This is a genomic window from Streptomyces sp. NPDC043908 (assembly GCF_056435525.1).
The window spans coordinates 1-56,120 of sequence record NZ_JBWKEI010000025.1; the positions used below are offsets into that span (position 1 = coordinate 1).

General features: G+C 68.9%; 55 protein-coding genes and 3 pseudogenes (1 of these 58 running past the window's edge). 22 read left to right on the top strand and 36 right to left on the bottom strand.

Annotated elements, in window-relative coordinates; genetic code table 11:
- Positions 1-933: 933 nt before the first annotated feature.
- Entirely contained in the window at positions 934-1,425 is a 492-nt protein-coding gene (locus AC069K_RS34030) for a hypothetical protein (protein WP_478622524.1), read from the bottom strand.
- A gap of 253 nt (positions 1,426-1,678) precedes the next feature.
- On the opposite strand from AC069K_RS34030, the gene AC069K_RS34035 reads away from it, so the two are divergent.
- Positions 1,679-2,101, top strand: coding sequence for a hypothetical protein (locus AC069K_RS34035; protein ID WP_478622526.1), 423 nt, complete (start codon positions 1,679-1,681; stop codon positions 2,099-2,101).
- Between the two features lie 424 nt (positions 2,102-2,525).
- On the opposite strand, the gene AC069K_RS34040 is transcribed toward AC069K_RS34035, so the two are convergent.
- From AC069K_RS34040 to AC069K_RS34060, 5 genes and pseudogenes are all read right to left on the bottom strand, one after another.
- Entirely contained in the window at positions 2,526-2,873 is a 348-nt protein-coding gene (locus AC069K_RS34040; RefSeq protein ID WP_478622528.1) for a hypothetical protein, read from the bottom strand.
- Between the two features lie 228 nt (positions 2,874-3,101).
- Entirely contained in the window at positions 3,102-3,227 is a 126-nt protein-coding gene (locus AC069K_RS34045; protein ID WP_478622530.1) for a hypothetical protein, read from the bottom strand.
- Between the two features lie 957 nt (positions 3,228-4,184).
- Positions 4,185-4,394: pseudogene (locus AC069K_RS34050) on the bottom strand (transposase); the annotation flags it as partial.
- Positions 4,395-4,432: 38 nt separating this feature from the next.
- Positions 4,433-5,005 carry a hypothetical protein gene (locus tag AC069K_RS34055; RefSeq protein WP_478622532.1) on the bottom strand — a complete coding sequence of 191 codons (573 nt, stop codon included), beginning with the start codon at positions 5,003-5,005 and terminating at the stop codon, positions 4,433-4,435.
- A gap of 489 nt (positions 5,006-5,494) precedes the next feature.
- Positions 5,495-6,103: an SMI1/KNR4 family protein gene (locus AC069K_RS34060; RefSeq protein WP_478622533.1), complete on the bottom strand. Its 609-nt coding sequence runs from the start codon at positions 6,101-6,103 to the stop codon at positions 5,495-5,497.
- Between the two features lie 175 nt (positions 6,104-6,278).
- On the opposite strand from AC069K_RS34060, the gene AC069K_RS34065 reads away from it, so the two are divergent.
- Complete coding sequence (locus tag AC069K_RS34065) at positions 6,279-6,719, top strand: hypothetical protein (protein ID WP_478622535.1); 441 nt, start codon at positions 6,279-6,281, stop codon at positions 6,717-6,719.
- A gap of 848 nt (positions 6,720-7,567) precedes the next feature.
- On the opposite strand, the gene AC069K_RS34070 is transcribed toward AC069K_RS34065, so the two are convergent.
- The 13 genes from AC069K_RS34070 to AC069K_RS34130 form a co-directional block, all read right to left on the bottom strand.
- Positions 7,568-8,455, bottom strand: coding sequence for a Scr1 family TA system antitoxin-like transcriptional regulator (locus AC069K_RS34070; protein ID WP_478622537.1), 888 nt, complete (start codon positions 8,453-8,455; stop codon positions 7,568-7,570).
- Between the two features lie 10 nt (positions 8,456-8,465).
- Complete coding sequence (locus tag AC069K_RS34075; RefSeq protein WP_478622539.1) at positions 8,466-9,332, bottom strand: SAM-dependent methyltransferase; 867 nt, start codon at positions 9,330-9,332, stop codon at positions 8,466-8,468.
- A gap of 384 nt (positions 9,333-9,716) precedes the next feature.
- Positions 9,717-11,105: a glutamine synthetase family protein gene (locus AC069K_RS34080; RefSeq protein ID WP_478622541.1), complete on the bottom strand. Its 1,389-nt coding sequence runs from the start codon at positions 11,103-11,105 to the stop codon at positions 9,717-9,719.
- Between the two features lie 75 nt (positions 11,106-11,180).
- Entirely contained in the window at positions 11,181-12,698 is a 1,518-nt protein-coding gene (locus AC069K_RS34085; protein ID WP_478622543.1) for an amino acid permease, read from the bottom strand.
- 65 nt (positions 12,699-12,763) lie between these two features.
- Entirely contained in the window at positions 12,764-13,813 is a 1,050-nt protein-coding gene (locus AC069K_RS34090) for a hypothetical protein (protein ID WP_478622545.1), read from the bottom strand.
- The gene (locus tag AC069K_RS34095) at positions 13,813-14,433 is read right to left on the bottom strand and encodes a hypothetical protein (protein WP_478622547.1); all 621 of its coding nucleotides are present in this window, start codon (positions 14,431-14,433) and stop codon (positions 13,813-13,815) included. Before AC069K_RS34095 ends, AC069K_RS34090 begins: the two co-directional genes overlap by 1 nt.
- Positions 14,434-14,496: 63 nt before the next feature.
- A complete protein-coding gene (locus AC069K_RS34100) occupies positions 14,497-14,967 on the bottom strand; it encodes an ATP-binding protein (RefSeq protein ID WP_478622549.1) in 471 nt (156 codons plus the stop codon).
- A gap of 79 nt (positions 14,968-15,046) precedes the next feature.
- Positions 15,047-15,697 carry a class I SAM-dependent methyltransferase gene (locus tag AC069K_RS34105; RefSeq protein ID WP_478622551.1) on the bottom strand — a complete coding sequence of 217 codons (651 nt, stop codon included), beginning with the start codon at positions 15,695-15,697 and terminating at the stop codon, positions 15,047-15,049.
- Positions 15,694-16,227: a hypothetical protein gene (locus AC069K_RS34110; RefSeq protein WP_478622553.1), complete on the bottom strand. Its 534-nt coding sequence runs from the start codon at positions 16,225-16,227 to the stop codon at positions 15,694-15,696. The genes AC069K_RS34105 and AC069K_RS34110 overlap by 4 nt, the downstream gene beginning before the upstream one ends.
- A 157-nt stretch (positions 16,228-16,384) precedes the next feature.
- A complete protein-coding gene (locus tag AC069K_RS34115) occupies positions 16,385-17,563 on the bottom strand; it encodes a GntR family transcriptional regulator (protein WP_478622555.1) in 1,179 nt (392 codons plus the stop codon).
- Positions 17,553-18,152 carry a hypothetical protein gene (locus AC069K_RS34120; protein ID WP_478622557.1) on the bottom strand — a complete coding sequence of 200 codons (600 nt, stop codon included), beginning with the start codon at positions 18,150-18,152 and terminating at the stop codon, positions 17,553-17,555. Before AC069K_RS34120 ends, AC069K_RS34115 begins: the two co-directional genes overlap by 11 nt.
- An 80-nt stretch (positions 18,153-18,232) precedes the next feature.
- On the bottom strand, positions 18,233-19,474 hold the full coding sequence (locus AC069K_RS34125; protein WP_478622558.1) for a helix-turn-helix domain-containing protein: 1,242 nt from the start codon (positions 19,472-19,474) through the stop codon (positions 18,233-18,235).
- Between the two features lie 473 nt (positions 19,475-19,947).
- Positions 19,948-20,823 (bottom strand): methyltransferase domain-containing protein, encoded by an 876-nt coding sequence (locus AC069K_RS34130; RefSeq protein WP_478622560.1) that lies wholly within the window; start codon positions 20,821-20,823, stop codon positions 19,948-19,950.
- 464 nt (positions 20,824-21,287) lie between these two features.
- Here AC069K_RS34130 and AC069K_RS34135 point away from each other — a divergent pair, with 464 nt between their 5' ends.
- The 4 genes from AC069K_RS34135 (at position 21,288) to AC069K_RS34150 (ending at position 25,569) form a co-directional block, all read left to right on the top strand.
- On the top strand, positions 21,288-22,679 hold the full coding sequence (locus AC069K_RS34135; RefSeq protein WP_478622562.1) for a hypothetical protein: 1,392 nt from the start codon (positions 21,288-21,290) through the stop codon (positions 22,677-22,679).
- Positions 22,667-23,512, top strand: a complete 846-nt coding sequence (locus AC069K_RS34140; RefSeq protein WP_478622564.1) for an NAD(P)-dependent oxidoreductase — start codon at positions 22,667-22,669, stop codon at positions 23,510-23,512. The genes AC069K_RS34135 and AC069K_RS34140 overlap by 13 nt, the downstream gene beginning before the upstream one ends.
- Before the next feature lie 684 nt (positions 23,513-24,196).
- A complete protein-coding gene (locus AC069K_RS34145; protein WP_478622566.1) occupies positions 24,197-24,370 on the top strand; it encodes a hypothetical protein in 174 nt (57 codons plus the stop codon).
- A gap of 35 nt (positions 24,371-24,405) precedes the next feature.
- Complete coding sequence (locus AC069K_RS34150; protein ID WP_478622568.1) at positions 24,406-25,569, top strand: ISL3 family transposase; 1,164 nt, start codon at positions 24,406-24,408, stop codon at positions 25,567-25,569.
- Positions 25,570-25,625: 56 nt separating this feature from the next.
- On the opposite strand, the gene AC069K_RS34155 is transcribed toward AC069K_RS34150, so the two are convergent.
- The gene (locus AC069K_RS34155; protein ID WP_478622569.1) at positions 25,626-26,150 is read right to left on the bottom strand and encodes a hypothetical protein; all 525 of its coding nucleotides are present in this window, start codon (positions 26,148-26,150) and stop codon (positions 25,626-25,628) included.
- Positions 26,151-26,627: 477 nt separating this feature from the next.
- Between AC069K_RS34155 and AC069K_RS34160 the strand changes: the two genes are divergently transcribed.
- Positions 26,628-27,773 (top strand): rRNA adenine N-6-methyltransferase family protein, encoded by a 1,146-nt coding sequence (locus AC069K_RS34160; RefSeq protein ID WP_478622571.1) that lies wholly within the window; start codon positions 26,628-26,630, stop codon positions 27,771-27,773.
- Positions 27,774-27,889: 116 nt separating this feature from the next.
- Here the strand turns inward: AC069K_RS34160 and AC069K_RS34165 are convergent, their stop codons facing one another.
- Positions 27,890-28,825 (bottom strand): FG-GAP repeat domain-containing protein, encoded by a 936-nt coding sequence (locus tag AC069K_RS34165; protein WP_478622573.1) that lies wholly within the window; start codon positions 28,823-28,825, stop codon positions 27,890-27,892.
- A gap of 308 nt (positions 28,826-29,133) precedes the next feature.
- Here AC069K_RS34165 and AC069K_RS34170 point away from each other — a divergent pair, with 308 nt between their 5' ends.
- Entirely contained in the window at positions 29,134-30,030 is an 897-nt protein-coding gene (locus AC069K_RS34170; RefSeq protein WP_478622575.1) for an SCO4651 family lipoprotein, read from the top strand.
- Positions 30,031-30,071: 41 nt separating this feature from the next.
- Entirely contained in the window at positions 30,072-30,386 is a 315-nt protein-coding gene (locus AC069K_RS34175; protein WP_478622577.1) for a zinc finger domain-containing protein, read from the top strand.
- 215 nt (positions 30,387-30,601) lie between these two features.
- Here the strand turns inward: AC069K_RS34175 and AC069K_RS34180 are convergent, their stop codons facing one another.
- The gene (locus AC069K_RS34180) at positions 30,602-30,862 is read right to left on the bottom strand and encodes a DUF6207 family protein (protein ID WP_478622579.1); all 261 of its coding nucleotides are present in this window, start codon (positions 30,860-30,862) and stop codon (positions 30,602-30,604) included.
- A gap of 794 nt (positions 30,863-31,656) precedes the next feature.
- Between AC069K_RS34180 and AC069K_RS34185 the strand changes: the two genes are divergently transcribed.
- Entirely contained in the window at positions 31,657-32,082 is a 426-nt protein-coding gene (locus AC069K_RS34185) for a hypothetical protein (RefSeq protein WP_478622581.1), read from the top strand.
- A gap of 504 nt (positions 32,083-32,586) precedes the next feature.
- Here AC069K_RS34185 and AC069K_RS34190 read toward each other — a convergent pair.
- Positions 32,587-33,393 carry an SCO4651 family lipoprotein gene (locus AC069K_RS34190; protein ID WP_478622629.1) on the bottom strand — a complete coding sequence of 269 codons (807 nt, stop codon included), beginning with the start codon at positions 33,391-33,393 and terminating at the stop codon, positions 32,587-32,589.
- A gap of 86 nt (positions 33,394-33,479) precedes the next feature.
- Complete coding sequence (locus AC069K_RS34195) at positions 33,480-34,145, bottom strand: DUF4328 domain-containing protein (RefSeq protein WP_478622583.1); 666 nt, start codon at positions 34,143-34,145, stop codon at positions 33,480-33,482.
- A gap of 154 nt (positions 34,146-34,299) precedes the next feature.
- On the opposite strand from AC069K_RS34195, the gene AC069K_RS34200 reads away from it, so the two are divergent.
- Positions 34,300-34,713 carry a hypothetical protein gene (locus AC069K_RS34200; RefSeq protein ID WP_478622585.1) on the top strand — a complete coding sequence of 138 codons (414 nt, stop codon included), beginning with the start codon at positions 34,300-34,302 and terminating at the stop codon, positions 34,711-34,713.
- A gap of 351 nt (positions 34,714-35,064) precedes the next feature.
- Here AC069K_RS34200 and AC069K_RS34205 read toward each other — a convergent pair whose 3' ends face one another.
- Together AC069K_RS34205 and AC069K_RS34210 are read right to left on the bottom strand one after the other, a co-directional pair.
- Positions 35,065-35,718 carry a hypothetical protein gene (locus AC069K_RS34205; protein ID WP_478622587.1) on the bottom strand — a complete coding sequence of 218 codons (654 nt, stop codon included), beginning with the start codon at positions 35,716-35,718 and terminating at the stop codon, positions 35,065-35,067.
- Positions 35,719-36,027: 309 nt separating this feature from the next.
- Positions 36,028-36,501: a hypothetical protein gene (locus tag AC069K_RS34210; protein ID WP_478622589.1), complete on the bottom strand. Its 474-nt coding sequence runs from the start codon at positions 36,499-36,501 to the stop codon at positions 36,028-36,030.
- A gap of 301 nt (positions 36,502-36,802) precedes the next feature.
- Between AC069K_RS34210 and AC069K_RS34215 the strand changes: the two genes are divergently transcribed.
- The 3 genes from AC069K_RS34215 to AC069K_RS34225 all read left to right on the top strand — a co-directional run bounded on the left by AC069K_RS34215 (position 36,803) and on the right by AC069K_RS34225 (position 38,860).
- Positions 36,803-37,285 (top strand): hypothetical protein, encoded by a 483-nt coding sequence (locus AC069K_RS34215; RefSeq protein WP_478622591.1) that lies wholly within the window; start codon positions 36,803-36,805, stop codon positions 37,283-37,285.
- A 389-nt stretch (positions 37,286-37,674) separates the two neighbouring features.
- On the top strand, positions 37,675-38,319 hold the full coding sequence (locus AC069K_RS34220; protein ID WP_478622593.1) for a hypothetical protein: 645 nt from the start codon (positions 37,675-37,677) through the stop codon (positions 38,317-38,319).
- A gap of 139 nt (positions 38,320-38,458) precedes the next feature.
- A complete protein-coding gene (locus AC069K_RS34225) occupies positions 38,459-38,860 on the top strand; it encodes a hypothetical protein (protein ID WP_478622595.1) in 402 nt (133 codons plus the stop codon).
- A gap of 10 nt (positions 38,861-38,870) precedes the next feature.
- On the opposite strand, the pseudogene AC069K_RS34230 reads toward AC069K_RS34225, so the two are convergent.
- Positions 38,871-39,260: pseudogene (locus AC069K_RS34230) on the bottom strand (ATP-binding protein); the annotation flags it as partial.
- Between the two features lie 32 nt (positions 39,261-39,292).
- Here AC069K_RS34230 and AC069K_RS34235 point away from each other — a divergent pair.
- Entirely contained in the window at positions 39,293-39,628 is a 336-nt protein-coding gene (locus AC069K_RS34235) for a hypothetical protein (protein WP_478622597.1), read from the top strand.
- A gap of 215 nt (positions 39,629-39,843) precedes the next feature.
- On the opposite strand, the gene AC069K_RS34240 is transcribed toward AC069K_RS34235, so the two are convergent.
- Complete coding sequence (locus AC069K_RS34240) at positions 39,844-40,254, bottom strand: Imm10 family immunity protein (protein WP_478622599.1); 411 nt, start codon at positions 40,252-40,254, stop codon at positions 39,844-39,846.
- Between the two features lie 327 nt (positions 40,255-40,581).
- Here AC069K_RS34240 and lexA point away from each other — a divergent pair, with 327 nt between their 5' ends.
- Positions 40,582-41,313 carry a transcriptional repressor LexA gene (gene lexA, locus AC069K_RS34245; protein WP_478622601.1) on the top strand — a complete coding sequence of 244 codons (732 nt, stop codon included), beginning with the start codon at positions 40,582-40,584 and terminating at the stop codon, positions 41,311-41,313.
- Between the two features lie 19 nt (positions 41,314-41,332).
- On the opposite strand, the gene AC069K_RS34250 is transcribed toward lexA, so the two are convergent.
- Complete coding sequence (locus tag AC069K_RS34250) at positions 41,333-41,551, bottom strand: hypothetical protein (protein WP_478622603.1); 219 nt, start codon at positions 41,549-41,551, stop codon at positions 41,333-41,335.
- A gap of 100 nt (positions 41,552-41,651) precedes the next feature.
- On the bottom strand, positions 41,652-42,584 hold the full coding sequence (locus AC069K_RS34255; protein ID WP_478622605.1) for an FG-GAP repeat domain-containing protein: 933 nt from the start codon (positions 42,582-42,584) through the stop codon (positions 41,652-41,654).
- A 365-nt stretch (positions 42,585-42,949) separates the two neighbouring features.
- On the opposite strand from AC069K_RS34255, the gene AC069K_RS34260 reads away from it, so the two are divergent.
- The 4 genes from AC069K_RS34260 to AC069K_RS34275 all read left to right on the top strand — a co-directional run bounded on the left by AC069K_RS34260 (position 42,950) and on the right by AC069K_RS34275 (position 47,117).
- Complete coding sequence (locus tag AC069K_RS34260) at positions 42,950-43,753, top strand: DUF4253 domain-containing protein (protein WP_478622607.1); 804 nt, start codon at positions 42,950-42,952, stop codon at positions 43,751-43,753.
- A 309-nt stretch (positions 43,754-44,062) separates the two neighbouring features.
- The gene (locus tag AC069K_RS34265) at positions 44,063-45,784 is read left to right on the top strand and encodes an FG-GAP repeat domain-containing protein (RefSeq protein ID WP_478622609.1); all 1,722 of its coding nucleotides are present in this window, start codon (positions 44,063-44,065) and stop codon (positions 45,782-45,784) included.
- Between the two features lie 137 nt (positions 45,785-45,921).
- Positions 45,922-46,839 carry a DUF6891 domain-containing protein gene (locus AC069K_RS34270; RefSeq protein WP_478622611.1) on the top strand — a complete coding sequence of 306 codons (918 nt, stop codon included), beginning with the start codon at positions 45,922-45,924 and terminating at the stop codon, positions 46,837-46,839.
- Positions 46,840-46,868: 29 nt separating this feature from the next.
- Positions 46,869-47,117 (top strand): hypothetical protein, encoded by a 249-nt coding sequence (locus tag AC069K_RS34275; RefSeq protein WP_478622613.1) that lies wholly within the window; start codon positions 46,869-46,871, stop codon positions 47,115-47,117.
- 237 nt (positions 47,118-47,354) lie between these two features.
- Here AC069K_RS34275 and AC069K_RS34280 read toward each other — a convergent pair whose 3' ends face one another.
- From AC069K_RS34280 to AC069K_RS34295, 4 genes are all read right to left on the bottom strand, one after another.
- Positions 47,355-47,831 carry a macro domain-containing protein gene (locus AC069K_RS34280; RefSeq protein WP_478622615.1) on the bottom strand — a complete coding sequence of 159 codons (477 nt, stop codon included), beginning with the start codon at positions 47,829-47,831 and terminating at the stop codon, positions 47,355-47,357.
- Between the two features lie 454 nt (positions 47,832-48,285).
- On the bottom strand, positions 48,286-48,765 hold the full coding sequence (locus AC069K_RS34285) for a hypothetical protein (RefSeq protein ID WP_478622617.1): 480 nt from the start codon (positions 48,763-48,765) through the stop codon (positions 48,286-48,288).
- A 35-nt stretch (positions 48,766-48,800) separates the two neighbouring features.
- Positions 48,801-49,802, bottom strand: coding sequence for a DNA polymerase Y family protein (locus AC069K_RS34290; RefSeq protein WP_478622619.1), 1,002 nt, complete (start codon positions 49,800-49,802; stop codon positions 48,801-48,803).
- A 5-nt stretch (positions 49,803-49,807) separates the two neighbouring features.
- Positions 49,808-53,266, bottom strand: coding sequence for a DNA polymerase III subunit alpha (locus AC069K_RS34295; RefSeq protein ID WP_478622621.1), 3,459 nt, complete (start codon positions 53,264-53,266; stop codon positions 49,808-49,810).
- Between the two features lie 273 nt (positions 53,267-53,539).
- Between AC069K_RS34295 and ku the strand changes: the two genes are divergently transcribed.
- Positions 53,540-54,475 (top strand): non-homologous end joining protein Ku, encoded by a 936-nt coding sequence (gene ku, locus AC069K_RS34300; protein ID WP_478622623.1) that lies wholly within the window; start codon positions 53,540-53,542, stop codon positions 54,473-54,475.
- Between the two features lie 296 nt (positions 54,476-54,771).
- Here the strand turns inward: ku and AC069K_RS34305 are convergent.
- Both AC069K_RS34305 and AC069K_RS34310 read right to left on the bottom strand, forming a co-directional pair.
- Positions 54,772-54,960: pseudogene (locus tag AC069K_RS34305) on the bottom strand (NF041680 family putative transposase); the annotation flags it as partial.
- A 133-nt stretch (positions 54,961-55,093) separates the two neighbouring features.
- Positions 55,094-55,633 (bottom strand): CbrC family protein, encoded by a 540-nt coding sequence (locus AC069K_RS34310; protein ID WP_478622625.1) that lies wholly within the window; start codon positions 55,631-55,633, stop codon positions 55,094-55,096.
- A gap of 101 nt (positions 55,634-55,734) precedes the next feature.
- Between AC069K_RS34310 and AC069K_RS34315 the strand changes: the two genes are divergently transcribed.
- Positions 55,735-56,120, top strand: partial view of a C40 family peptidase gene (locus AC069K_RS34315; protein ID WP_478622627.1) — the 5' end (the start) only. Its footprint extends 634 nt past the window's final position; the window shows 386 of its 1,020 coding nt (coding positions 1-386); the start codon lies at positions 55,735-55,737; its stop codon lies beyond the right edge, outside the window.

Here is a 56,120-nt window from a genome sequence, read left to right on the forward strand (position 1 = left end):
ACGATCCACGGCTTCGACTGACGCTTCCCCATGACCACATCAACGAGCGATCAAGCTGACAGTCACATGATCAAACCACTTTTGTTAGAGCCACTAAGGCCGAACTGCTGGACTGGCCGCACCCGCGAGTACCTGACGGGCGCCGTGCTGGCATACCACCACGGCGACACCGGGCCACCCCCCCCAACACTGTGTTCGGCGGTCTGTGCTTCCGCTTCTCAACTGCCGTGGTGGACCTCGTGGCCCTCGCCTCAACCGCCTCGGGGTTCCTGACCCGCTGCCCGGCAAACGGGGCTTGCCCAGCACAGGAAGTGCGCCGGAGCGATTCGCAGCCGCCCAGTTGTGCAGGTGAGGCTCGTTGCTGCGCCCAGTGCGCCCTGCGCGAGCCTGACCGCTCCCTCCCGGATCCCCACGGGAGGGCCCGAACCGTGTTGCGTGGAGTAGTCGTGATCAGCACGCTGGATCGCCGGTCCGTGTAGGCCTCTGCTCGGCGGGACTCTTTCTGGGGCTGAGCCCCGGCCCTGATGCCGGGGGTGCCGCACTCCCGAGGGATGCCGGGTCGGCTGTTTCCTCGTCACGACGAGGAAACAGCCGACCAGCCTGGGGCCGGCCTGCCTAGTCGTGCCGGGGCGCCGGCGTGCGTCGGCATAGACGCGGGCACGGACGCCGGACTCGCCAGGGACGCGCTTCGCACGCCAGTCCCGGGACCGTGCACCATGCCATCGAACAGCAAGTCCTCCGGCGTTACCCCAGGGCCTGCGCGGGAGAAATAGAAGGCGGCGCCGGTGCTCGGGAGGATATGTTCTTCCTGGTCATGCGTCGTCCAGTGGCCTAGGACACCGCGCTCGGGTTCGCCCCGACGCGGAAACCCCGGTTTCGAAGCCGGGCGCTGACCACCTGCGCTCACAGGAATTCTGCACCGTGCGGGCGTGGTCATGATGGGCCCTCACCCGGCGGCGACCGGGGTCCGTTACCGCGGAGAACACATTCGGCCGCCCTTTCCCGGGCCCGTCCCCGCGCAGCCAGCCGCCGCACCTGCGAGCGCACCTCCTCGACCCGGGTCGGTGTCGCCTCCCACTCCAGTCCCCCCAGGGTCTGCTTCCCCCTCATCCCGGCGACGGCCTCCGGCGCGGCGAGTACCCGCAGAATCTGCTGGAATTCAGGCGCAAGCGCCTGAACGACGGCCTTCTTCCCGCGGTGTGGAACGGTCGAGTCCGCCACCGCGCTTCGCACCAACTCGCCGACGCGGGAGGGCTGTTCAGCTGATACCTCGGGCACTGTCGCGCGAGCATCGGCCAGCCGCGCGAGCGCGTTCTCCGCCTCACCGAGCGCGGCCTGAAGCCGCTCGGCCTCCTCCCGCAGCCGGGCCGCCTCCTCGCGGGCGTTCTTCTCCCGCGCCTCCAGCAAACCGAGTAGCGACGGCATCAGCAGCCTCCACGAGCGAGACGAGCGGACGAACCGCTTCATCCCTCCCGTCGGCGACCGGAGCCCATACCTGCCGGCGGCAGATCAAGCACGGAAAGCGGACGGCTTCTGAGTGCCATCAGGAACATGTGGAACGGCTTCTACAATTCCAGTCCCAACCCCACGAGGCGACAGGTGCTGGGCCACGTCACCCACATCGATGACCAGGTCGGCCGGTGGTTCAACCCGAGAGTTCGCTGAGCAGAGGCACCCAATGAATCACTACTACCGACTGAACCCCGAGGTCGCCGGAGGTTTCGGCGAGAGGGCAGAGCTGGACTCGACAGTCCACCCGCCGGCCGTCCGGCGCCTGCACTATGAGGTGGCCGACTGGCTCGGGGACTGCCTGGTCCAGACGTTCCCCTGTTTTCTGGTTCTGCGAGCCGTGGGGGCCACGCTAGAGAAGGCGGGGCTTGGCGGGTTCGCCCTGGCCGAGGCGGAGGTCACCGAGGCCGACATCTTCCAGGACATCAACCCTGGCGGTGAGCTGCCAGACCTGGTCTGGCTGAAGGTGTCCGGAACGGCCGGTTCGGAAGATTTCGGCATCAGCAGTGACTACCGTCTTGTGGTGAGCGAACGCGCTCTCGCGATGCTCAGGCCCGATGGGCTCGCGCACTGCGCGGTAGGGGTGTACTGATCAGGCGCCTGGCGGCAGGCGTGGCCGCGCCGGGTGCCGCGAGCATCCAAGTTGTTGACCAGGACAGCCATGGTGATCAGCCTTACCCATCCTGTCTCTCGCCGGATGCGGCAGTTGCGAGCCTGCGAGAACTGGTCCGACTACCTGGCTGGTGGCCATCCTGCCCGTGTCTGAGACCGGAGGACGATCATCGCCGCCGTGTCGTCACTCTGGAGGGCAGGCTGAGGACGCTCCGTGAGGTGACGGCTTGCACTCGGAGTTCGAGACACCGGCCGACTTGATCCTCAGTGCTCGCAGGGCTCCCTTATCAACTGGCTGTGCAGCGGGCTGGGGCCGTCCAGTCGACCCGCGATGCCCTCGGCGAAGTGCTCCCGCACGGAGGGGACAGTCGCGTAGGGCAGCGGGGTCCGGGCCGGTGACCGGCCTAGCCGGCGTGGAGGGGTCGGCCGATGTCGGTGGGCCAGCTGGGCCGGAAACGGGCAGCGTAGTACGCGAAGTCGGTGCGCAAGTAGCGCGGATCGGATGGCTTGAGCCGGATCTGGGGGCGGCTGTCCGCTGACCACACCTCGAAGTCGGTGACCGTGCCGCGCGCGAGCCAGTCTTGTGCCTGCTGCGGCAACAGCAGGACGTCGACGAATCCGCCGACCGGGTACCCGATGTCGACGAAGATCCCGATCGCACCAGGCCGGGGCACCCCCACAACGGTGCCCGACAGGACCTGCCCGAAGCGCAGCTGCCCGCGAATCCGCTCCCACCCCCCGTCCGTGACCACGCAGCACATTCTCGCAGTTGGCCCGGTCTTGTGGCGAACCGGCGTCCGCTGGGATTGTTCCTCACCGGCCCTCAGCCCGGCTGCCCGTCGTCGCCGAACCTCTCCTGGGGTCTGGCTCATCAACACTAGCCACCGGTCATCATGAACGGCCCCGGCTACCGCCCGACCAAACGACCCAAGAACCCTTCCGACAGGCCCATCAGGCCACTCAACTGACGACCTGATCGGTCAGGATCCGGCGTCGGCGGCCCGCTGGTGCCCGCAAGGCGACGGATCGCCGTTCTTGTCGAAGACCTCAGCGTCGCTTCCCTCGTTCACCCACACCTTCTGGCACAGATCTTCGGGAGTGGCCACGGAGGGTGTCCAGACTGCTTCACGCGCGCTGGCTCGTCATCGAACGGGTGAGGATGGCCTCTGCATACTGGCTGGATGGCGCCCGTCGGCCGGTGCCTGAGCTGTGATCACCGCGCGATGTTCACCCGCCAGCAGGCAGTGTGGAACGCAAGCGCCTGATCGTCCGCAAAACCTCGGTCCGGTTTTTCGCGACTTTCAACCAGGTGGGAAGCCGCTCAACCAGGCTTGTCGGGGCCCAAGGCACCAGCTCTCCGCGCTCACGAAGCTTGGCTCCCACGTAGTCCTCCAGCAGATTGAGATGACGCACGTTATAGGCCCACAGGACGCGTCCACAGCAGCTCGTCTGCAGCCACACCGGTTGTTGGAAGTAGGGATCGACAGGGCTGCCCACGACAGCAGAGTCGACCTTCCGATCCTTGAAGAAGCCGCACCCCGTGCACCGCAGCCGCCGATGGAGATTCAGGCTCCCGTAGGCGGCAGTCTTCCCGTCTGCCGGGATCTCGGCATGGGGCGTGACAGTGGCGCACCCATCACACCGAGGACAGTGCACCAGAACCTCATCAATGAAGTCATATCCATACTTGCGTTCGCGTCGATCTCGAAACCGGACGCCGGACGCCTCTGCATTCCCGCTCACTTGGCCAGCCTGCCATAACCCGACTCGCCGCCTGGCAGGCATCCATCGCGCTCGTCGCGGGTACCGACGAACTCCCGTCCCCGCAGCAGGGGTCCCTGGGCTGAGCAGCTCGCTGGAGCAAGATCATCTTGCGGAGTAGTTCGGACCCGGCCCGACCGTAGAGCTGCCGCTGATCTTCTTGATGCGGTTCACGGCACCCCGGGCCGCGTACCCCGGCCGGGCGGGAGCTCGGTCCTGCATGGGGATCGCCCCACTGACGGGGGAGGCCTCACGGCTGACGAGCGGAGAGTCTCGCTGTAGACAGCTGCTGGGGCTTGGCCTCACGCATGGTGGTTCTTGAGCCGACGCCAGCAGATGATGCAGCACCCCAGAGTGAGGAAAGCTTCGTGGCTGTCGTCGCGGATCTCCCAGCGGATCCGCAACCGGCGGAACCAGTGCAAGTGAGCGAACGCGCGCTCCACGACCCAGCGTTGGGCGCCCAGGCCGGAACCGTGCTCGACGCCGCGACGGGCGATCAGCGGCTTCACGCCGATTCGGGCCGATGGTCGACCTGGAATGGCTCGTCGGCTCATCGCTGCTCGTGGTAGCGCATGCACTGCCCGCTCGCGTAGACGGTGGGCTCATCCCCGTACCAGGCCTGTTGGAGGGAGACCTTGATGCCGTGGTCGGTCGTCTCGATTCCCGGCAGGCCCGGGTGGCCGGGCCGGTCCCAGGCCGGCACGTCCGTCACCTTCAGGCCCTCGGCCTTCCAGCCCGCGCGGAGATGATTCAGGGCCGTGAGGTAGTCGGCGCGGCTCGCGTAGTGCAGCGTCCAGCTGTAGCGCGGCTCGCCGCGGGTGATGTCGTCCTTGTCGAAACCGAAGTCGTCGACACAGGACGTGTTGCCTTCCTCGTGCGCCACGTCTTCCGGCTTGGCCCCGGGTCCGGTACCGGCCAGCTGAGGGGCGGGCCGCAGTCGCGCGACCGTGTCCAGACCGGCCTGCTTGGTGCGTACGCCGAGCACATGGTAGTCCGACGCCGAGTACACCCGGCCCCCAAGCGATGTGCAAGCGCCGGTGAGGGACACCGCCAGCAGCAGCGGAACCCCCACGAGGACTGCCCGGCGGGCGCGGCGCGGCAAGGAACATATGTCGGTCGGCATGCGGACGATCAAACCCCCCCGGGCCCACCGCAGCAACACCGCACACCTACTCAATCGATCCTGAGTACCCCGACCAGCACCCCATCGATCACATCAACAGCGATGGGTGAGGTCAGGACATACTCCGGCCTTCGCCATCACGGCTTGTGGACTCTCGGTGACACCGCCCCGGCGGATTCACCGGGTCTGCGCGGGTGACATGATCGGCGCCACATCCCTGGACGCACAGGGCGACAGTAAAATCCGCGCCCATCTCTTTCCTCAAAGCGCCGGCGGGCCGGAGCCCGCCGTTCCGTCACGACCATCGCCCGCGCGGGTGCGCGCACCATGTCCACCGGGCCCCGGACCCTCAGCCTCGTACGCCCGAGACCGAGCCTCGGCCCCGGGGGGCATCGGCCGGTCAACTGGCCGCCACGGCCACGGCCAGCGGCAGCGACGGTTGTCGCATGAGAACTGGCTCCTTCACCTTTTGACGGTGACGAGCGCGGGTCAGTTCCACACCACGCGGCCGTCCTGGATCTCCGCGTGCCGTCCGCGCGTGATGGCACGGCCGCCCTGGAGGTCTTCCAGCGCGTCGGCCACGGAGACCAGGACCTGCCCCAGTGATCTGGCATAGGGCTTGGGATAGTCGGTCTCGCAGTAGTGCAGGACCGGGTCGCTCCCGTTGGCCTGGCCGGCGTCGAGGAGCAGCCCGAAATGCCCGTCTGCGTCAGCCAGGATGGGGATCCACGTGGGCTTCCAATATTCCTCGTCGTCGATGTCGTCGGCGATATGCAGGAACTGCTGGTGGTGCTCGATGATGCTCCGGCAGTCGAGAAACACTCGACCGGTGGGAAAGATGTTGGAGTCCAGGTGCGGGATCAGCTGGAACCCTCTGGCGATGGGGGTTGCGGAGTCTTTCGCCGTGCTGCCGTTGTTCAGGCGCAGCCAGGTTTCGAGGGCCTGGGGTACAGGGAAGCCGAGAGAGCCGCTCAGATGCTGGATGTCGGCGTCGGTGGCCGGGGGGTTGAGTGCCTGCGCGCTTGCGGGGGCACGGTCCTCCAGCCATTGGACGATCCTGGTCCAGGGTGAGGTGACGTCGTCTGCTGCATACGGCATGAATATCTCCGGCTTCTCAGGTCAGGCCGCCGCAGGGCGGCACTGGCGAGGGGGCTACTCGTCTGGCGGAGGGTACGCCGAGCCGCTGACAATCGAGCCGCCGCGCACTCGCCCGGGGTGCAAGGACACGTTCTCACCGGCATCGACCGCCGTGCCGCGCCGCGGACGGCATCGGATGCTGGCGCAGGCAGCACCTGGCGGTGGGCGCAACCGCCTTCCCCTGCCGGAAGCCGACCGCGCCCTCGCCGACGCCACCCTCGCCCTGGAAGCCGACCGAGTCGGCTTCGCCCCTGGCCGGTTCGGCTACGACGAAGGAGAGCACCGCCTCCTCGAAGCCGAGGCCTACCAGGCCCCGGAACGAACGGACAAGGCGATCGCCGCTGCCGAGGCCTCCCTGACCGCCTTCTCCCTCGCCGCCCCCGGGCGGGCAGCAGCCTCGCTGGTCCTTGCCCAGGCCGAAGCTCCCGCCCGCCCCGACGACGCGGCCCAGCGCGCCCTCGACGTCCTATCACACGTCCCCCCGCCGCCCGCCTGCGCTTCACGACGCGAGCCCGCCTGGAGCAGCTCGGCACCCTGCTCACCGCCGACACCGCGATGGTGCGCGCGATCTGCGTGAACGCCTGCTCCATCTGGCACCGTCGATCGACGCGCACGGACGCGCAACGGCCTGACCACCTGTGCACGTCCTGGAAGCAGAGCGGCACCGGTGATGCGGACAGCGCGGCCGGTCCAGCGCTCAGAGTGTGCTGGGGTGTGCGCGAAGACCGCACTGACGGTCCTGCCGGGGAGTGCAGCAGGGCAGACACGCTGTGAGAGCTGACCGCGCGCACCCCGGTGCGGATCGGGGCAGGCGGACTCCCCCTGTCCTGCCGGCCCCCGCCCGTGCCTGGCGTGCGCGGAGTTCGAGACGATGGTCTGCGGGGGCGGCGGATCGTGGCTGGGCACCGACTCGCCGGCGGACATCCAGCACCCGCTGCTCTTTGAGTAGCCGCACCGCTTCGGCCATGAGCTGCTCCTGAGTGCCGTAGCGGGCGCACAGGTCACGGCGCGTACGGATTTCTCCTTGGGGCCAGGCGCCCGTGAGGATGTCGTCGCGCAGGCGGCCCGCGAGTTCCGCGATCCGCTGGTCCGTCTGCGGCGTGGCCGCCTGCCTGCGTGGCGTCGGCGACGTAGCGGCCTCGATCCTGGCGCGCGCGTCAGGGGCAAGGATGACTCGTCCCTGTCTGCAGGAGCCGATGATGCCCATGCGTTTCAACTTGCGCACGGCCTGGGCCGTGATCGCGGTGGGCACACCGAGTTGGCCGGCGAGATACACGAGCGGGGGCGTGGAGCGTTCAGGCGTATAGGTGCCGTCCGTGATGCATGCACACAGCATGTCTGCGGCCCGATTGACTGCTGCGAGCATGTGCGGCCCCAGCGGTGTGGTGGCGGCAGACTGAGCCGTCATGGTCTTCGCCCGCCTCGTCACTGGACCGCTCTCTCCCGCACCGGGCAAGCAGCGGCGGCCTCCCGCAGCAGCGCGGTACTGGCTGGTACTGAAGCGGCCCGACGGCTCAGCTCGTCGAAGGTGTGCTGACAGTGGAGGCCTTCAGGCCCGTTGAAGTAGATGGCGCGGGTGTGGTCTGCCTCGACCCACACGGTGCAGTCGTGCTCGGCCGCCGGCAGGGTCAGGCCCAACAGGTCAGTGTCCTCGCCGCAGGCAGCGTGGGTGCCGGTGCCGGGGTGGAGGATGCGGATGTCCGCGAGCTGTTCCTCGACGGCTCGGCACAGGAATGCCAGCTGCTCCGCGAGAGGATGGTGGCTGCGGCGCAGCGCGTCGAAGGGCCTGGACAGTACGGAGGAGTCCAGGAGGATGTCGACGTGTTTCCAGCAGTGGCGGTCGGTGATGGTCGGGGGACGCCAGCGGCGTGAGTCGGTGAGCCCCAGCAGGGCGGGGGAGTGCAGATGGTCCAGGTTGTCGGCGTAGGCGCTGCTGCGTACCGGGGTGGGCACGGTGTAGCTGCTGTATGCCCGTACGCCGGTGGCGGACCGCTGGACGGCCTGTAGCCGGTGCTGCCATCCGGGCGCACTGTCCACGAGGCGGTGCTGCGTGCCACTCCCCTCCAGGGCCGAGGCCCAATGGGTCAGGACTTCGGCGGCCTGCGGGGGCTGGCGGTAGAGGCCAAGTAACCGCTCCAGGCCCTCCCGCGGGGGTGGTGCCTGGCCGGCTTCCCAGTCGGTGAGCTCCCTGGTGCTTACCTGCGCTAAGGCTGCGACGAGGGCCGGGCTCACCCCCCACTGGCTGCGCATGTGGCGCAACAGGGCACTCAGCACCAGCAGGGTAACCGGCGGGTCGTTGGACGGCGTGGTCATGGCTGCACTCTCATCGGTCAAGGAGCCGGAGGGGGGAGCGGGGTGCGGTGGCGAGGAGGGCGTACGCGCCGGATTGCCAGGGAGCGAGGATGCGCAAGGGGTGTGCCGGATGCCACCGAGTGGTCGGCACCGGCCCACAATGCCCAAGCAGTAGCCAGTTGCCCAGCAGCGCGGTGAGGGCCTGCCCGGATCGGGGCCGCCACGCCAGCTGCGCGCTGCGGTAGGTGGCCGCGGCAGCACGGGTGGACAGGGCGTCCAGGTCAGCGGTGGCGTGGGTCAGGGACAGGACGCTCCCCGGCGGCAGGCGGCGTTGGAGCGTGCGCACCAGGTCGTGCACGGCCTGGTCGTCGGGGATCCAGGAAAGAACGTCATGCAGCAGGACTGCGATCGGCCGGTCCTGGTCAAACAGGCTGAGAGCGGGTTCCAGGGAGGTGACGTCGCGCAGATCGACCGCCACAAATTGTGGAGCGCCGTGCGGGGCGAACACGGCGGCGCGCGCGTGGGCGGCGACGACCGGGTCGCTGTCGACCGCCACCACGACGGCCTCCGGCCGAAGGCCGTGCACCCTGTCGTGAACCGACTGCTCCGCCCGCGACTGCGGGCGTCTTGTTGGGGGGTAGCCGCAGCCGAGGTCGAGGAATTGCCGGATGCCGTGCCGGGCCAACAGCTCCACCGTCATCAGCGCGTGGCGACGGCCGCTGAGGACGGCCAGACGCCAGTACGGCGCCACCTGTGACAACTCCGTGGCCAGTGCCCGGTCGACGGCGTAGTTCGCGCGTCCGCCCAGGCAGTAGTCGGTCAGCCGTGCAGAGTTCGGGCGCGTGAACACCTCCTCCGGCACGGCCGGGGCACGGTGGGCAAGGAAAGCGAGCGTCATGACGCTGCTCCCGCAGTGGCCGGGGTGAACGGCCGCCTTCCCTGGGCGCGCGGAGCCCTCACCTCGTACCTCCTGAGCCATGGAGGATCAGGGCCGTCGACGGAGGGAGTGGGACGGCATACAGATCCCACGTCGGGTCCAGATCAGTTGTGTCCCTGGGCCGGGCCGGAGGTGTCAGGAAAGTGTTCACCGCACCGCTCCCTTGGTCTGAGGCACGCGCGTGGGCAGGCGGCATTTCTGCAGCGCGGCGGGTAAGGCAGACCAGTCGATGAGCCCGTCGCCGGGCCGTATCCGTCTTGCTTGGGTGAGTTCCATGACGTTTCCTTGCTTGTGGACTTTGGTGGGGAGATCCGGCCGCTGCTGAGGGCCGGGGGTGGGTGGTGGTTATGCCTGCGTGAACCAGCGGAGTTGTTCGGTGGGGGTCACCGTGGCTTGCTGGTGGGCTATTTCGGCTTCGGCGAGGTGGACCAGGCCGTCCACGGCTTCCTCGCCGAAGGCCTTCTCGGCGAGGGGGCTGTGCTGCAGCAGCGGGAGCGCTTCGTCAAGGCTGGCGGGCAGGGCACGCTCGTCGTGTGCGGTGTGGGCGTTGCCGCTCCAGCGTGGCGGCGGGGTCAGATCGGATTCCAGACCGTGGACGATCCCGGCGATCACCGCGGCCAGCGCCAGGTAGGGGTTGGCGTCCGCGCCGGGGACACGGATCTCGGTGCGCAGGCTCGGGCCGTGGCCCACGACGCGGACGGCGCAGGTGCGGTTGTCGACGCCCCACGTCATGCGGGTGGGGGCGAAGGAGTCGGGCACGTACCGTTTGTAGGAGTTGGTGTTCGGCGCGTACAGCAGGGCCAGCTCGGGCAGGGCGTCCAGCAGGCCGGTGATCGCCCGCTCGCCGGTGTGGGAGAGCACTCTTCCGCCGCCATGGGCGAAGACCGGCGTGCCGGTGCGGGTCAGGGAGACGTGCAGGTGCAGTCCGCTGCCCACGCCGGTCTGCGGCGCGGCCATGAACGTCGCCTCCCACCCCGCGGCGCGCGCGAGGGCTCGGGTGGCGTTCTTGAACAGCACATGCTGGTCGCAGGCCCGCAGCACCTCGCCGTAGGGGAAGGTGACCTCGAATTGCCCGGCCGCTGCTTCGCCCTTGATGGCTTCCACGGGCATGCCCGCGTCTGCCAGGGTGTGCTGCAGCCGGTGCAGGAAGCGGGCGAGGCGGGGTGGCTGGGACAGGGCGTAGTCGCCGCCCGGCGGTGTGAGCGGGGGAAAGTCAGACCCGCCGACGGTGAGGGTGGGCGCGTACGTGCCCTGGTACAGCACGAATTCCGTCTCCACACCGACATCGGCGTGCAGGCCGTGGGCCGCCAGGCGGGCGAGCTGGCGGCGCAGGATCTCCCGTGGGTTCAGCGCGGCTGGTTCCCCGAGCGCGTTCACCGCGTGGGCCAGGACTACGGCGGCCTTTCCCAGCCACGGGGTCATCCGCAGGGTCGGCAGGTCGGGCACTACCCGGAAGTCGGGGAACCCGCCCTCCATGGAGGCGAGCCCCGAGCCGGCGGGCGTCGGGTTCATGTCGATGGGGCTGGACAGCAGGTAGGCGCACATTTCCGCGCCGTGCGGCACCACGTGCCGCAGGAAGTGCCGGGCGCTGAAGCGCTTGCCGGCCAGACGGCCGTACGGGTCCACCACCGCGCACAGCACCGTGTCGACGCGGCCGTCGTTGACCGCCTTCTTCAGCTTCTCCAGAGCCTCCTGGGGTGCCGTATGGGCGTGCGGGCGGGGCGGCACGGCCATGCTGGCCCGTGGAGGGGAGAGGGTGGGGCCGCCCGGGTGTTCGGTTCGTTCGCGGGATCGGGAGAGATCCGGCATTCAGACCACCTCGTCCTGGATCTCGGCGAGCGCGCCACTGGCGGCCACTGGTGGCAGTTCGTAGTTCTTGCCCGCGACCCGCCACCACGCGGCGGCCAGGGTGAGCGCGGCGAGGAGCGCGAGGGGCGCGTAGTTGAAGGTGTCGACGGTGACGGGATGGCTCTGGGGCAGGCAGAAGACGATGGTCACGAACGCCACCCACACCACCGCGATGATCCCCACCGGCACACTCCAGCGGCCCAGGTTCCACGGGCCAGGCTCGAAAGCCTTGCCCTTGCGCAGGCGCAGGTAGATGGGGATGGCGTAGGCGGGGGTGATACCGATGACGTTGATGGCGACGACCGCGCCGTAGGCGGTGGGGCTGTAGAGGTAGGGCAGGGCCAGCAGGGCGGCGACGGCGACCGACAGCCAGACCGCGGCCCGCGGGGTGCCGGTGCGGGCGTGGACGCTGCGCCACAGCGTGGAGCCGGGCAGGGCGTTGTCCCGGGAGAACGCGAAGATCATCCGGGAGCAGGCCGCGGTTTCGGCGTTGCCGCAGAACAGCTGGGCGACGATCACGACCAGCATCAGTGCCTTGGCCCAGCCGACGCCCAGGGCATCGAGGAAGATCTGGGCGGGCGGTACGCCGAGTGCCGAGTTCTGGACGGCCGCGTAGTCGTGGAGGGCGAAGGTGAGGCCGCACAGGAGGACGAAGCCGGCTGCCCAGGACCAGGTGATGGCGCTCATGATGCCGCGGGGAGCGGCCTGGGCGGCGTTGACGGTCTCCTCCGACAGGTGCGCGGAGGCGTCGTAGCCGGAGAAGGTGTACTGGGCGAGCAGCAGGCCGAGGAGCACCACATAGCCGTTGGAGGACCACCCGGTGGTGTTCACGAACTCGGTGAATACATAGTGCGGGGAGCGGTGGTGGGTGGGTGCGAGGGTGAGGGCGCCCACGATGAGCGCGACGCCCGCGAGATGCCACCACACGCTGACCGAGTTGAGGACGGATATGAGCCGCACCCCGAACAGGTTCAGCACCGCGTGCAGGACCAGGATCGCCAGGTAGATGGCCATGATCTTGCCGGGGGTAGGGGTGAAGCCGGTCTGGAGGTTGAGGAAGGCGCCGGTGAACAGGGCGGCGCCGAAGTCGATCCCGGCGATGCCCCCGAGCAGGCCGAGCAGGTTGAGCCAGCCGGTGTACCAGCCCCACCTCTGGCCGCCGAGCCGGTCCGCCATGAAATACAGGCCGCCGCTGGTGGGGTAGGCGCTGGTCACCTCGGCAAGGCCCGCGCCGACGAAGCAGACCATGAGGCCCACGGCCAGCCAGCCCCACAGCATGATGGCCGGGCCGCCGGCGCCCATGCCGAAGCCGTACATCGTCATGCACCCCGACAGGATGCTGATGACGGAGAAGCTGATCGCGGCGTTGCCGAACCGCCCCATGCGCCGGGTCAGCTTCGGGGTGTAGCCCAGCTCACGCAGACGTTCGTCATCGAGCGAGGGCGAGGGTCTGGCGGTGGATGAGGGGTGTGACGTCAACACAGCCTCCAATGAAGCGATACGGACGAGCGGAAGAACGGGAGAAGCCGAGAAAGGGAGAAGAGTCAGGGCGGGGAAGGGCCGGGGGATGCGCCGTCCGGTGCGCGGACGGTCCGGGCAGGGCTGAAGCAGATGCCGCGTGCCCGCAGGAACTCGTGGGCCGCCAGGGCGTCCTGGGCGGGATCGGTGGTCCAGTAGGCCCAGGGGGAGCGGGTGAAGTGGCAGTTCAGGACGCGGAAGACGTCTGCGGCACGCTCGTATTCGTTGGCGGCGAACAGGGCGTGCGCCAGGTAGTTGAGGTCGGCGACCGAGACGTGGGGGTCCGCACGCAGATCAGCGCTGTCGTGGGCGATGAGAACATCACGACGCAGAGGATCCTCCCTCCACTGGCCGCGGAGCAGAAGGTGGCGCCCCCCGTCATGACGGAAGGCTTCCGCCGCTGCGTACAGCGGCAGCATCAGCAGCGCCCCGTCCACGCCCGGGCGTGCCCATGAGGCGACCCAGCGGGCGAAGTCGGCGGCCCCGGCGCCGGTGCCGGGGCGGCTGACACAGCGCATCATCTGGTGCGCGGCCTCCCGGTTGTAGGGGTGGCGCTGCCAGATGGCCGCCCACAGCCCCCAAGGACCCGGCGGCAGCATCGGCTCACTCGTCTGCTGCCAGTACTCGGGGTACTGGAAGCCGACGTCAATAACACCGAGCGCCAGCCAGGCGATTAACGGCACGGGGTCCGCTGCGGCGTAATCGAGCGCCCTGCGGCAGCTGGTCCGCGCCGCCTCGACGAGCGCAGCGCTACGCGCCTGCCCGCGGCGGTGGGCGTCCAGCGCCCGCTGCACCAGCACCCGGGCGCGCATGACGTGCGCGTCCGCACAGTCCGGCTCCTCAGACAGCCACGCCCCCACGATGTCATGGCCGGTGCGCGCCGCGGCCGCGGCCAGGACCTGGGTACGCGAGGTGCGCAGTGCCCAGTCGGTGCCGGTGGCGTGCAGGAGATCGCGTATCGCGGCCCAGCGGCCGGCCTCCATCTCCTGCAGCGCGGTGCGCAGCGGGACGTCGAACCCGGCCGGGTGGTAGACCGGCACCATGGTCTCCTCGCCAACCCCCCTCCTGTGCGCCATCACCGTCCTCCTGCACAAGGAAGGGAAGGAGGTGCCTGTTGGCCAAGGTTTGCCTCACGGGCGCTGTCGCTCAGGACGGTGAGCAGCGAGGGATCGGTGGTGATGGCCTGATCGAGGTTACGGAGTTCTTCCGCGGCCCGGCGCAGGACGATTGCGTGCCGGCCCGCGTCCCGCACATGCCGGTCCACCTCCCAGGCGCACATCTGGCACAGGTAGTCGGCAAGTCGCGGATCGTGGACCAGGGCGGTGACCTGGGATGCCGGCGGGCTCAGCCGCGCGGCATGGTCGCTGACCCACATCGACAGCAACGCCCCCAGCCGCAGGTTCCGCATGCTGGCGCGGGTGACGGCATCGACCACCTCCAGCGTCACCTCCTCCGACCTGCTGGAGTAGGAATTGCCCGTGCGGGCCAGCACGATGACCGCGAGCAGCACCCCGTCCTCGAAGAAACCGGCCACACAACCGCCGGTGCTGGGGGGCATGCCCAGGAAGGCGGCAATGCGTATCGGGACGCCAGCGGTGCCACCTGGCATATGGGCGTCCAGTGCCTCCACCCGCTCCCGGACCAGTGCCAGCGCCTCCTGGGTGTCAGCTGACGTGAGCACACGCATTGCATACATGCGTTCCCCTTCGGCATGGCGTGAGGCGTAAGGAGAACATCGCGTCGTGCCGGGCGAGGACGCTCACCGGGCACACACCGGGGCGGCAGGGGTTGCGTCGAGCAGGCACCACACCGTCGCCTGGCCGGCGCCGGGGGCAATACCCCAGGAGCATGCGAGCTCATCCACGACGTGCAGCCCGCGCCCGTGCTCCTGTTCCGGCTCCGCTGGTGCGTGCAGGTACTTCCAGCCTGGTGCGCTCGTCACCGCGACCCGTACGGCGCTGGTCGTTGAGGGGTGGAGGGTGAGGGACATCCGGATGCTGTGGCCGACTGAGCCGTGCTGCAGTGCATTGGTGACAAGCTCGGTGACCACGAGGCCGACATCGTCGGACAGTGCCTGCAGCCCCAGGGGCGGAAGGGCTGCCTGGCAGATCCGGCGACAGGCGCGGGGCCACTGGATGTCCGCTGCACTCAAGGCCTGGCGGCCCTGTCGTGCGAACCAGACCTCGCACCCCGCCAGGCTCCGCGGAGCGGTCGAGGTGATGGGGCCCATGGTGGGGAGGTGCGCGGTGAGTGGGAGGTCAGCGGTTGTCACGACACGGCCTTTCGCGGATCCGATCGCACGCAGGTCATCAAGCTGGAGAGGACAGAAAGAAGCAGGTCAAAGCCCCCAGGTCATAGCGGGCGCAGCCTTCCCAGCCCTGGCACAGCCGGGCAGCGGCCTGAAAGGGGAGCTGCCCGCGGAGCAGGGCGCCGGCCTGACCGAGCGCCACGACGAGGTAGAGGGATCCCCCTGGCCGAAGCCATCGGCCCCGCACTTGGTGCAGCCACCTCAGCGGGTCGTCGAGGTAGGGCGCGACCAGACGGGCGACAACTACGTCACACCCCCCGCCCGGCAGGCAGGGTGGCGGTCCGCTGCTGAGGTCGTGCTGCTGATACGCCAGGCCAAGACCGTGGCCCCGCCCGCGTGCCAGGGAAAGGGAGAGAGGTGAGGAATCCACCGCCCGCACGTGATAGCCGAAGTCGCGCAGGGAACGGCTGAAGGCCCCCGTCCCGCACCCCGCATCCACCGCGAGGCGTCCCAGCCGCTGCGCCGTGTGATGCGCGAAGAAGGCGAGTTCGTCCTCCAGCACGGGCAAGGATGCCAAGCCATCCGCTGCCCAGGCATCCCAGACCCGCGAGGAAACCGGCCGGCCCTCCAAGCGGCGGCCCATGTGCTGGTACCGCGCGGGAGCCAGGCGGAGCTCCGGAAAGGACGGGGCCAAGGAGACGGACGGGCTCATCGCCGCGCCCCCTTCTCAAAGGCCACCCGTACTACCTCACCGGCGGTTACCAGGCGTCGTTGGTGCCCGAGATGCACGGCGTTCGCCGAACCCGTCGCGCCCAACCGATGACACAGCAGCAGGCGCAGCTCCCGTGCCTCGCCCAACGAAACCGCACCCCGGCTCATGTGTGCATACTCGGCGAGTCCGTAGCCGGCCGCGTACGCACACAGCAGGTCGTGCTGAAACGCAGGCAGAACCACAGCGGGCAGATACGGCGCCGGCACCACCCCCTGTACGACCGCCAGGTGCACGATGCGCGACCAGCGGACGACCTCTCCCCGGGCCAGAGCGCAGCCCAGCTCCTCCACGCCCTGCACGGCTGCGGCTTCTGAGCAGTACAGCCCCTCCTGTGCCAAGCCCCGCGCGTCCGCGCCCCGGGCCACCATCGCCAGCACCCGCACCTCGTGACGGGTGAATTCAGGCAGCGTGACAGCTGTGCCGACAGGACATGAGGCGCGATCCGCCCCAGCAGAGGACAAGATGGTCACAAAAAACTCCCGGTATACGGTGTTCGGCCGATGGATGAGAGACCAGGCGCCTGGCCAGCGCCTCCAGCCGCTGTCGGGCTTCCGGGCGGCTAGCGCGCGAGGCGACGGCCTTCGCGAGACGGGGCAGTTGATGGAGGGAGGACACACCGGCGGCCAGTCAGTCGTAGTGATCGGCCCCCGGAGTGTGCACGGCATCTGCAGGAACTGCACGCCCGGTTGACACGCGGCGGCCAGCGGTGGCGATGTCCTGCCCTGGAGGACTGGTCTTGTTCGGGGCAGGGGCAGCGAAGGAGCCCTGGAAGCCGCGCGTTTCCACCTTTCCAGCGCGTTGAAGGCGCTGAAGGGCGGCGGTCATCGTGGTGGGCGCGATGCCCAGGCCCCGGGCCAGGGCTCGTATGCTGGGCAACCGCTCGCCCGGCCTGCACCTGGCCAGCAGGTCAAGAAGGTGGTTCTCGGCGCGCCCCACGAGCGTGTTGCCGGCCCCATCGGGGGCTGGTGGCTTGCCGGGGAGGGCATGCGGTGGGGCCACAACAATGCGTCTGCAGTCGGAGTACAGCATGCCCTCGTCGACCAGCCGCCTGCGAGCAGAGTCGACCGCCCCCCGACTCACGCCGAGGACAGCACCGAGCCGGGTACTGGACGGAAGGCGATCACCCGGCTTGTACGTGCCGTCCTCGAGCCGGGCCCGAAGCCACCGGGCCACCGCATCAGTTGCGGACATCGACACCTGATCCGGCAAGCCGCTCCCGAGCAGCGCCTGGAGGTCGACCCGAGCGCGGGCATCAGCCGCGTTCACCCGGTCCTGTGCCGGCGCCCCCCGGCGCTGTCCCGCAGCTTCCGCCTGCTCTTCGTGCAGCACCTCGCGGGCCAGGGCGAACTTCTGTCCAGGGGTCGGGAGGAGGGAGCGGCCGACCCGAGGGGGGTATCCGGTGACGATCTCGCGCGCCGCCAGCAGCCGCAGAGCGCCCTGCACTGCGGCGCCAGACGCCTTGAACTGCGCAGCCAGCTCACCGACAGTGGGCAAAGGCGCCCCGCCGGCGTATTCGCCACTCTTGATCCGGCGAAGGATGTAGCCGGCCATCCGTTCGGCGGCGCCGTCCGGGACCGGCACGGTGACCTGCCATCGACGGGGGTGGGCCACGGTGAGCGGGGCGCCAGGGCGCAGCACCCCACACTTCACCAGGGTGCCGATGGCGTGGCGGACCGCCTGCGGAGGTAGCCCGAGCTGATACTCCAGTGCCGCAAGCCCGGGAAACTCCGCGCCCAGCGGGTAGATGCCGCATCTGATCTGGCACAGGAGGATGTGGGCGCCCTCGCCCAACAGATCAGCGCGCATCTGCACTTCCCGCCGCGCTCCGGAAACAGGGGATGAGGTCCGCGGCGTCGAGCAGTGGACACTCAGGGTTTGGAGGGCTGTCCCAGCGCACGTTGCGGGTGGGAGGCAGAGCCACCCAACGCCGGGCAGCAGTGAGCGCCGGGTCAAGATCCGCGAGATGCTGCGCGGTGTCCGGGGCGACCAGCAGGGTCGTGGTGCGGCCGAGGGTCGTCAAGCAGGGCGCCTGGAGGCCGGTGCGCTCGGCATCCAGCAGGAGCGCCAGGCCGAGCTGGTAGGGCATGGTCAGGGCGTCGAATCCCTCGCACAGGGCGATCAGCCCGGCACCCGGAAGCTGGTCGAAAGTGCCCGTGATCTGACCGGCTTCGAGCGGCTCAAGCCGCTCCTCGTCGAGGGGGTGAGCGCCCGGGACGGTGCAGTCGGGCTGCTGGCAGGTGCATCCGGCCTGCTGGCGGAAGCGGTGGCCGGGAAGCACCTTCCAGCCGAACACCTGGGTGTAGGCGAGAGCGCAGGCGGTCGTGTTGCGGCCGTGCAGGGCGTACATGAGGTCACCCCCATCATCGACAAGCCGTGCAGCGTCGAAATGGCGCATGGCGGCAAGGATGGAGGTGGCCCAGGGCCGTGACCCCCAGAATTCCTGGGAGCCACCAACTGGCATATGCCAGCTTCTAGTTAGGCCACAAGTTGCATGCGTCGTACCAGCGAGGACAGGGCGGCGGCCTGGGAGGGAACCCCGACTCGCACCAGGTCGTCCACCAGGGCACGCGCCATCGGATGCGCGCACACGTAATGGGGTGCCTTCGCGGCTGCCGCTCGCAGGGTGGTGACGGCCTCGCCGTTCTTGTTCATCTGCCGAAGGGCACGGGCCTTGTCGATCTCGTGATGGGTGACCCTTTCCTTGGAGGGCACACTGGCGGCGTCCACCCCGTCCACGAAGGTCAGCCCCTTGCCAGGCTCCTCGATCTCGACGCCCACCTCGGTGGCGTGGACGGCGACGTTCGCCCGCCCGAAGACCGTCTGCCGGTCGATGTCGTGGAAGGACTCGGGCAGCCGCTCGGCGTACTCCAGCGCGGTGGCGGTCAGCGACCAGGCCTCTCCCGTACGGCCTGCCCGTGCCATCGCGATCACCTGCCGCAGGACCAGGGCACCCGAGAGGGCAACAGCGCTCTGACTGTGCCCGACATGCGGCTCCAGATCCTTCAAGGCGGCTGCGGCGATGATCTCGGTCTCCCTCAGTGAGCCGTGGTGGAGCATGGCCCCGCACCGGTCCCAGGCCACTTCCGCCTTGGCGATCGGGTCGTCCAGTGCGGTGGCAGCCCCGGCGGCGACCTCCGAGGCCACCCAGGCCAGGTCCGGGTATCCGAGCAGGTTGAGGGTCTGCCGGCCGGTGCGGGCCGCGGACAGCAGCGAGCGCATCGTTGCTTCGTTCGCAGGTCCCGCATCGTGAACCATCAAGGAGGTGGTCAGATCCTCCAGCAGGGCGGGCAGCAGGCGGGCGCAGCCCGCCAGGTCGGCCGACTGGCGTGTGCGGTTGGCATCGTGTGCCCGGCTGGCCAAGTCCGTCACCGCCACCGGCGTGGCCGCCGGACTCAGGCCGGGGTGCCCGGACAGGACCAGGGTTGCCCGGCGCAGTGCCGAGCGGATGGCCGGCACATGAGAGTGGGCGTCGGCGTTGCCGATCTCTCCGGCGAGCCGGTAGGGCTGGCCCAGCAGCCACACCAGGTCCACGTCGCAGATGGAGGCCGCGCGGGAGAGCACGGAGAGCCGGTCCACCGGCAGTCGTCCCGCCTCGGCGTCCTCGACCCAGTGTGATGAGCGGCCCATGAGTCCGGCGAATTCGTGCTGCGTCAGGCCGGCAGCGATACGTGCCACGCGGAGCCGGCGGCCGATGTGATCTTGCAGAGCTTGGGGCATGATGGAGCTCCGTTCTGAAGAGACGCTCAGAACGTACCCGCCCGACGCTCACGGGGCAGCTCGAAGGCGCCGGCAGCGCCATCCGGCGTCCGGGGCCTGCTCGGCGCTCAACCCCACCGGGAGTGCTGCCCGTTGACGAAGTGAGCCCGGGCGATCCAAACACATCAGGGGCATGACGCGTTCGCACCGCCCTACCCCCACCAGCCATGGCCCGAACGCCGCACACCACGCCCTCGGCGCCTCCACGACCGGCATGACGCCACGCCCTGGACCTCAGCCTGTCCACAGAGCACGTGGCTTTTCCGTTTGGCAGCTCCCGTGTGAAAGCAGGCTGAACCAACTCGCTGACTTCTGGCGAGGCGCAAGCGGCAGCCGCCCGCGCCCGGACCTGGATTAAGCAAGCAACGAGTAAGGACATGAGGATGCCTCCGGCAGAGGACGGTAGGGGCGGGTGAGGGGGGAGCGGCGGCCGGTCAGGCAGGTCCGCGCTGGCGTACGTTCTGCCCTAAAGGACCCGCGGTGAGTTCGAAATCGGGCAGACGAGGCCACCCCAGGTCGCGCCACGGGATGCGGGTGCGCTGGCCGCGTACCAGCATGAAGTCCACTGCGGCCACCAGGCGCCCGCTGGCGGTGCCGTCTTCGCGGCGGAGCAGGACGGTGAGGGCGTCGGTGCCGAACGGGGTGGCAACCGGGGTGACGATCACTCCGCCGACGACCACCTGCTCTAGCCACGCGAGGGGGATCTTGCGGACGCACGCGGTGGAGATCAGCCGGTCGTACGGTGCGCGAGGCGGATACCCGTGCTCGCCGTCGGCGATGGCGAGCAGGGGCAGTGACGAGTCCCCGAGAGCTGTGAGGTTCGCCCGGGCCTGCTGTGCGACCTCGGAATCGATCTCGACACTGATCACGTTCTCGGCGCCCACTCGGCGGGCGAGCAGAGCTGTGCTGTAGCCGGTGCCGGTTCCGATCTCCAGGACTCGGTCATCGGGCTGTGGGGCCAGGTGGTGCAGCATGTTCACCACCACGGCGGGACACGAGATCGACGACGTGAATTCATCCGAGTTCGCAGGCCCGTCCTCGGGCCGGACCCTGCCGTCCTCGATCTGGGTGATCAGGGCCTGCAACGGCTGGTAGGCCGCCTCCAGCCATCCCTGCGGATCGGCGGCGCGATCCAACACCGGGTACCGGCCGCTTTCATCACGCTCGGGCACCCAGACCCGCTCGGGCACGAAGAGCTCGCGCGGCACGGACTCGAATGCGGCGCGCAGCCAGGGGCGGTCATGGAAGTACCCTCCCCGGTACGTGTCGATTCTCTCGATACACCGCTGTGTCAACTGCTGCCTGTCCATACGAGTCCCGTCCCTTCGACGGCTACTGGCGGCTGGGCGCGCCGCCACCCATCTGCTCGTCGTCGTTCCCCCCGTGTTGTCCGTTACGGCTCTCTCCCTGCCCCGTGTCAGGGATGTCGCCGTCCTCGCTCTGATCGCTTCCCTTGCCGCCGTTCGTACGTCCCATCAGGCATGCCCTTCAAAGTGCTGGATCGGCCACGTCGGTGTGTGTGACCTCGCGTGATCGCCGCGGAATCGGCATGTGCCACTGCAGTCCATGCGGGTCCGCTGGCCGACGTCGAAGTGTCGTGATAGGGCCGCCTACATCGCTACGGACAGCCCGCGTACGTCTTTCAACTTGCCGTGACGTAACCGAACTTGTTGGGAACCCAGTCGTTCCCCGGCGTGACGCGCCCTCGCCGTAGACGATTGACGGGCTAGCGTTAAGGGGAGTACCGCAATAGCGCTTATTGGAGGAGAGCGGCATGGACACCCCTTCGGCCCATACGCTGTTCCATCTGCTCATCCGCGAGCGTGGCTGGGAACAGTTCGAGGTGTTTGCCCGTAAATACCAGGAAGCGGCCCGGGTTCTCGCCGAGGACGAAGGCCCGCCGCAGCTGGCTACGGCCCGGATCGAGGAGTGGCAGTTCAAGCGCTGGGCACGCGGACAGATCAAGTCGGCCCCGCGCAAAGAGGCACGGCGCATCCTTGCGTACCTGTTCCGTCCCACCCCCGTCGACGCGCTCTTCACCGCCCCGCTGTCGTCCGGCAGCGCCAACCGGGCACCGCAGGCCTCCGACGGCTGCGGAGACTCCCACACACGGGGGCAGGCACAACGATCAGTCGATGACATGGTGATGAATGCCGCCGCCGAATCCGCAGACTGGGCGGCCCGGGTGGAGGGCAGCAACGTCGGTCCCCACACCATGGAGCAGCTGGCGGCTGACATCCGGCGCATAGTGGCCACCTATCCGCATCGCCCGGTCGAGCCGCTCTTCTACGAAGTCCGCAAGCTCCGCGACCGAGCCTTCGAACTCCTCGAAGGCCGCCAGCCACCGCACCTCACCGGCGACCTGTACATGGCCGCCGGCGTACTGTGCGGCGTCCTGGCAAACGCCTCGTTCGACCTCGGCCGCTACGACTGCGCCGAGACCCAGGCGCGCGCCGCGTTCATGTGCGGGGAGCTGGCACGCCACAACGGCCTGCGCGCGTGGGTGAGAGGGCTCCAAGCCCTGATCGCCTACTGGGACGGCCGTCCGACCGACGCCGTACGGCTGGCCGAATCCGGGGCCGCCTTCACCCCCGAGCAGGGCACCGCCCAGATTCGCCTGGCCAGCATCAAAGCCCGTGCCCACGGACAGCTCGGTCAGCGCTCCGACGCCCTGGCCGCTCTCCTGGAGGCTGACACGCTACGCGAGCAGCTGACGGCCGGGGACGATCTGCCCGGCGGGATGATGGCCTTTCCCCACGAGAAACAGATGTTCTACGCCAGCACCACCCACCTGTGGCTCGGCCCTCAAGACGTCGCCGACGCCCAGCGGGCGGCGGAGAGCGCGGTCGATATCTTCCAGTCCGCCGCTCCGGACCAACGCCGCCTCGGCGAGGAATCCCTGGCCCGCATGGATCTCGCTTTCGCCCGGCTCGGGCACGGCGAGCTCGAAGGGGCCGCGCGTCAGGTCCATGCCGTCCTGGAAACCGACGCCAGACGGGGCACAGCCAGCGTGAAAAAGAGGATCGACCACTTCACGCGTACCCTCGCCCTGCACCCCAGTGCCACCAGCCCGACCGCCATCGGCCTGCGTGAAGCGCTCGTCGCCCACCAAGACCGGGGCACGCGCGAACTGCCCCGAGGAGGATCATCATCATGGCCACGGTGACGCTGCTGCACCCCGGCTCCATGGGCGCACCCCTGGCCGCACATGCCGTCATGGCCGGTCACAAGGTCCTGTGGCTTCCCGCCGACCGCAGTGAAGCCAGCGCCCGACGAGCCGAGCAAGCAGGCCTCCTGCCACAAGGCTCCCTCCACAGCGCCCTGGAGCAGAGCGACGTGGTCCTGTCCGTGTGCCCGCCCCACGCCGCCGAAGACGTCGCGGCATCCGTGGCAGCCCACGGCTACATGGGCATCTACGTCGACGCCAATGCCATCAGCCCTCAGCGGCTCACCAGAATCAGCGCCAGGATGCCGGCCGGCTGCACAGTCCTCGACGGCGCCATCATCGGCCCACCGCCGGCCGGTGACCGCACTGCCCGCCTCTACCTCGCAGGCCCCCCGGACGCGGCCCGTCTCCTCACCAAGGTGTTCGACGGCACCTCCGTCCACGTCAAAGAGGCAGGCTCCAACCTTGGGTCCGCATCTGCCCTGAAGATGGCGTTCGCCAGCTACCAGAAAGCCGCCCGCACCCTCGCTGGAGTCGCCTACGCCTACGCCGACGTCCACGGAGTATCCGACCTGCTCACTGCCGAGGCCGAGATCATGCCGGCCGGTATCCTGGCCGACCCCGGCTACCTGCCGAGCGTCGCTGCCCGAGCATGGCGCTGGGGCCCCGAAATGGAGGAGGCCGCCGACACCCTCCGAGCCGCCCACCTTCCCGCCGACCTCGCCACAGCCGCAGCCGCCGTCCTGGCACGCTGGAGCAACGCGAAGGACGAAAAACTGCCCTTGCCGACGGTACTCAACCAGCTGCGCGTTGCGTCGGACGCCGAGGAGTAGAGGTCTCTCAGGCGCAGGACCTGGCTCACCCATGCTGGCAATGGGACTCAACCTTCAGTGCCCCCGGCTGGGGGAGCAGGCCCGTCGACTTCAGCCGGATGAACAACTGCAGTGCCGCAGGCGGTGCCCAGCTCCAGCGGGATCCGAGGCTGTGTCACGGCTCTGACTGCTGAAGGCCAAAACGCCTGTTGGCTCTGTCGGTGACGAGGAGCAGCGTTTCTCGGGCGCAGTTCGGGTGGCGTCTCCCGCGTCGAATTTCGATGGCTTCGGACAGCAGTTCAGTGTCGACCGGCAAGACGCCGTCTACCGCTCCTCCGGAGCACAGGACAAAAGCGCTGGCTACGGACGCAGGTGGCGGCCGTCGTCCGCCGTTGCCGAGTGCTGGCGGGCGCCTCCCGTTCTCGGTTCTGGCACAGATCTTGGGGAGCCGTCGCGGAGCGTTACCTTGATGTTCGAATGTGAGGGGCTGGCTCGTGTGAGACGGCGTACGCCTTGGCGTCTCGTGTTCGACGGGATCGACGAGGTGGACGTCGAGACGGTTACAGCCGCCTTCGGCACGGTCGAGGTGGCGGCGAGAGGTCGCGCGGCCGGGGCTGCCTGTCCTGACTGCGGCCGCTTCTCGGACCGAATCCACGACCGGTACCAGTCAGGCTGAAAGACCTTCCGCTCGCTGAGCAGAGCTTTGTGATCCGACTGACGGTCCGGCGCTTCATCTGCGGCGCGGCGGACTGCCCGCGTCGGACGTTCGCCGAGCCGTTCTCCCGGCTGGCCGTCCCGCACGCACGGTTCACCACTCGGCTCAACCACGCCCTGGAGCGAGTGGGTCTGGCCTGGCCGGGCGGGCCGGCGCTCGGCTGACGGCCCAACTGGGTTTCGGTGCAGGAAGGATAACCTTGTTACGCAGGGTCATGGCATTGCCCGATCCACGGTTCAGCACGCCGCGTGTGCTGGGCGTGGACGACTTCGCGATCCGTCGCGGCCAGACCTACTCCACCGTCTTGACCAGCATCGAAGACCATCGCGTGGTCGACGTGCTCCCCACGCGTGAAGCCGGCCCACTGGCTGCGTGGTTGATCCGCCACCCCGGCGTGGAGATCATCTGCCGGGACCGGGCCGGCGCTTACGCCGAGGGTGCCCGCCGCGGTGCCCCTGACGCTCTGCAGGTCGCCGACCGGTTCCATCTGTGGCAGGGCCTCGTCCGAGCCGTGGAGACATGCGTCGCTGCCCACCGCGACTGCCTGCGCAACCCCTCGCCCAGCGGCATGCTGCCGAAGGCCACCCTGGGTTCCGGTCGGCCGCAGGACGACGCGGAACTCCTCGGCCGGCGAGCCGAGCGAAAGAAGGCAGCGCACGCCCTGGTCCACGACCTTCTTGCCCAAGGCCACTCATGCCGGGCGATCGCCTGGCATCTGGGCTGGGGCCTCAACACCGTCCTCCGGTACGCGAACGCCGCACGCTGGCAGGACACCATCCGCGAGAACCGGCCCCGGCCCAGCGGACTGGACCCCTACAAGCTCTACCTGGAGCGACGCTTCGCCCAGGGATGCACCAGCGTCACCCACCGCCACAATGAACTTGTCGCCGACAACGCACCTGTCACCTACCAGATGGTCCGCGCCCACATCGCCACCCTCCGCGGGACTCCCGCCGGCGCGCCGCCGCGACCGCCGACAGTGCGGCAGGTGACGGGCTGGCTCACCCGACACCCCACAACCCTGACCGAGGAAGACCGGGCCGGCCTGAAGGAGGTCCTGGCCCGCTGCCCCGAACTGGACACAGCCGCCGAACACGTCCGCGACTTCGGCGAGATACTCACCGACCGCCTCGGCTCCACACTCCCCACCTGGATCGACGCAGTCGACGCCAGCCAGCTACCCGGCCTCACCGGCTTCGCACTGCACCTGCTCCGAGACCTCGACGCAGTGACCGCCGGGCTCACTCTCAACGGGAGCTCCGGCAGCATCGAGGGCGCCGTCAACCGCATCAAGAAGATCAAGCGGCAGCTCTACGGCCGAGCCGGATTCGAACTACTCCGCAAAATGATCCTGCTCCAGTGACTCTGCGCGATCGCGACCTCAGATGTTGCGCCAGAAACGCCTTCGGATCCCACTCGTCAGAAGTGCGGCCCGACAGCGGGATGTGAATCCAAGGCACGTGCCGCGATCTGCAGTTGCGCTTCCCATTCCGCCACGTCGAGCCCCAACGTGTACTCGATGCAGCACGCGCATGCCGGGAGGAGCGCCACGAATGCTTGCTCCTCAGCGGTCTCGACCTCCATCTCCGACCACTCGTCCGACGCCAACTCGGCAAGCTCCACCTCCCCGGCGGTGAATCGCGCGGCCAGCCTGTGCAGCGCGTATCGTCGGGCCAGGTAGCGATCGGGCAGAGTGATCCCCAATTCTTCAAGAGCCTGCTCGAACGTGTCACGGATGTCCCGGGGGTCCGCATGACGCGGCAGACCGGCGAGCTCGCACAGGGTCGGCGTGTACATTCCCATCGCGAGTGCCTGGGCCGCGGTCATCGGCAGGTCTTCCGGACACACCTGATCCGCCTGATACAGCCACGCTGCCTCCACCAGGGGCGGACAGGCGCCGCAGACAGGGTTGTCAGGTTCGGGTGAGTCGTCTATCGCTGCCATGATTCATACGATGCCAGCATGGCTCGCGAGAGTGCCCGGGAAATTCGACTGTCCCGGCAAACCGCCCACGGGCTGCCCCAACTCATGCTGTTGCCCGGTGACACTCCGCGACCGCACCCCAAGATCTGTGCCAGAACCCCGTTCTCGTCGACATCGAGATCCGGGCCCGGCGGGCGCCTCCCCAGGCCGTCGACAATCGCTGTCGTGTGACGTCGAGAAAGCCGCGCCTGTCCTTGAATCGGCCGCCCGGGCCAGCGAGGCTGCAGATAGCGACATCAGCCATCTGCGGCACATGTCTGGAGGCGCCCTTCCAGTTTCGGCGCAGGCCTCGTTACGATCCGGGTCACGAAGAGTGCGGAGGAGGCGTTGCTTAGTGGGCAAGCACGGAGGCAAGCCCGATCCCTCGGAGAGTGACGGGCATAAGCCCGGCCGCCCCATCCCTCCGCCCGATCCCAAGCGGCCCGAAAAGCCGCCGAGGTGACCGGCGCGACCGGACCGGTGGAGCTGGCCCGCCGACTGCGTACAGACGGCTACCTCCGCGACGCCTGGTTCGAGGCATTCATCCACGTGCGGCGCGAGGACTACATCCCCCACCGGATCTGGGTACCCGCCGACGGCGGCTACACGCGCGTGGACCGTGACGACGATCCAGCCCGGTGGCTCTCCCTGGTCTACGACGACATCGCCTTGGTCACCCAGGTCGAAGACGAACACGATCAACTCGCGCTCGTCCCGTCCAGCTCCTCCAGCATGCCCCGCGTGGTGGCCGGCATGCTGGAAGCGCTCCAGGTAACCGACGGGATGACCGTGCTGGAAATCGGCACCGGCACCGGCTACAACAGCGCACTGCTGTCCTACCGCCTCGGCAGCAAGCACGTCACCAGCATCGAGATCGACCCCGTCCTCGCCGACGAGGCGCGCGTCCGCCTGGCCACGACCGGACACCATCCCCGCATCCTCAGCGGCGACGGCACCGCGCCGGTGCGCGGACTGCAGCCTGTAGACCGCAGCATCGTCACCTGCGCCCTCGACCGCGTGCCCTACCCCCTCGTCAGCCAGACACGCTCCGGCGGCCGGATCGTTCTGCCCTGGGGCACCGGCCTGTACAACGGCGTCCTGCTCACCCTCGACGTGCACACCGACGCCACCGCCTCCGGACCGGTCACCGGTGACTGCTCGTTCATGTGGAACCGGGCCCGCGCAGTACACCGCGACGTCATGGCAGTCATCCACCACGAAGACCAGGCCGCGACACACCGCACGCGCCTGGACCCCCGCCGAGTACTGGGCGACCCCAACGCCGCCTTCGTCACCGGCCTACGCGTTCCCGACTGCCGCTACAGCGTCGGCCACGGCCCCAACGGAGAGTTCACCCTCTGGCTCGCCGACCACCACACCACGTCCTGGGCCAGCATCGACTACACCCCCGGCGCGCTCACCTTCGAAGTCGCACAGCACGGGCCACGCCTTTTGTGGGACGAAGCGGAAGCCGCTCTGCAGTGGTGGCAGAGCGCAGGCGAGCCCGAACGGACCCGCTTTGGCCTCACCGTCACCCCAGGCGACCAGTGGATGTGGCTGGATAATCCTGGCGTGCGCGCGACGGAGCCAACTGGGCAGAGGTAGACGGTTCCATTGATCCCCGGGGCCGGGCCAGGAGCCCACCACCCCGTAGGCCAGCACACGCGAAAGGGGGGCAGCCCACGCTAGCGGGCCACCCCCCTTACTCGTTGCCCCAGAAATCAGAGGATGTTGTAGGCGCTGAAGCCGTAGCCGATCTTGACGCGCTTGTTGAAGGGGTCTCCAGCGTTGCTGTTGCCGGAGTAGCGGTACAGGTCGCCGCCCGGGGTGCGGGCGATGAGGTCGCTGCGGCGGTCCTGGTCGAGGTCGCCGATGGAGAGGATGCGGTCGTAGGTGTTCCAGCCGCCGCCGATCTTGGTGCGTGCCTCGAAGGGGGCCTTGTAGTTGCCGGTGCCCTTGTACAGCCACAGCGTGCCCGCGCGGTCGCGGGCGACGATGTCGGTCTTGCCGTCGCCGGTCAGGTCGCCCTGGCCCGCGATCTCGGTGTACTGGCCCCAGCCGCCGCCGACCTTGTACCGCGAGGTCAGGGTGCCGTCACCGTAGTTGAGGTAGACCCACATCACCCCGGAGCCGTCCACGCCCAGGATGTCGGCCGGGGCAGCGCCGCCGAGGTCGCCGGGGGAGAGGAACTTGGTGTAGATCTGCCAGCCGCGGCCGATCTGCTTCACATCCGAATCGTCCTCGTTGATCGCCCAGGAATAGGACAGCAGCCCGCTCTTGTCGAGGAACCACGACGCGTCCGGTGCCCCGTCCTTGTCCCGGTCGAGGGGGGCGTTCGCGCGGAAGCCGCGGAAGTCAGCCCCCGTGTTGAAGCGGTCCGCGAAGCCGCCCTTGCCGTTGGGGAAGTACAGGTTCAGTTCCCCGGACTTCTTGTTGACGGCCGACAGGTAGAACACCGGCGTCTCGACCTGGCCCGCGGCGGCCGCCCGCGGGGCCGTAAGTGCGCCCTTGGGCGCCTGTCCGTGGTGGCCGGCGGCCTCCACGGCGCGCTGCTGCGCGGTGTCGGACGGGTTGCCGGCCGCGAACGCGGTCCCGGCGGTGGCGGCCATCGCCACGGCGACGGCGGTGGCAGCGAGCGTACGCTGGATGATCTTCATGAACGAGCCCCCCGGCTGGTCAGGAGATGGCGCATTGGTCTGAACCGCGCCCTTGGAAAGACGCACCCTACACAGGTGCTTCACTGGTTCTTCATAGCGGGCCCCGCCCGGTTCGCTGGGGCGAAGGCATGGCCGCGTTGGTGATCCTGTCCCGTACTGCCGTAACACTTCGAGGTGCTGGCACGTCTCCGGGTGCGGGGAGTGCTGAGGGAAATCCACGGGCCTGTTGTCAGTGGGTGGACATAGAGTCCACGTCCTGACGTGAAGTGATCAGTGTCAGACGGATGCGGTTTTCAGGGGTGGGTTTCATGAGCAAGCGGTACGTGGCGGTCGGGATGACGGCCGCGATCGTCCTGGCAGGGCTGACGGGGTGCACGGCGCACCAGGCCAAGGACACCGCGCAGGCGGCCGCCGACGCGGCCGACACCGCGCGCAGTACGGTGATGGCGGCGCTTGCGCGTACCACCGACACGACGGAGCGGGCCAAGTCCGCGGTCATCACGGCGAAGATCACGGGGGCGGGCCAGCCGGCACCGATGACGGCGACCGGTACATACACCTGGGGCTCCCAGCCCGCGTTCGACACGCAGATCAACACCGCCAGCGCGGGCGTCAGCGACCTGCGGGCAGCGCCCACCACCAGGATGCTGTTCGTGGGCGGCGCGTACTACTACCAGATCGATCCGCAGGACAGCGGCCCGTTCACGGGCAAGCACTGGATGCGTGTCGATGCGAGCGCCATCCTTGGCGAGCAGGGTGAGGCGGCCATCAGCCACGGCAGCGGCGACCCGACCGCCGGCCTGAAGGCACTCAAGTACGCGCGCGACGCGCAGGACCTGGGACCGGCGACGGTCCACGGCAAGGCCACCCGCCACTACGTGGTCCACGTCAACCCCGGCCAGTGGGGAACTGCCGGGGACGCACTCACCGGGCGGGGCAAGGGCAGCCTCATGGAGGAGTACACCGGCAAGGTGCGGGAGATCACCCTGGCGCTGTGGGTCGACCCCCGCACCAGCCTGCCTGTACGGATGGAAGAGACCATCGGCGCCGCGCGGGTCGAAATCGACTTCAAGGCGTTCGGGGGCGCCAAGAGCATCACCGCGCCCCCCGCCGCCGACACCGCGGACGTCACCGAGCAAGTCAAGGGCCACTCGGGCAGCGAGGCGACAGACAGCGACCCCACTGCCGAGGAGAGCGGCGTCTGAGACAGCAGGTGCCGGCCCGGCCGACGACAGGAGAGCGAGCGATGCGGCCCACCGCCAGCACCATCACCGACCCGTACCTCGACGCCCTCTACGAGACCCTGCGGCTCTACCGGCACGGGCCGTTCAGCGTGCCGTGCCCCGACTGCCAGGCACGGCCGGGCGAGCTGTGCCGGGCCCGACGGAGCGTGCACCGAGCACGCCGCATCAACCACAAGGTCCCCCTCGGTGCTGGCGTCGCCGCCCTCCTGGACACGATGGGCCCCGTCTGTCCGGCGGACTCCGGGCAGACGGACGCTGGGCCGGCCGCCGCGCGAAGGCGCGCGGGGTCGGCACACGTGCATCTGCGCCAGCGGTAGCCAGTGCGCCAGCTGCCGGCGGGGTGAAGAACGCCGACGCCGACCCGCGCAGCGCGGACATCCAGCGGACTGCGCACGATCAAATCCGCCCGGGAAAGCACGAAACCCGGCAACAGGACCGCTGCCGGGACACGCAATCGCGGGACTCTCGCCACAGCCATGCAGGAGCAGGGCATCGTCGACCCCTCCACGAGATCCACGCTGTGGCTACAGCATCAATCCTGTCTCCAGGGCTGACCTGCTCTTGGTGATCCAGACGAGCCGGTCTGGTCGGCGTTGGGCTGCCGTCTGGTGTCGGCGTAGACCCGGGCGCGGACGCCGGACTCGCCAGGGACGCGCGAGGTGGGGATGATGCCGGAAGTCGCCCACTGCTGCTGGAGCTGTTCCATCACGACTCGGACGGTTTCCTCGTCGGCGCCCGTGACGTCCAGGACGACCAAACCCGGTTCCGAGATGTGCACCTCATCGATCGGCATGCTCCCAAGGACGGCTCCGCCCGGCCGCGGGGTTGCCTGGCCGGGACAGAAGCATCCGTACGGGGGAACACACCGCACTGACGTGCCCGGCCCAGTCGCGCGGACTGGCGCGGGGCCGTAGACAGGGAAGAGGCAGCTGTGTCCGCTGACAGGCCGGCCCGGTCTGCTCCCTTGGGGGGAGCCGTGACAGCCCCGAGCGTCACGGCTCCCTACCCAGAGCAGCTCCTCACGGTGCGGTGCCTGCGAAAGGTCCGCGCGGCCGATAACTCATAGCCGAGTGGCCGCGATGTGCACACGCCCGATGCAAGGGCGGTGCCATGCACTCGGCGCAGGCCGCGACACATAGACCGATCACCTCGCCACCGCTGTCGCACAGTGCCTCCGCGACGGCCCCGCCACCAGCGTTTGCACAACTCCCGCTCTTTTCGTCAGCCCGTAGGGCTCCGGTCGCGAAGTTACTCAACCGGCCAAGAGGGGGCCATGGGCCTGGCCGGGGACTGTCGAGAGGAAGCTGCGCGACCGCCGCATTCCGGCACCGGAGCCCGACTGGTTGCGGAGGCGAGAGGACAGAGGGTGGCTGCGTGTCGCCCAGCGCGGCGGCGAGGGGGAGTATGAGGCGTTGGCCGCGCTCTGCTCCAGCGTGTGAGGCCAGCGGCGACGGGCCGGTTCCCGAGAAGCTCGGCGAGGGTGCGGACGCTGTCCGGGCAGGCGATCCTCACGTCGAGCAGCCGGTTGGCGAGTGCCGTCCTCTACGCTCCCCCTTGATTACACAGGTCGGAGGGGGAGACATTCGTATGGGTGGCAATCTTTGGTGGCAGACGGGGCCGTATCAGCGGGATCTGAGGGCGGCATTCCGGCAGGCCCAGGAGCAGGAACTGGCCAAGAACCATCACGGTTTCCAGGGCCGGACCATGGATGAACTGTGGGAAGAGGAAGGCTGGCAGGAGTACATCTTCACCGGAGGGACCGGCACCGTGCTGGACCCCGTTGACATGGTCGATCCCACCGATGACGGCCGAGGGCCCGTCGTACGCCTTTTGAGCGACCGTGAAGTGCGGCCCTGGGCTCCCAGCGGCCAGCCCACCTACACCGAGTGGGTCGATGCCCTGGACTCCGGGAAACTGGACTTCCCGCCGGGGCGTGGCTGCGGGAACTGCACGGTCCTCTACCACGACGGCCAACCCGCCCAGATCGGCTACTGGGGAGTCACCAACGACTGACACCCCATCCCGCCGTAATGACGACTCGGCTGCTCGGCCTCGCAGGCCAGGCCGGCCGGACTCGGGTGCAGCGGGGACTCGGCCTAAATCGGGGCAGGGGATGGCCTGCTGAGAGACCGTGTCATCGCCTGTGCTCGTGCTCGCACGTGCCGGTCAGCTGGTCTTCCCTCGCGATCCTCACGACCACCGCCTGCCACTTCGAGGCCCGCTTGTATGACGTCGGCCGCCACGCCGTGCTGCTCAAGGCGCTGCCAGGCCTGCTCGCCGACGCGCACACGGCCGCGCGCAGCCGCCAGGAGATGGCCCTCGCCCGCCTGTCGACGACCTGCACCCTCACCGCCCAGGTCCTCACCAAGATCGGGCACCACGAGCGGGCCCGCCTCAGCGCTGACCGAACCACCACCTACGCCGAATGGTCTGCCCCCCCTGCTCTGAGCACAGTTCCCCTGCAGCCGGCAGAGGCATTGACGCCGGGCGTTCCGGCGAGGACGCGTGCGGTGAATGTCAGCCGGTCAATCCAGTGGGCACCTGATCGTGCAGAGGTGTGGTGCCCTCATCGCCGGACGGCGGGGCGACCCGTACGAGGGTTCCAAGAGCGGTGAAGGACAGCGTCATGACGGCGTGCGTGACCGTGCGGTCCTTCAGGGTGAAGCGGGCTTGGACCAGGCGCCCGTGGTGATCCACCCAGGCCTGAGCGGTGATGGGCAGGTCGCTGCCGTACGCCTCGCGCAGGAGGTCGGCGTTCTCCCGGCTCTGCGCGGCCATGCGCAGGGTGAGCGTGCGATGGTCAAGGGTGCCCTGGTAGCGCTTGGTGGGCACACCGTGAACTGTCTCTGTGCCGTCTGCCCGTACGTCCTTCATCTGCGCGACCTGCTGCAGGGTGTACGCCGGGTCGTTGAGCGGAGGCCGGAACGGCGTGTGGGTTTCGGCGGTGCGGCGGAGGTCCACCCCCCACCGCTTGTCCAGCTCCACCGCTACATCTGCGGGTACGGCGGACCGCATGTAGACGCGCTCTTTGAAGAGGATTTCCTCCGCGCCGACGGTGGTTGCGTTGTGTGTGACGGTCATGAGGCCGTTGCCGGTGGCCAGATCGATACTGCCCGCGACGTTCACCTGCGGCGGTTTGGCGGGTTCCACCGCGGGGGTTGTCAGTGCGGTTGTGAAGCGGGCGCTGGTGTGGCTGGTCGCGGTGACCGCGTCGCGTACGGCAGTGGCCGCCTCCGCACTGGGCTTCTCGTCGTCGCCGGCGCGGGTGCAGGCGGCGCACAGCAACGCCGTTGCAGCAAGGAGGGGCAAGAGGGAGCGGCGCATCAAAACCTCACGTGGGGCATGGCATGTAGAGCGTTGGCCCAACGGTGTGCCGGGTCAGCGCTGGGTGGGATGTGCGGGGCGTGGGGTCAGACGGCGGCGAGGGGACCGTAGGTCGCCTTGGTGTGCTGCATCGCCGTCAGCTTCCGCACGAAGACGATGGCGAGGACCGCGGCGGTGAGCAGGAGCCCGTCCGCGAGGATGACGACGTCCGTCGCGTGCTGGAACGCCTGGGGCTGCTCCGCGTGGTTCTGCCACTGGGTGCCGAGCCGGAGCGTCACCAGGGCGCAGACCCACACGGTCCACCAGGCCTTGACAGGCGCGGCGGACACCTCACGCCACGAGCCGTCCGGCGCGCGCTGGGTGCTCGCTGTCCAGATCTCCCGGGCGATGGTGAATGGGATCCACAGGTTGCCGAGGGGGATGAACCACCCGCCGATGGCCCACCCCTGGCCGCGGGTGCACACGTCCTGCGCGAACACGTCGGCGTTGCCCCGGACCCGGTGGAACCAGGCGATGAACACGATGGCGGTGGCGGCCATGATCAGCAGCTGGAGCATGTCGGCGGTGTCGCACAGGTTGTCGGAGCGGCTGATCTCCTGGCTGCTGCGGGCGAGCAGGTCACCGGTCACCTGGTGCCGCACGACCCCCGCGTATACGGCGAGGAGATCGGTCGCGGCCGCCACACTGAGCAGGATGGTGGTGGCCCTGGCCAGAGCGATGGGCGAGCGCAGGACGGTGTTCGGCGGCGGCATGAGGCCACCATGAGGCAACATGATCGGAAACCCCCCAAGGGCATGAAGATCCCCGCAAACCAGACGGCGGGGTATCGCAGGACCGTACGCCATACGGCATGTCCCGGCCAAACCGCCATGTCCCGGGAAGCGGGGAAAGTTGCCGTGCGGGGGAGTGGGCGTCTCGTGGCGGCATCGGACGTTCATTGCGGAGATCAGTAACGGGTCGAGCCTGTGGCCCGCTGGCGACGGTGGTCTCCAGCCGCTCGGCCGGCTGCCCGGGGCGTGGCCCGACCTCGGCCCTCGGCAGCCAGGAGAACCCTTCCCCCTGGAGGCGGCCTGGCCTTGGGAGGACGACGAGAGTGTCGACCTCGAGGACCCGCGGATCGACGCCGCATTCAACAAGGGGTCCATCGTTCTCGGGTCCGAGGACGGACAGTCGTTCTGGCTCCTGCTGACCTCGGGCCCCCGCCGCGGCGAGGTGTGGATGATCGCCGACGTCGGCGCCGCCCCGGCGCCCGGCGACCAGGTATGGGGCTTTGAGGAGTGGGTGCAGCGCTGGCACACCGGCAGCGACTGGTGGGACTGAACGCTCCGTACTGTCCGGCCGCAGGTCACGGGCTGCTCGAATCCCGGGTGCCTCCCGAAGCAGTGAAACATTTTTGCGGGCCGGCTGATCGCGTCACCGAGATGATCTCCGGCTACGACCTCGTGCCGGAGCCGCGTTCACGTGTACGCCGACACCTGGCTTCCACCGGGGGACGCGACCACCTTGTCGGCGCACTTGAGGAGCTCACCCGCAACCTGCGGGCCGCGTGCGACACCAAGGGGCTGCTGGAGTCGAGGAGTTCCTGATCGAGTGGAGCAGCGCCGCAGCCTGATAGCTGCCTTTCCTTCTTGACGAGTAAGCCCCGTCCTGGGCCCGTTGTGCTGGGTGTGCTCAGCGGTCGAGGGAGTGCTCGTCCAGTACGTCGGTCTTGGCCGGGGGCCGCACATCGAGGGGCTCGTCGAATGCGCTGAATGTCGTCGTGCTGTGGAACTTTGCTCCCTCGTAAACGGCCTTGAGGATGTACGGCTCCCCCCTGCTGGCGACGTAGAAGGTGTAAGAGCCTTCTTTGTCCGCCTTGTCGGTGACCTTCAGCGGAATCGTCCGGCGGCCGTTCACCTCGACCGGTTCGCCCTTGGTCGCTGCGCCGAAGGAGGTGAATTCCCGGGTGCATTCGGCGAGCCCGTCTCCCGCCTTCGCCTCACTGGAGGGTGCCTTGATCCAGCGGTTCTGCTTCTGTCCAGAGACGGCGTACCGTCCTGACCACCGGTTCAGGTAAGCACGATTGGGGCGGACGTAATCCGTCCCGCTGATCCGGATCTGTTCGAGGCCGGCACCAGTCGCCCAGGTCGTCCTGGCCGTGCACCTGCTCTTGAGGTCAGTCACCAGGCGACTGGAATAGCCCTCCGCGGCGGTCACAGTGGTGTCCACGTCGATCGTCACCGACGTGAGCGCGTTCATCGCGGCGTTTGCCTGGTCGAGCATCCGTCCTGCGGAGCGGTCATCCGCAGCAGTGCCGCCGGAGCAGCCGGCCGTGGCGGCACCCACGGCCAGGCACGCCACCACAATCGTGACACCAGTCGATATCGTTCGCACAAAACCCCCACATGATGAGCAGCTCACGTTACCCGACCTGCGCAGCGGTCCATGTCGTCGGCGGCGTAAGGCGGGAAGAACACCATCTGGCGCCTATTGCCCTTTACTGTGGTGTGGCTGCGGGCCGCAGGCACCGCCGCTGACCGGAAGGAACGGCCGCAGCCGCTCCCACCCGACTCGGCATCTTTCACGTCACCCCGCCTCATGTCCGTATGAACGATCAGCAGCAAAAGGGTCGGTCGCCGTCCCGCCGAGTCGGTCCTAGTCTCCTGAGCTTCCGAAGATTCCCAGGTGAGTCGGCCTGTCGTTGGTGTGGAGGACGACGTAGTAGCCGGTCCACCGCATCTGACACTCGCCGAGCAGGCTTTGCTCGTGCTCCTCATAGCTTGCAGCCTCATGGGCAGCAGAAATGAGCTGCTCGTACTGCTCGACCGACGGGCGGTCTGTGCCGAAGTGGTGTATCACACGGTTAGGGGCCAGAGGGCGCAGGGTGCCGTAGTCGGCGATACCGGAGTGCGTTGGCGGGGCATCTGTGGCAACGACCCTGTCGATGTCGAGGATTGTATGGGTGCCCTCGGTTCCCATGAGCTCCTCGTCCTCGTAGAGGTCTTCCAGGCTTCGGTATCGGGCATTGTCGCCGTACTCGTCCTGGAACACTCTGGCCTGCAATGTCGCCAGGGCCTCCTTGACATCGCCGTCGTACCTGGTGACGTAATCCCATCCGCTGGCACCCATCGGGCCACCCCTCCCTAAAGATCGTGAACGCTCGAACGATAGCGGCGGGGTCTGACAGTGAGATGTAGGCGGTATCGCTCGGGGGCCTGACTCTGGGGCTGACTGGCGCTTCGGCTGCGTGTGCGTTGAATCGTCGGCCCCCGAGCGATGCCACCGCGTGTGCTTGCGGGTGTCCGTGACCTCATAGCGCCTCTGTGTCGCCGCGATCCGCCTCTGGCTGCGTCCGTGACAGGTCCCGGGCACCGGCTTACGCCGGATTTCCGGTTTGACCTTCCGCCTGGTCAGATGGTCGGGTCAGGGTATGGAGACCAGGACGACCAGTGATCGAATACCCGCAGCAGCGGCCGCGCTCCTTGAGGCGCTCTTCAAGGGCGACAAGCCTGTCCATCGCGCTCTGCATGCGCAGATCCCCCACCTCCGGGTGACCGGTCACTGCACATGTTCCTGCGCCAGCATCGACTTCGCTCTGGACAGGTTGTCGGTGCCCAGTGCGCCCGTCACCGAGAATCCCGTCGCCGATGCCACGGTGCTCGGTCCTGATGGACAGGCCGTCGGTGGCGCGCTGGTCTTCGCCTACGACGGCTACCTGTCCAACCTGGAGGTCTACGCCTGGGGCGATGAACAGATCACCCAGCTTCCCTCCCCCGGACCGGCTCTGCTGACTCTTGCAGCAAAACGGCCTTCCAGGGCCGGAGAGAGCCGCTGCCCAAGATCCTCCGGGCAGAACCTAGTGTCGGGCGATGACCACGGATACAGACGGGCCGGGCCCGTTGAACGATCATGAATTCGCCCAGTTCCGTGCACTGTTGCGCCGCTACCTGGCACACGACCAAGAGCAGTGGGGAACCACTGCGGACCGACACCCCCTGTGGAACGGCCTACCTCCACATGACACGCGCGCTGCCGCCGGGTACCACCACAGAGATGTACCGCCCCATCTGATGGGTCACCTCAGAACGCTGCGGCAACTGCCAGGGGCCGAACCCCGCCCCGACCTTGGTCCCGCCGTCGTCGTGTCGACCACAGCGGCCGCGACATCCAGAAGCGAGGACGCGCTCGGGAGCGTTTGAGCGTCGGCGATTCGGCCGACCGCGGCTCACGGTATGGCACGCGTACAGCATCGAATCCCGTTGTCGTCGCGGTCGGCGGCGCCCTTTACTGTGCAGATCACCCATGCCGGTCCCGTCCCGCGCCGTGCCGCCCTGCGCGGACACGCGACGCAACCCCCACCCCGCGACAAGGGAGCTTGCCATTCCTGACGAAACGGTTGTCCCTACGTCCAAGGGCGACGCCATCGCGCCCGCCTGGTGGCTGGAGGATCCGGAGCGCTGGACCCTCCTTGAGTTCGAAGCAGACCACGACGCTGACGGCCTGCCACTCGACCGGTACTGGAAGGACCGCAGGGACGTCCTGGATGGCCTCATCCTCACCCCGGGACCGGTCGATCACGCCTTCGCCCGCTTCCTGCTGGAGCAGGAGACACGGTTCCACCGCCACTGCTGGGGCTTCAGCCACACCATCGAGACCGCCGCGCTCCTGCTCGCCGAGCACCGCCGGCCCGAGGACATCTGGTGCCTGTGGCGAGCCATCTGCACGAGCTTCGACACCTGGTGCGGCCTGCCCCACCAACTGCTGCTGGCCGGGGGAGGAACGGCCCGCACGATCGCCTACGTCGCGGCTTCCGGCCACGAACAGCGAGACAATCTGCTGGAGCATCTTCAAAGATGTTCCCAGGCGACGGACGACGACGTCACCGCACTCATGACCGAACGCCGCCGCTATTACACCGACACCCTCCGCGAACTCACAGACACGTAGCAGCACAGCAGGGGCCGCTGAGCTGCCGTTCTCCAGCACCTGTCGGCGTACTCGCCTATGTGCAGAGCCGCGTACGGATGAACGTGCAGAGCACAGGGGCCTGTGAAGCGCGGGCGTCGTGGTTCGAGATGATGGAGCGGTGACTCTTCGCTATTTCAATCAGACCGGCTGGACCGCGATCTTCAACGGCACCGACACCGAGATCGGCCGCATGGTCCGTGTGGAGGGCTGGGACCAGGCGACCGGGACAGCCCTGGTTGTCGATCCCAAGCGTGGTGCCCTGCGTCCGGTGACGGACTACGAGGACTTCTCCCACCTGGAGCGGGCCGACCAGGTCGTGGCCGCGGTGCCTGGCGGAGGGTGGCGGGTGCATTGGAAGGACGAGGGCCCGGGTGGAACGCCGCTGACGGAACAGGTGCTGGCCTGGCTCATCACGTCGCAGGGTCGGGCGACAGCCATCACGGTCGATGCCCAAGGGCATGTCGAGGATGCTGATAGTGCCGACGCCTTCATCCCGCCGGGCGAGGACCTGGTGTCTTGATCGCAGATGGTCAGGCCACGTCGTTCTCTCGCTCGATGGCCTGGAGGCGGTTCTTGAGCCGGTAGCTGGGGCCGTTGATGGAGATCACTTCGCAATGGTGGAGGAGCCGGTCGAGGATAGCGGTGGCGAGGACCTCGTCGCCGAACACCTGGCCTCACTCGCTGAAGGTCTTGTTCGAGGTCAGGATGATGGAGCCCTTCTCGTAGCGCTTGGAGATGACCTGGAAGACCAGGTTCGCTTCCGCGCGTTCGAGGGGCTGGTAGCCGACTTCGTCGACCACGAGGACTCCGGGCCGCAGGTAGGTGCCGAGCTTGTTCGTCAGACGGCCGGCGGTCTCGGCGGCTTTGAGGTTGCGGACCATGTCGTCGAGGCTGGTGAAGTAGATCGAACAACCCCGACGTCACCCAGGCCACCATCAACTCGACGATCTGCGTGTCCGGCTGGACCTCCACGGTGCGCCCGCCCACCAGCTACACCAACCCCCTCAAAATCCAGCAGATCGCCGCCTACGGTTACAGCGACACTGCCACCGCCGACTACGAGGAGGACCACCTCGTGCCACTGGAGCTGGGCGGTGCGCCGCGGGATCCGCAGAACCTGTGGCCTGAGCCGCGTTACAGCGTTGCCGGGAAGAGCGCGGGGAACAAGGACACGGTGGAGAACCGGCTCAAGACGGCCGTGTGCAGCGGTCGGGTGAGTCTGGATGCCGCCCGGCACGCGATCGCCACTGACTGGACCACCGCGCTGGCCACCGTCGGCCTAGGCTGACCCCAACGATGCGGGCAGTGCGGCGGCGCCCCGGTCGGGCGAGCGGCGTGCTGGCTCTGAGATGAAACGGCGTCGCTTCGTTTCGGCACGCGGTGTCGGCGTACCGACTTTCTGGCTCTGGGAACACGTTCGTGGCCGGAGATCATCTCGGTGACACGGTCGGCCGGTCCGCATAGCGGGCTGCCGACGGTTGCGTATTTCGCACGGATGGTGCGTCAGATCCCCAGACGGGTGGGCGCTGCGTCTGCACGGCCGTATCCGAGCACTTGGGCGAGGACTTCACGGAAGTGCCTGATGTCCTCGGCCGGTGCTTCGATGACGGCCTCGATCTCGGGGTCGGTCAGCTGCAGGTCTGCCAGGGCTTCAGGGTCGAGTGCGATGCGGAGAACGTTGCCCGTCAGGACGGCTTCCCGCACACAGCCGTATGCGGTGCCCTGTCCGGCCGTGACCAGGCAGTGTGTGTCCATCCCGAGGGCGACCTCCTGGTCTTCGGGCTCCTCTTCTCCTGCCATGAACATCATGATGAAACCGCTTCCGTCCTCACCCTCGGCAAGAGCGGCTTCGGTGAAGTACCCGTCAGGATCGATCTCGGTCCTGACGGCGCGGGCGGTAAATCGGTAGGTCATGAGGGGGTTCTATCAGTGTGGCTAGCCGCGTCGCGCGGGCAGGTCCCTCACGGCTCGCTCACAGCAGGGCTGTCAGCTGTTCGCGCAGGCGAACGGAGCCACACCGGACACGGCGTGGCTCACGCACCGCCAGCACACTGCGGAGTGCCGACTCACCCGCTCACCACGGCACGGCGCGCGGTTGCCGGCAACGCAGGCCCGCCGCAGATGACGGACTCAGGCCGGCATGCGCTCCACGGCGTCCTCAACCGGGGAAAGAGTGTTCCCTTTTCCGAGGCCGGGAGGTTACGGTCAGGGGCACGCAAGATCGGCAAAGAGGGGGATCTTATGCGTGCCACTCCTGCCCTGCCCGGACGGCCTCCGGGGATCCGCAAGGGCGCCGACGGGCTGACCGCGCGCCAGCGCGCGGTGCTGACCTGTGTGGCGGAGTCCCTGCGCATGCGCGGGTACCCGCCCTCGATGCGGGAGATCGGTGCGAGCGTCGATCTGGCCAGCACCAGCTCGGTCGCCCACCAGCTCCACACACTCCAGTTCATGGGACTGCTGTGCCAGGACCCCAACCGGCCCCGCACCTACGTCCCCACCGCGCAGGGACGACGCATCATCAACGCCCACTCCACGCCCGCGCCGTCGGACGCGGAGCTGTCCGCCAGGGTCGCGCAGGCCGGACCCACATCCGGGGTGGTGGAGGTTCCTCTGGTCGGCCGGATCGCGGCCGGCGCCCCGATCCTGGCCGAGCAGGACGTCCAGGACGTGCTCGCGATGCCCGTGGCCCTGGTCGGCCGCGGCGACCTGTTCGCCTTGACGGTGACAGGGGAGAGCATGATCGACGCCGGCATCCTGTCCGGGGACACCGTCACGGTCAGGAGGCAGGCCAGCGCCGAGTCCGGCGACATCGTGGCGGCCCTCATCGCCGACGGCGAGGCCACAGTGAAGAGGCTTCGCCTCACCGATGACGGCGCCTGGCTCACCCCCTGCAACGCCGACTTCTCACCGATTCCGCTCGGCGAAGACGGGCTCATCCTGGGCAAGGTAGTCGCGGTCCTGCGGTCCCTGTGACAGCGCGGTGGGGCCTACCTCAAGTCGTGCGGTGCCGCGGCTTCTTGATCCAGTCCCATCGGAGGGAAACCGTGACGAACGGGACGACCAGCAGCGACAGGAACCACAGGCCCACGCTGGCGGGGGAGTAGATCCGGTAACGCCAGTTCTCCGGCAACGTGGACGGCGCGAGCAGGAGCACGAGAAGAATCCCCCAGCTCGCCAGGACAACCGCCCCCGCCCGCGACACCGTCCGCATGCCCGCCTCCCTCACTCCAGGACCGTCACCTGCTCGCCCCCGCCCCGGGGTGGTGCCTGGGCAGGAGGGGGGGCACCGAATGCCCTCTCGGTGCTGTCTGTCAGAGCAGGTTGTAGATGTTGTAGCCCCAGCCGATCTTGACGCGGTTGTCGAAGGGGTCGGTGGTGTTGCCGTTGCCGGAGTAGCGCCACAGGGTGCCGTCGTTGCCGCGGGCCACCAGGTCGCTGCGGCCGTCGCCGTCGAGGTCGCCCACCGACAGGATGCGGTTGTAGGTGTTCCAGCCTCCGCCGATCCTGGTGCGGCTGTTGAAGGGGTCGTTGCGGTCACCGCTGCCCTTGTAGAACCAGAGCACCCCGTCCTTGTCGCGGGCGACGATGTCGGTGAGCCCGTCGCCGTCCAGGTCGCCTTGTCCGGCGATCTCGGTGTACTGCCCCCAGCCGCCGCCGATCTTCGTGCGGGCGGTGACGCGGCCGTCGGCGTAGCCGAGGTAGAGCCACAGAACCCCGGCCTTGTCACGGGCGATGATGTCGGCCTCGCCCGCACCGGCGAGATTGCCGGGGAAGAGCACCTTGTCGTAAATCTGCCATCCGCCGCCGATGGTCTTGGTGTCGAGATCGAACTCGGAGACGTGGTACGTGTACGTCATCCGGCCGGACTTCTCGACGTGCCAGGTGCTCTCGCCGTAGCCGTCCTTGTCGTTGTCGACGTCGCCCTCAAACGCGTTGAAGCTGAAGTCGACCCCGACGTCGTAGCGCGTTTTGAAGCCGCCCTGGCGGTCCGCGAAGTACAGGTAGAGGTTGCCGGACCTTTTGTCGACGGCCGTCATCGCGAATGTGGGCGTCTCCACGCGCTGCTTCGCGGCGGAGCGTGGGGCGGCAAGGCCCTGGGAGCCGTGGGCGCGGTGCTGGTCCTCGGTTTGGGCGCGCAGTTCCTTCGCGTCGGCCGGGTTCCCGGCGGCGAACGCGGTACCGGCGGTGGCGGCCATCACCGTGGCGATGGCGGCCGCAGCGAACGCGCGTGGAATGAACTTCATGAACATGCCCCCGGCTGTCGTGAAAGGGCGCGATTGGTCTGTACCGCGCACTAGGTTCGCCACCCTATACAGGCGCTCCACAGGCCCCCCACAGGGGGTTGCCGATGTTCACGCGGGTGAACACCTCAGCGCCCCGTACCGATGCCGGAACGGGACCGCGGCGCGCATTTCCTCGCTCCCCCGCCCGCTGCTGGAACACAGAGCCGTGCCGTGGCGGGCGGGGGCAGGCCGCATGTGGGGAATCTGGTGGCCGCGAGGGGGGCGGTAGACGGCCGCGCACGAGAGGCCGGGCCCAGTCACTTCCGCCTCCTGCGTCCCAGTCTTCAGGCCGTCGCATTGTCAGTCCCCGCACGCAGCATCCGCTCGTGAACCCTCAATCACGACTGCCCCAGGGCATCGCTCTGCCGCCCGGCCGCCTGATCACCTCGGACGAAGGCGACGGCGAGGTACAGCCCCTGTGGCTGAGCGATGCTCCGGCCCCGGTCGAGCTGTGGTCCCGGCTGCGTGCCGGACACGCCGCCTCAGGACTGTGGCCGCTCCTGCTCGACGCCCTGGACCCTCAGGATGCCGACTTCCGTCCCTGGGGCTGCGGTGAACTCTGGCCCGAGAGCATGTCTTCTCCGGCCGACCACGACCCCGCGACCCTCCTGGCCCGCTGGTGGCACGATTACACGGAAGCCGGCGAAGACCGGCCAACGGCGGCCGAACACCCCGCCGCCACCGCCTCCTTTGGCAGGACCTGGCCGGGCCTGGCCCCCACGCCCGCGGCCGTAACGGACCCTGACGTGATTGCTGAGCAGTACGCGCGCTCCTTCATGGAACGCAACCCGCACGCACGGCTCGGACTCGTCGCAGCGGACCGCGGCGCCGACGCCCTCGCCGCGTCCGGTTGGACGGGACCGGTCAACTACGACAACGACACCGCCACCTTCGCCGCCGTCGTGCGCGACTGGGAGGACCGTTTCGGCGCCCGCGTCGTCGGTGTCGGATTCAGCACGCTCTACCTCAGTATCGCGACGCCTCCCACCCGCACCGACGACGCCCTGGCCGTCGCCGCTGAACACTTCGCTTTCTGTCCCGACACCCTCTGGCAGGGCTCACACCCGGACCTGGCCTCCTACGCCAACGACCTCATCGACCTCCACCGATGGGAGTTCTGGTGGGACTGAACCCGCAGAAAGCGGCGCGCCAAGGCCCAACTGACAGCCGATGCAAGCCAGACACGTCCCGGGTCCACCAGGTGGCGGCGCCCCGGCGCTGCGACGCAATAGTCCCTTCAACTACCTGTGTATCGACTGTATGCTTCACGCACATTTCCGGGGGGACTTGGCATTTCTGCATGCGGCTGCCCATGGCCGGGCGTGGACGGCGAGGCGCACTCCGCGCGTGAGGTCAGGAATGTCTCCGTGCACTCCGTTCGCCGCACGGGTGGTGGCGAGTGTGACCCCGTTTCATCACCATTTTCCCTGGGGGGAATCTTGTCTTCTGCGCGTGCTCTGCGCACTGGCCGTCTCGCGGCCTGTACCGCTCTGGCTCTGTCGGCCGGGATGCTGCTGTCCGGTACGGCGTCGGCCCAGCAGGCGCCGGCGGTGCCCCACACGGCAGCCGTCCCCGTCCAGCCCGAGCCGGCCCACCCCTCGTTCACGCTGCCGGCTCACAATGCTCACCGGTTGACCGGCGCGGCCGCGGCCGGTGCGGCCAAGCCCCGGTTCGATCTGGACGGCAGTGGCGTCTCCGAGCTCCTCTACCGCACGCCCAGCGGCAAGTGGTGGCTGCAGATGTTCAACGGGGCGGACGAGTCGCAGTACTCCTTTCCCTACCACGAGAGCGAGTGGCTGAAGGACGTCCTGACGCCGGGCGACCTCACCGGCGACGGGCGCCCCGACCTGCTGGCGCTGTCGTCGAACGGCACCCTCACCCTCTACCCGCAGGCGACCACCTCCTCCGCCGGTAACCCCGGCTGGTCGAGCGGCGGCTGGAACGCCTACAGCAAGATCATTGCCCCCGGTGATGTGACCGGCGACGGCAAGCCCGACCTGCTGGCCCGCACCCCCGGCGGCGACCTCTACCTCTACGCCGGTGGCAACACCGGCGGGGACCCGTTCGCCGGCAAGGTGAAGGTCGGCGGCGGCTGGCAGGCCTACGACCAGCTGCTCGGCGCCAACGACATCGACGGCGACGGCATCGCCGACGTCCTGGCCCGTACCCCCGGCGGCGACCTGTACCTCTACAGCGGCACCGGCAGCGGCAGCACCGCGGACCCGCTCAAGGGCCGGGTCAAGATCGGCGGCGGCTGGGACATCTACAACCAGCTGTTCAGCATCGACGACATCAACGGGGACGGCCACGCGGAGCTCTACGCCCGTGCCAACAACGGCACCGCCTACCTCTACCTCGCCGACGGCCATAGCAACTTCCAGCCCCGGCGCACCTGGGGCGACGGCTGGAACGTCGCGTCCTCCTTCAACGCCTCCGGCGCTGCTCCGTTCACCGGCAAGAGCGAGATCCTGGGCCGCAACGCCCAGGGCACGCTGTTCTACTACCAGGCCTTGAACAACGGCCAGCTCGGCAGCCGCCAGCAGGTGGGCAAGACCGCCGGCTGGCCGGGTGCCGACATCCGCTTCACCTCCTCGCTCGACGACAACGGCCAGCCGGAGCTGCTGGAGATCGCCGACAACTGGCTCTACAACGAGGGCAACGGGGTCAGCGCCGGCTGGAGCCGCTACAACCTCGTCATCGGCCCCGGCGATCTGAACAACGACGGCCAGGGCGACCTCCTGGCCCGCGACGCCTCCGGCACCCTGTGGCTGCAGCGCGGCACCGGCTCCGGCACCGGCTTCGCCTCCCGCCTGAAGACCGGCGGAGGCTGGGGCGCGTACGACAAGATCCTCGGCGCCGGAGACCTCACCGGCGACGGCCTCACCGACATCGTCGCCCGCACCGGCGATGGCAAGCTCTACCTCTACCCCGGCACCGGCATCTCCACCTCACCGTTCAAGACGCGGGTGTACGTGGGCGGCGGCTGGGGGCAGTACAGCAACCTCGCCGCCCCCGGCGACCTCACCGGCGACGGCCGCGGCGACCTGCTGGCCTCCAACTCCCGTGGTGAACTGTTCCGCTACACCTCCAACGGCTACGGCGGCTTCACCACGCGGGTGAAGCTCGGCGACGGCTGGAACACCTACCGCGACCTGTACTGAGGCGCCGGGCGGGCGATGCCTGCCCATGTGAGGTGAGTGCCCCGCCTCCGGTGAACTGACCGCAAGGTCGCCCCGGGGGCGGGGCGCTCCCGTCCCGACGCTCCAGGGCAGCACCTGACCACGTTTAGGGTTCGGTCATGCTTGAGATCGCGGTGAGGACGGAGAACGGGGAGCGGCACGTCAAAGTGTCCGCCGAGGAGCTGGCAGGGCTGGTGCGGCGGATCGGCGGTGACGGCGACCGCTTCCTGGTGATGCAGCGCATACCCGACCTGCCTGACGTCTTCGCCCAGGTGTGGCATGAGGCGGGCGGTGACTACATGCTGGAGTACCGCGACGGGGCCGCTGACCGCCAATTCCAGGCGACGGCCGACGAGCCCGGCTCCGTGATCGCGGTGCTCACCGGCTGGGCCCGTCAGGAGCGTGGCTGGGACGCCGGCCCGGCGTGGTCGCTGCTGGACCTGGGCCCCACCCCACACGTGCCGCCGCTCGACCTCGGCGCCGATGAGAGGGCGGAGCTAGAGAGACGCGTCCGCGAGGTACTGGCCGGCGGCTATGCCTCCCGCGCCGAACTGGCCGAGCTCGCCGAAGATTATCTGGTCACCGAGGACCGCAGGCCCCTCTCGCCCCAGCAGGCGCAGGAGCTGGCCGACCGGCTGTGGCTGGAGCGGGTCGCCGAGCAGGCGACCTGGCAGGGCGAGACGGACCCCGAGAAGCTGACCCGCGCGTTCACCGCCCTGGAGGAAGCCGGCATCACGGCTCGGGAGAACTTCACCTGCTGCCGCAGCTGCGGCCAGAGCGAGATCGCAGAGGAAGCCGACCCCGATGCCCGCGGCTTCGTCTACTTCCACACCCAGTGCACGGACTCCGCTACCGCAGGCGGCGGACTGATGCTCCTCTACGGCGGCTTCGACGGCTCACCCGAAGCCACGACGGCCATCGGCCGCGAGGTCGTGGCCGCACTCAATGCAGCAGGCCTTCACACCGAGTGGGACCACGACCCCGACCGAGCCATCACCATCACCCCCATCGACTGGCGCCGCCGCCTGATCGGTTAAAGCGCGCCCTATCTTCGACGGAGGCTCTCATGACAGGCGGCAACAGGTCCGGCACGGATATCGGCGGCGGCCACATCGGACTGGCCGTGACGACCATTGCTCTGATCGTTATCGCCAGCTTGTCCGGCGCTCGCTGGACTTTGATCGTCGCAGGAGGCTTCACCGCCTGGTTCATCCTCGCGCTCACCGTCATCCACATCAGGGGCGGACGCGGCAGGGAAGCAGTTCGGCGGGCCTATGTCGCCACTTTCAGCTGGGGCGACTACGTCACCCCCTGACGGGGTCAGACGACAAGCGGGAAGGGGCCCGCGCACGTGCGAATGACCGCGGGCCCCCGATCCACCCGTCCTGTCAGGGGCGGAGCCCTCACGGTAAGGGCCACGCTCACCCGGCGCACGCCGACAGGCCCACCCTGGGAAGACCGTCACCTGGGTATCTTCCGGCAAGGGGCACCGGAGCCAAGTGGTCTCCTGCGGCACGCGTTCCTGCCCGATCCCGCTTCATTGATGCCGGAGCTACCGGGAGGGACGGGGCGGGTACAGGTAGACACCGACGGCGGTGGCGCCAGCGAAGGCGCACCGGATGCGGGGCTCGACGTCCGCCCAGTCCAGAGCGCCCAGTCCCGCGCCGAGGGCCGGGACGGCGAGGGAGTCGATACGCAGCCGCCGGACGGTCGCCACCAGATCCATAAGGCCTGCCTCGATGTCCTCGATGCGCGAGCGCGAGCGCCAATGACCCTTCGTCGGGAAGTTGATCACGTAACGGGGGCGCGCCGCCTCGCCCGCGCTCCACACATGCATTCGGCCGAGCCTGACTTCGCCGGACAGGCACGCCTGCCGGTAGTCGGCGAACATGGCCGGGTAGGCCTGCTTGAACTGCTGAGCGAGACCCTTGCCCATCACCCCGACCGTGTTGACGGGGTTGACGAGCGCGGTCACGTCGGCCTGCAGGAGGTCACCGGTTCCCTCGATGACAGAAGTCGATGGTGTCATCGGCCCATCCGATCACCGGCCTGTGACATTCGCCCATGCGCCTGGAAGCCGCTGCAAGGCCTCGCGCGCGGTCCGCAGCACAGGCCGTTGCGATGAGAAGCCGCAACGCGTTGCCATGCCCCGGCTTCTCGACCGCAGCCAGCTACTGCGCCGACTGGACCGTGACCTCCCGGCCACGCACCCACATCCTGCGCACGTACTGTCGCCCGCCGGTTTCCTCGACGAGTCGCACCGTCAGCGGGGTCGCCACCGTACAGTCCGACCCAGGTGCTGTATCGGCTCAGGGCAGTCGTGGCGTCGGTCCACTCGCCCTGCACGGCAGGGCCCGCTTCCTGAAACTGCAGCCGTGTGATGTGCCGCGGCTCCACGTGCACTCCTCTCAGAGTCGTTGGCTTTCACGCTGGGGGACCGGCCTGCCACACCCCGCCTGCGCCTGGTGGCGCAGCTGTGAGGGTCAGAAGGTGTTCTGAAGCCGGTAGCGGTCCCGGCGCCGGTTCTGGCCGGCGCGGGAGGTGTGGGCGAAGGGCAGGAACGCCTGGGCGCCGTTGTGGAATTCGGCGCCGATGCCGGGATGACGGGTGGCGGCCTGGGCGGTGTAGCCGTAGGCCCGTGCGAGTTCCGGGTGCTGGCTGTTGGCCAGAGCGGCCGCGAGGTAGTCCTCGGCGGCACGCGGGGTGATCGTCTGGTCCTGGTAGAGGTCGGGGGCGGGCACCGTAGTCAGGGGCGGGCCGGTGACGGGCACGTCGGCGGAGTCGTTGCGGGCGCCGGGGGCCAGGGCCGCGGTGATGGCGATCCACAGGCGGCTGCCTGACGTCATGGTGATCACGATGCCGTACGGCGGGGCATCCTCGTCGTCCCACGGGTCAGCGGCGGTGATGTCGGGGGCCTTGGGCAGGACGTCGAGGCAGAGCTGGCGGAAGCGGTCAGGATGCATCGGAAGGTTGGACTCCTTGCGGCGGCGGTGTTGCTTCAGGCGGGCGGGGCGGCGAGGGTGGCGGGGCGGATGATGTGGGCGCCGAAGCGGGCCCGGGCGGCGTCGGCGATCTGCTCGATCCGCCGGGTCTTGTCGTCGGCGGGGTCGAGCTGCAGCTGATGGTGCGCCTGTTCGGCCGGGCACAGGCCTTGGGCGCGCAGAGAGATCTCGCGCACTCTGGCCCGTTGCAGGCCGAGCGATGTGTACAGCTGGCGGGCTGCTCGGCTCAGGTCGCTGCTGTGGGCGGTGGGTTCGGGCAGGGTGCGGCTGCGGGTGGTGGTGGAGGCATCTGCGTAGCGCACGGTGACCGCTACCGCCCGGCATGCCTCGCGTTGTTCGCGTAGCCGCAGGCCGAGGACGTTGGCCAGGCCGGTCAGGGCCCGGCGGTGTTGGTGTGGGTCGAGCTCGTTGTGAGGGAAACGGTGGGTGGCGCCGGTGGAGCGGGTCAGTGCGGTGCGGGTGACGGGGCGCGGGTCGTGCCCCTGGGAGCGGGTGTGGAGTTCGCGCGCGGTGGTGGTGCCCAGCAGCCGGGCCAGGGTTGCGGAGGGCGTGGCGGCGAGCTGCCCGATGGTGGTGATGCCGAACTGCGCCAGCGTCCTGGCGGTGGCGGGTCCCGCCCCGGGGAGGGCGGCCACGGGGCGGGGAGTGAGGAAGGCGGTGACGGCGTCGGGCGGGATGACCGTGATGCGGCCGGGCAAGGTCTCGGCTGCGGCCATGGCGGCGATCATCGGGTTGGGGCCGGCACCCACGGTGGTGTGGACGCCGTACAGGGCCATCGCGCGCAGCCGCAGGAGCTGGCCGATGCCGTGCGGGTCCTGGCCGAAGTAACCGAGCGCACCGGTCAGGTCGAGGTCGACGGTGTCAGGAGGCAAGGGCTGGTAGCGCGGCGTGAACTGCTCCACCAGTGTGAGCAGCCGGTCGAACAGGTCGCTGTCGCTGTAGTTGAGGTGGAAGCGGATACGCATCACGCACCGCTGGCGGGTGCTGGCTGTGGTCATGGCGTTCACCCCGCACTTCCTTGACTTTGGTGGCCGAGGCGGCGCAGGTCGGCCGAGCGGGTGCCGGCGGGCTGGAGGTCGGCCCACGCGCTGAGCCTGGCTCCGGCAGTGCCGTTGGCGAGAGTGCGCTGCGGGGCCGGGGCCGGCTGGGCGGGGGTGGGGTGTGCGGCGGGCTGTCCGAGCAGGCGCAGCGCGGCTTCAGGTCCGTGGTCGCGGCGGGCGGTGGCGAGCTCGTCCAGGTTCCAGGCCATGGAGGCGACCACCGTGCGGCGCGGCCCGCGCTTTTCGACCGTGCCGCGGACCAGGAGCAGGCCGGAGTGGAAGACGGTGTAGGCGCAGTCGGCGTGGCTGTCGTCGAAGAATGCGACATCAACCAGACCGGTGCCGTCTTCGAGGGTGACGAAGATGACCCGGCGCCCCGAGGGGATGGGCGGAGTCTGCGTCGAGGCGCGCACCCCGGCAACCAAGACGCTCTGCCCCGGGTGCAGGGCCTGGAGGTGGACGGCGTCGGTCGCGCCGATCTCCCGCAGCAGCCGGTGATGGTCCTCCATCAGATGGCGGGAGACATCGATGGAGAGCACATCCAGTTCGGCCCCCAGCGCCTCGCGGGCGGTCATCTCGGGCAGGCCGCTGGGCTCCGCGACCGGCGGGGCCTGGTCGAGGGGGAGCTGGCCGGTGCGTTGGCGGCCGCGGGTCTGGCGGTGCAGTTCGGTGATCTGCAGCAGCAGGTCGCGGCGGGTGATCCGGCCCTCGCCGGGCGCGCGCAGGGTGTCCAGGGCGCCGATCTCGATGAGGCGTTCGGCGGTGGGGCGGGCGGGGTGGGCGCGTTGCCACAGGTCCTGCAGGCTTGTGTAGGGCTGGCCGGCGGCGATGCGGGTGACGTCGTCCTCCCGGATGCCCTTGACCGCGGCGAGCGACAGCCGCACCCCCCACGTGCCGTTGGGGAGCTGTTCGATGATGTGGGCGGGGCGGGAGCGGTTGATGTCGACGGGCAGGACGGGCACGCCGTGACGGCGGGCGTCAGCAACGATCACCCGCTGCGGCCACATTCCCGGGTCGTGCTCCAGCAAGCCGGCATAGAGAGCGGCGGGGTGGTGGGCCTTGAGCCAGGCGCTCTGCAGGGCGGGCACGGCGAACGCGACGGCGTGGGCCCGGCAGAAGCCGTACGCCCCGAAACTCGCAATCACCTCCCACGCCCGCGTGAGCATCTCGGGCTCATAACCGCGTGCTGAGGCTTCGGTGTGGAACCAGGCTTCCACCTTGGGCAGGCGGTCCGGGTCCGCCAGGGCGCGGCGGGCGATCTCTGCCAGGGCGCGGTCGCAGCCGGTCAGGACGGCGAAGGTGTCGATGATCTGCTCGTGCCAGATGGTCACCCCGTAGGTGTCCGACAGGACAGGCTCGAGGTCGGGGTGGAGATAGGCGGGCGGGGCTCCGTGGCGGGCGGCGATGTAGGCCGCGGGCATGCCGCCGGCCACCGGCCCGGGCCGGAACAGGGAGATGTCGGCGATCACGTCCTGGACATCGCGCGGCTGCAGACGGCCCAGCAGGTCCTGCTGGCCCGGCGATTCGAGCTGGAACATGCCGATCGTGTCGGAGGCCTGGAGCAGTTTGAACGCCCAGAAGTCATCGAGGGGCACCTGGGCCGGGTCGTCCAGGTCGATGCGGGTGCCGGTGGTGCGCTGGATCTCGGTGACCGCGTGCGCCATCGCCGACTGCATCCGCACCCCCAGCACATCCAGCTTGAGCAGCCCGAGGTCTTCGACGTCTTCCTTGTCGGCCTGCACCATCGGGTAGCCGCCCGGGGTGGGCTGCACCGGCAGGCGGTCCAGCAGGCTGCGGTCGCTGAGGATCACCCCGCACGGATGCATCGCGATGCCCCGCGGCAGGGAGTCCAGCCCCGCCGCGAGCTCCCACAGAGGCCCGAACCGCCCCGCCTCACCCGCCAACGGCTGCAGCTCCGGCAGCTCGTTGAGGGCGGCGGGGATGTCGGCGGCGCGGATGTGGGGAAACGACTTCGCGATCCGGTCCACCTCGCCGGGTGCGATGCCCAGGGCCATGCCGGTATCGCGCAGCGCGTGCCTAGCCCGGTAGGTCTCCGGCATCCCGGTCACCGCGACGCGCTCCGCCCCGAACCGCTTGATGATCGCGTCGTAGACCTCCAGGCGCCGGGCAGACTCCACATCGATATCGATGTCCGGCAGCGACCGGCGCCGCACCGAGACGAACCGCTCAAACAGCAGCCGATGATCCAGCGGGTTCGCGGTGGCGATATGCAGCGCGTGGTTGACCATCGACCCCGCCCCCGAGCCGCGCGCGGCCACCCGGATGCCCATCTCCCGCACGTCCGCGACGACCTGGGCCACCGACAGGAAATACGCCTCGAACCCGAGCCGGCCGATCACCTCCAACTCCTCCTGAAGCCGGCCCACTGCCCGGGCGTCACGGTCCAGGCCACGGCGCACCATGCCCGCCTCGCAGCGCTCGCGCAGCAGCCGCGCCGCACCACCCGCCTCCCGTGAGGCGCCAACGGCCTCCGGCTCGGGAAAATGCGCACGCCCCAGCCCCAGATCCGCCACTGGATCCACCACGCACTGCTCCGCCGTAGCCACCGTGTCCGCCAGCAGCCGCCCCGCGCGCCCTGCCCCGGCACCGGCGGCCCGGGCGATCTGCTCAGCTGCCTCGCGCATCTGCGCGGGGTCTTTGAGCCAGCGCTCGCCACAGTCCAGACGGCGAGGGTCAATGGGGCGCAGGAGCCGCGCGGCGTCCAGCACGTCGGCCAGGCGGTGCTGGCCAGCATCGGCGTAGCGCACGGCATTGGTCAGCACCGCCGTGATACCCAGCCGGTCGGCGAGCTGCAGGGTGCGCGCCGCCAGCCGCAGAGACCCCGGCCCCGTCCCCGACAATCCGTACCAGAGCACCTCCAGCCGCAGAGAGCTACCGGCCAGCTCCCGCCACGGAGCAATCAGCCGCTCCGCGAGATCAGGACGCCCCGCGGACAGGGCGCGCACCGGTTCCGACGCCGGACCCAGCAGCACCGTCACGTCCTCGTCCAGGTACCTGCGCAGCACCGGCCAGGACACCACCGGCGGCCCGCCCGCCGCGTCCGCATGGGCAGCGGAGACCACACGGCACAGACGCGACCAGCCGCCCAGGTTCTGCGCCAGCAGGGTGACCCGCAGCGGCGCCTCCTCCACGTACGCACCGCCGCGCACCGGCGTCCGACGCCGCACCGGCTCCGAATCGACGACCGGTGCCACCGCCACATCAACGCCGAAAACCGGCCGCACACCATGGGCGGCGCACGCCTTCGCGAAACGCACGATCCCTGTGACCGTGTCCCGGTCCGTCAGCGCCAGCACGGTCATTCCCCACTCTGCTGCTCGCTTGACCAGGGCATCTGGGTGGGAGGCGCCGTAGCGGGCGGAGTATCCGGAGGCGTTGTGGAGGTGCACGAACCGGTCCATCACACACCTCCTGCCTTCCTCGCCCCCTTATGCACCATCTGTCCCAGTGGCTGGATATCCACCATAGCTCAGATCTTCAAACATGCGTTCGAACAAAATGTGCGGGGCGTCGGGCGCATCGGGGTCGAGGCGAACTGCGGCGGCAGGGTGCACTGACAAGGCGCGTCCGGCGCGATCTCCGTGGGCAAGCCGTGGGTCTGCCTCCAGGTGCCTGTGGATCTGCACCGTTTTAGGCTGGTTGCCTGTTCAAGGGGGGCAGTCTGGGAGGTGTGGATGCCTCGGCCTGTCTGGTCCGGCGCGATCTCGTTTGGCCTGGTCACCATTCCGATCAAGGTGCTGCCCGCGACGGAGAACCACAACATCAACTTCCACATGGTCCATGTGGAGGACATGGGCCGGGTGCGGACCCGGAAGGTGTGCGAGCTCGACGGGAAGGTCCTGGACCAGGACGAGATCGGCAAGGGCTACGAGGTCGCGAAAGACACGATCGTGCAGATCACGGACGCCGAACTTGACGCGATGCCCCTGCCTACTGCAAAGGCCATTGAGATCGTCGCGTTCGTCCCGGCCGAGTCCATCGACCCGGTCCAGGTCGGGGCCGGCTACTACCTGGCCTCCGACGGGCAGGTCGCCGCGAAGCCCTACACCCTGCTCAGGCAGGCGCTGGAGCGCAGCGCGAAAGTCGCGGTCGCCAAATTTGCCTGGCACGGCCGCGAGCGCCTGGGCCTGCTCCGGGTGAAGGAAGACGCCATTGTCTTGCATGCGATGCGCTGGGACGATGAGATCCGGGATCCCCGCGACGTCACGGTCCCGGCCGCGGAGGTCTCCGCAGCGGAGGTCGAGGCCGCGATCCAGCTGCTGGAAACGATGGCCCAGGAGGACATCAACGATTACCGCGACCGCTACCGCGACGCGGTGGAGGAGATGATCGCGGCGAAGTCTGAGCACCGCATGCCGAAGCCCGTCGAACCGGAAGGCCCGCAGCCCTCCGGGAAGGTCGTCGACCTGATGGCAGCCCTGAACGCCTCCGTCGAAGCCGCCAAGGCCAGCCGCGGCGAGACGGGTGACGAAGCCAGCGTCCACGAGCTCCCCGCAAAGCGCACGACAAAGAAAACCGCCGCCAAGAAGCAGGCTCCGGGCAACGCAGCTACGGCCTCGAAGAAGACGGCTGCGAAGAAGACAGCCGGGCGCAAACCGAAGAGTGCCTAGCCAGGCATCATCCCCCGCACCTCCCGAGCCAGGGGGCGCCGTCGGTGCGCAGGCGTCAACCCGAGGCCAGGCAGTGGCCCCGTTCCGGTGTTCTCCGGCCGGCGGCCACCCTAGCGCGGTGGCTGTCGCCAGACTCGCGATCGTGATCGCTCCGAACCACTCGGGCGCCGCCCCCCGAGGACCTCCCCGACGGGGCGGCCCGGATGACAGCTGGCACTGGCCGCGTTCGCTTCTCGCTCGTGCGGTGGGTCCTCGCCCCGCGCACCACGTGGCAGGCGCGCCGCCTGGCCGCCGATGCCGTGCCCGCGCCGGTGTTCGGCCAGCAGTGTCAGGTCGACCGGCGAGGTCACCGGGCCGTCCTCGCAGAGCATCGCGTCGCACAGCTCGAACAGCGTGTCGCCGCGTGCGGTCAGGTACGCGTACAGGTCCTCCCGGAAGTGTGACGCGAAGTCGAACGCGTCCCGCCGGGCATCGTGATCCAGCACACTCACCTCTGCGGCCCTTGTATGAGCGTTATTCCGTGGCGGAACGCATGCTCATACGAAGGCCGTCTACCTGCCCCGAAAACTTCCTGGTGAGTGACACCGTTCGGGATGCCGTTCGACTCGCCGGCAGGGCCTACGTGAAGTCGGAGTAGGCGAGGTGGGTTGCGCAGACCCGGCACCGGAAGAGATACGCCAACGCCTCGCCGTCCTTGTCCAGCGAGCCGAGGAAGTGCTCAACCTGGTTCGACGGCCAGCCCCAGCCGTTGGCCTCCCGTCGCAGCATCTCCAGTGCCTCCGGAAAGGCAGCGAGTTCGGCGGCTCCGGCCACGCCGAGGAACGCGGCGCCATCGCCACAGTGGAAGAACCACTGGGGCTCTTGCCACGCGACGAAACCCGGAGTGTGCCGGTCGACCGCCGCGAAGACCTCAAGGGGCACGTCGTCGCCCAGGCACCTTCCCGCCGTGAAATGAGCGTCGAACCGTTCCGCAGCACTGCCGTCCGCAATGCACCACGGACACAGCCGCCCCCCAAGCTCCTCGGCCGCGTAGACCGGGCCTCTGTAGACATACCCGCGTTCTCGACGGCAGCAGCTACAGGCCGTGCCAGAAGGCGCGATCACGCCCGTGGCGACGGGGTCAGGGTGGTACGGGAACTCGGGAAGCAGCTCAGTCACAACCCATAACCGTAACAACCGACACGATGACGGCCAGCGTCACGGGCTGTGGACAACAAACTCAGGCGTCGGCTTGGCTGGGCCCAGGAAACGTTCAGGCGATGGCCCCGCAGTTCAGCGCGGCGGGACAAGCGGACGACGTGGACGCCGCTCAAGTCGCCCAGCAGGTACGGCAAGTCCTGGCCGGGGCCCCCACCGACATCCACGTGGCAGGCCTGTCGGTACCGGCCGAACAGATCCCCAACGCGAAGGTCATCGTCGCCACCGGAGTCCAGCTGGGCATCCCCGCCCGCGGCCAGGTCATCGCGCTGGCAACCGCCCTGCAGGAATCGGACCTGCGCAACCTGCCGGGCGGCGACCGCGATTCTCCGGGCCTCTTCCAGCAACGCCCCTCTCAGGGATGGGGGAGCCGCGAGCAGATCCTCAACCCCGTCTACGCCGCCACGCGCTTCTACCGGGCACTGAAGTCGGTGACCGGCTGGGAGCA

Coding starts and splice junctions, on each gene's coding strand:
- AC069K_RS34030 (WP_478622524.1), bottom strand. CDS start 1,425: ATGCCGTCGCTACTCGGTTTGCTGGAGGCGCGGGAGAAGAACGCCCGC.
- AC069K_RS34035 (WP_478622526.1), top strand. CDS start 1,679: ATGAATCACTACTACCGACTGAACCCCGAGGTCGCCGGAGGTTTCGGC.
- AC069K_RS34055 (WP_478622532.1), bottom strand. CDS start 5,005: ATGCCGACCGACATATGTTCCTTGCCGCGCCGCGCCCGCCGGGCAGTC.
- AC069K_RS34060 (WP_478622533.1), bottom strand. CDS start 6,103: ATGCCGTATGCAGCAGACGACGTCACCTCACCCTGGACCAGGATCGTC.
- AC069K_RS34065 (WP_478622535.1), top strand. CDS start 6,279: ATGCTGGCGCAGGCAGCACCTGGCGGTGGGCGCAACCGCCTTCCCCTG.
- AC069K_RS34070 (WP_478622537.1), bottom strand. CDS start 8,455: ATGACCACGCCGTCCAACGACCCGCCGGTTACCCTGCTGGTGCTGAGT.
- AC069K_RS34075 (WP_478622539.1), bottom strand. CDS start 9,332: ATGACGCTCGCTTTCCTTGCCCACCGTGCCCCGGCCGTGCCGGAGGAG.
- AC069K_RS34080 (WP_478622541.1), bottom strand. CDS start 11,105: ATGGCCGTGCCGCCCCGCCCGCACGCCCATACGGCACCCCAGGAGGCT.
- AC069K_RS34090 (WP_478622545.1), bottom strand. CDS start 13,813: ATGGCGCACAGGAGGGGGGTTGGCGAGGAGACCATGGTGCCGGTCTAC.
- AC069K_RS34095 (WP_478622547.1), bottom strand. CDS start 14,433: ATGTATGCAATGCGTGTGCTCACGTCAGCTGACACCCAGGAGGCGCTG.
- AC069K_RS34100 (WP_478622549.1), bottom strand. CDS start 14,967: ATGGGCCCCATCACCTCGACCGCTCCGCGGAGCCTGGCGGGGTGCGAG.
- AC069K_RS34105 (WP_478622551.1), bottom strand. CDS start 15,697: ATGAGCCCGTCCGTCTCCTTGGCCCCGTCCTTTCCGGAGCTCCGCCTG.
- AC069K_RS34115 (WP_478622555.1), bottom strand. CDS start 17,563: ATGCGCGCTGATCTGTTGGGCGAGGGCGCCCACATCCTCCTGTGCCAG.
- AC069K_RS34120 (WP_478622557.1), bottom strand. CDS start 18,152: ATGCGCCATTTCGACGCTGCACGGCTTGTCGATGATGGGGGTGACCTC.
- AC069K_RS34125 (WP_478622558.1), bottom strand. CDS start 19,474: ATGCCCCAAGCTCTGCAAGATCACATCGGCCGCCGGCTCCGCGTGGCA.
- AC069K_RS34130 (WP_478622560.1), bottom strand. CDS start 20,823: ATGGACAGGCAGCAGTTGACACAGCGGTGTATCGAGAGAATCGACACG.
- AC069K_RS34135 (WP_478622562.1), top strand. CDS start 21,288: ATGGACACCCCTTCGGCCCATACGCTGTTCCATCTGCTCATCCGCGAG.
- AC069K_RS34140 (WP_478622564.1), top strand. CDS start 22,667: ATGGCCACGGTGACGCTGCTGCACCCCGGCTCCATGGGCGCACCCCTG.
- AC069K_RS34155 (WP_478622569.1), bottom strand. CDS start 26,150: ATGGCAGCGATAGACGACTCACCCGAACCTGACAACCCTGTCTGCGGC.
- AC069K_RS34165 (WP_478622573.1), bottom strand. CDS start 28,825: ATGAAGATCATCCAGCGTACGCTCGCTGCCACCGCCGTCGCCGTGGCG.
- AC069K_RS34170 (WP_478622575.1), top strand. CDS start 29,134: ATGAGCAAGCGGTACGTGGCGGTCGGGATGACGGCCGCGATCGTCCTG.
- AC069K_RS34175 (WP_478622577.1), top strand. CDS start 30,072: ATGCGGCCCACCGCCAGCACCATCACCGACCCGTACCTCGACGCCCTC.
- AC069K_RS34180 (WP_478622579.1), bottom strand. CDS start 30,862: ATGCCGATCGATGAGGTGCACATCTCGGAACCGGGTTTGGTCGTCCTG.
- AC069K_RS34185 (WP_478622581.1), top strand. CDS start 31,657: ATGGGTGGCAATCTTTGGTGGCAGACGGGGCCGTATCAGCGGGATCTG.
- AC069K_RS34190 (WP_478622629.1), bottom strand. CDS start 33,393: ATGCGCCGCTCCCTCTTGCCCCTCCTTGCTGCAACGGCGTTGCTGTGC.
- AC069K_RS34195 (WP_478622583.1), bottom strand. CDS start 34,145: ATGCCGCCGCCGAACACCGTCCTGCGCTCGCCCATCGCTCTGGCCAGG.
- AC069K_RS34210 (WP_478622589.1), bottom strand. CDS start 36,501: ATGGGTGCCAGCGGATGGGATTACGTCACCAGGTACGACGGCGATGTC.
- AC069K_RS34215 (WP_478622591.1), top strand. CDS start 36,803: ATGGAGACCAGGACGACCAGTGATCGAATACCCGCAGCAGCGGCCGCG.
- AC069K_RS34220 (WP_478622593.1), top strand. CDS start 37,675: ATGCCGGTCCCGTCCCGCGCCGTGCCGCCCTGCGCGGACACGCGACGC.
- AC069K_RS34240 (WP_478622599.1), bottom strand. CDS start 40,254: ATGACCTACCGATTTACCGCCCGCGCCGTCAGGACCGAGATCGATCCT.
- lexA (WP_478622601.1), top strand. CDS start 40,582: ATGCGTGCCACTCCTGCCCTGCCCGGACGGCCTCCGGGGATCCGCAAG.
- AC069K_RS34250 (WP_478622603.1), bottom strand. CDS start 41,551: ATGCGGACGGTGTCGCGGGCGGGGGCGGTTGTCCTGGCGAGCTGGGGG.
- AC069K_RS34255 (WP_478622605.1), bottom strand. CDS start 42,584: ATGAAGTTCATTCCACGCGCGTTCGCTGCGGCCGCCATCGCCACGGTG.
- AC069K_RS34270 (WP_478622611.1), top strand. CDS start 45,922: ATGCTTGAGATCGCGGTGAGGACGGAGAACGGGGAGCGGCACGTCAAA.
- AC069K_RS34275 (WP_478622613.1), top strand. CDS start 46,869: ATGACAGGCGGCAACAGGTCCGGCACGGATATCGGCGGCGGCCACATC.
- AC069K_RS34280 (WP_478622615.1), bottom strand. CDS start 47,831: ATGACACCATCGACTTCTGTCATCGAGGGAACCGGTGACCTCCTGCAG.
- AC069K_RS34285 (WP_478622617.1), bottom strand. CDS start 48,765: ATGCATCCTGACCGCTTCCGCCAGCTCTGCCTCGACGTCCTGCCCAAG.
- AC069K_RS34290 (WP_478622619.1), bottom strand. CDS start 49,802: ATGACCACAGCCAGCACCCGCCAGCGGTGCGTGATGCGTATCCGCTTC.
- AC069K_RS34295 (WP_478622621.1), bottom strand. CDS start 53,266: ATGGACCGGTTCGTGCACCTCCACAACGCCTCCGGATACTCCGCCCGC.
- ku (WP_478622623.1), top strand. CDS start 53,540: ATGCCTCGGCCTGTCTGGTCCGGCGCGATCTCGTTTGGCCTGGTCACC.